The following is a 57,671-nucleotide window of genomic DNA, read 5'->3' on the forward strand; positions in this document are numbered from 1 at the left end:
CGTTATGCGTGAATAAGGTTTTAGTACTATGGATAGTGTTTTAGAAGAGTTAGCAAAAGGCTTTTTCCGTGCGCTTGCTTACTTTGTCTTAGAAGTATTCTTCGGTAAGGTTTGTTACGCTTTGGGCTGGCCTGTTTGCAAAGTTCTTTCATTTGGCAAATACCCGTCAGCCAATCAATCGGTGCAGTCTGAGGGTAGCTCTAAACAAAGCTATTGGTGTAGTTTTGCCGGTATGGTTGTTTTACTTGCAGTTATTACCTATACGCTTTTGGTTAATACTTAACATTCACACGCATAACAAGGCGCACAGCCTCGTTATGTGTGCTTGAACGATAGCCAACATAGGGAAATTTGATGACTCATTATTTTGGTTCTTGTCTGTGTGGCAATGCAAAATTTGAAGTGCAAGGAAATTTCGATGGCTTTTACCTGTGTCATTGTAAGTATTGTCAAAAGGATACCGGGTCTGCTCATGCGGCCAACTTATTTTCGAAGTCAGCTACGTTGACTTGGTTGGCGGGTTCCGATTCTTTGACTACCTTCACGCTTGCAGGTACTCGCCACAAAAAAAGTTTTTGTAAGGTTTGCGGTTCAGCATTGCCAAGCACTTATGACGCAGGTCTTCTAGTTATTCCCGCTGGGTGTTTGGACACGGAAGTATCAATCTCGCCAACAGCTCACATCTTTACATCTAGCAAAGCTGTTTGGGATAAACGTTTAGGTGATGTGCCAGAATTCGAAGGGCTGCCAGAGTGAGAAGCTATCAGATAACCAACCGTGGCAGTTCGCGCCTATCGGCGCCGGACTCGCTACGCTCGCCGCTGCACAGGGGCGTTATAAGCTTAAGGAATCATCATGCGGCTAACTAGTCTGGTTTGTTTTTTTATAGCTACTTCAGCTCATGCCGTTGATATTGCTCTTCCGATAAAGGCCGAGAATCCAGACTGCCAAATTGAACAACTCAATTGTTTTTTAATCCTATGAATCCAGCTCAGAGAAATTATTGGCATAGAGATCCTCAGCACCATATGTCTGTTGAACAGCAGAAGGAAGCGTTGTTCGGCCCAAATGCCCTTCATTTTCGTGTTCCCTTGGCCGATGAACTTGGTTTGGAGTTAGTGCTTGGAACGCATAGGCGCCGGGATAGCGGCGAAGATCTCGTGGTACGCTTAGAACAGAATGGAACTGGTATTGAATTTTAGTGTTAAAGCAAAACTATTAATTAGTGGTGGCGTTATTGCATCGGCTGCTGCTATCTGGCATTTGCTGTGTATTTGGGGTGGGCCAGGCTGGTTTGCTTTTGCGCGAGCGCCTGGGCAAATTATAGACTCCGCCGAACAAGGTACTTTGTTGGCACCTGTCGGTACCGTAATTGTTGCAGCTTTAATGTTTGCGTGTACGGTATTCGCTTTTTCAGCCGTTGGTTTAATTCGCAAGGTCCCATTGGTTAAACCCGCTTTAATTACCATCGCAGTGCTGTGCACTGCGCGAGGCTTAATTGCCATTCCAACATTTGTTACAGCCGCTGGTGTAGATATCTGGCAAATAGTGGCTAGTACAGTTTGGTTATACGTAGGTATTTGTTTTATTGCGGGTAGTGTTGAATATAGAAATTATTTAAAATCAATAATATAGAAAAAATATAAAGCAGCGCCTACTGCGAACTTGTTTTGGGCGTTAATTGCCCGGGCCACCCCTGTTCAGGAGAAAACAATGGATGTTATCGATATAAAAGCTTTTATTCCGAGCAAAGACTATGAGATTTCAAAGTCGTTTTATTCAGAGATCGGATTTGAATCTGAACCTGTTTCTGAAGACTTAACCCTGTTTCAAAACGGAGAATGCCTGTTCTTCCTGCAGCGCTTTTTCAACCAAGATTTGGCAAATAATTTTATGCTTCAGGTTTGTGTGTCAGATATAGAATCAGCATACAGTCTATGCTCGCAAGCAAAGCACAAAACAAAAATTACGCCAATTAAGCAAGAGTCTTGGGGTAAAGTATTCTACTTGTGGGGGCCCGTTGGTGAACTATTACACATTACGCAGGTGGGCGACTAACCAGCTGTGTCATTTGGGGGCCTTTGGCTCCAGTGCTACGCGGTTGTCACCAATGTAGCTGGCGTTTTATTGAAAAAGGAATTTAGATGGTATTTCCAGCACTAGAAACAGAGCGGCTTGTGCTTACAGCACTTAGTGCTGCAGATGAAGCTGATGTGTTCAATTTGTTCTCACATCCTGCTGTTGTCGAATACTATGATGTAGAAGCGTTTTATCAACGATCTCAAGCCGCTAATTTGATAAATTTGTTTAAGTCGCGATATGACGAACAGCAGGGTATCAGATGGGCTATCCGGTTGAAGGTAACTGGCCACTTGATAGGCACCTGCGGGTTTAATTCGTGGAGCAGTAAAATGCGTAATGCAGTAATTGGTTACGAGCTGCATCCTGAATATTGGCGGCAGGGCTATACCGTTGAAGCCGTGGCTGCCATTATTGCTGCTGGTTTTGCGGGGGCATTAGCTTGTGGGACATTGCACCGCATTCAGGCAGACACCATTCCGGGGAATACGGCGTCTGAATCAGTTTTACGGCGCTTAGGCTTTAAAGAAGAAGGGCTTAGACGCGAGTGTGGCTATTGGAAGAATAGGTTTCATGATCTGAAATGTTACGGATTGCTCAGCCCAGAGTTTGCAGCTTTGCAAACCCAGACATTTTAGTTCAGCTAACACCGGTGCCGTATGTCATCCGTGACATGGTTTTGGCAAATACCTGGTGCGTTATTGATTGATGCATAGCCGTACCTTAATTATTCTGCAGGTACGGCATTGGTTTGAAAACCGGCAATAGCCATTAGCCACGTTATGGCGCTAATCTGGCAATGCGGCCAGCACTTTACCTACCAGCTGGTTTAGCTCGTCGCCGTTGCCAATCCAGCGCGTGACGATTAACAAGTCATTTTGCTTATCGATATAAATCACATTGCGGCCTGCGCCCTGAAAAGTAACAGCAGTTTCCGGGGCATTGGGTAGCGCCTTACGGCCCGGGTTTAAAAACCAGTTGGCAAAACCATATTCGGCATTGGCGCTACCGCCGGTTCTGGCCATGGCTATCCAGTCTTTACTGATTAACTGCTGGTCTTGCCATTGGCCATCGCGCAAAAATAAATAACCAAAGCGGGCCAGATCCCAGGCGTTAATAAAGATACCGCCGCCCCAGTGACCACCGCCGGATACCGATTGAACTTTTTGGCCATCCAGTTCAATCCAGCTGTTGTCGTAGCCGTACCAGCGCCAGGTAGAGGAAGCGCCAATCGGCTGCATAATCTGCTCGTTTAGCACTTCTGGCAGTGGTTTACGCCAGACATACAGCGTGGATAATGCCAACAGGTTAATGCGCACATCATTGTATTTGTAGTGGCTGCCAGGTGTGCGCAGGGGCCGGTTTGGCCAGTCGGCCGGAGTTTTACTTTCTGGTCGGTCAGCCCAGTCGGGTTTGCCCCAAAGTGTGCCTTGCCAGTCACTGGTTTGCCGTAGCAGGTGGTCCCAGCGAATCTGGTTATTATGCTTGCCCTCATATAGCGCCGTGCCGTGCGGCATGTAAGGGCCTACTTTGTCGTTAAGATCGCGAATTAACCCTTGCTGCCAGGCTAAACCAGTAACGGTAGTTAAAAAGCTTTTGGCGATACTGTGGGTCATATCTACGCTGTCGACTTCGCCCCAGCGGGCAATCACTTTACCTTTGTAAACAATTAGGCCGTTGGCCGCGGCGCGCACGCCCATTGGGCCAATGATCTGATCATAGGGCTCGCGGGCACCGAAGGTGGTGGCTTGCACTATGGCCTGATCTTTTGCTGCCGGGTTTTCGCTGGCGATAGCGTAATCCACCGCAGTGGCCAATTTAGCGGCATTGACACCCAGTGCTTGCGGTTGCTCTGCCGCCCAGTTACCGCGAGGCGGATAATAACTTTGTGCCGCGAGCGGCAGCGCCAATAGCGCCAGTAATAGGGTTAAAGTAAAACGCACAGTAAGCTCCGGGTAGCTAACATAACAACAGTTATAGTGGCCGCCAGGCTGATTGCCTGCAATAGGTATCAGCCTTATTTGCGCTTAGATAACACCAGGGTGCGATCTTTATTAATTTTTAACTTGCACTGTGTATATCTGTGTATATACTGTGCATATCGAATATACACGGTTGGTGTGCATGCGGGATCTTTATGACTGATGGCTTATTTCTGTCGGCAACAGACAAAAAGCCAATGTATGAACAAATTGTCGAGCAAATCAGCAGCAAAGTATTGCTGGGCGATTGGCCGGCTGATATGGCCTTGCCGTCTATTCGTGAACTGGCGGCACAAACTCAGGTAAGTGTAATTACCGTTAAGCGTGCTTACGCCGAGCTGGAGCTGTTGGGGGTAATAGTGACGCAGCCCGGCCGTGGCTCTTTTGTGTCGGCGCATCCGGATTTACAGCAACAGCTTAAACAACAGCAGCTGGCACAACAGCTGGAGCAGCTGGTGGAGTTAGCCCGACAACTGCAACTATCAGACAAACAACTGTTGGCGCAGTTGCAACAGAAACTGGAATCGCAGCGTTAACCTGCTGCGACAACGAGGACAAACGCAATGCAGCACTATGCTTTTGACATGCGCAATATCAGTATCCGTTACCCGCATTTTGCCATGGAAAACCTGAATCTTTCTCTGGCTAAAGGCCAGGTTCTGGGGCTGGTTGGTGTAAATGGCGCCGGAAAATCGACCACCATCCGCATTTTAATGGGGCTGGTAAAAGCCGATGCCGGCCAGGTTGACGTGCTGGGCTACCAACTACCAGCGCAGCAGGTGCAGGCCAAATATGATATAGGTTTTGCCTCAGATGATATGCGCTTATATAAAAACCAGACGTTGCAGTGGCATATGGATTTTATACATAGCATTTTTCCAAACTTCGACCACGGTTACGCCAAAGGTTTGTTGCAGCGTTTTGAGCTGATAGCAGATCAGAAAATAAAAGGCTTATCGCACGGTCAACGGGTAAAGGCCTGTTTGTTACTGGTACTGGCCAGACGGCCAAAATTGCTGGTACTGGATGAGCCCACCACCGGGCTGGATCCTGTCGCCCGCGACGAAGTGATAACCGAGCTGGCTGATATATTGCGTGATGACGAACGCAGTGTGTTGTTCTCCTCGCATAACACCCATGACATTGAAAAGCTGTCTGACCAAATAGCCTTTTTAGACAAAGGCAAATTGCTGGCGCTGCAGGATAAAGAAAGCTTTGTGCAAAGTTGGGCGCGTTTTCGCTGTCAGCTGCTGCCGCAGGCGCAAGACAGCGTGCCGGGGGCGGTCAGTATCCGCCGCAGCGGGCAGTTGGCTGAGGTGATTACCGACCAAAGTAGCAACGACTTTGCTGTCGCGCTGCAGCAGGCGGGCTTTAAGGTGATTGAGCAACACCGCATGTCGCTGGAAGAAATTTTTGTCGCCAATGTCAAACGTAACCGATAGGAGCAGGCAAAATGCTAACTGCGCTGAATAACACCCCGATGATTAAGCGATTGATTGTTAAAGACTGGCAGCTAATGAAGAAATCGCTGGCGGCCTACATGCTAGGTGGCGTGGTGATCATTGGCATGATGGGTATGGCCACGCCGCTGATGTTTAATACTGGCGCTATTATGATGATTACGCTGATGATAGTGATTGGCGCCCGCTCAGCCATTGAGCTGGTGGTGAACGAAAAGAAAGATCAAACCCTGGCCTTTATGATGAGTTTGCCGGTAACAGCTCAGGATTATGCCCTGGCCAAGCTTGGCGCTAACCTGGCGTTGTATCTGGTGCCCTGGTTACTACTGGTATTGGGTATGTTGCTGGTAATTGTCAGTACACCGGTGACTAACGGCGTGATCCCGCTGGTGGTGCTGGTTAGCGTGTTTATTCTGTTGTCTTACTGCTGTTATCTGGCTACCGCACTGCTTAGCTATTCGGAGGGTTACACCATTACCGTAATGATCATGACTAACCTGCTACTAAATGGCTTTATTTTCTGGATTATCCGCATGCCGGCAGTGCACACAACACTGGAAGCGCCAACCGCCAGTTGGAATAGCACAACGCTGGGTTTGTTGTTGGCCGGCACGGTTTTAGTCGTTGGTGTGTTAGTGCTGACGGCCTACTTACAAAAGCGCAAAACCAGCTTTTTATAACCCCAGCTTTTTATCAGATCAGTCTGGTAACGGTTGCCAACAGGAGCCAGCATTATGTCGCCCTCAAACGGTTCTGCACGCCTGTTTTATCTGGATAACCTGCGTGCGCTGGCAATGCTGGCGGGCCTGTTTTTCCATGCGGCTCTGGCTTATAGCCCGATGGCGCAGCCATTTTGGCCCAGTGCCGATGTGCTAAACCATCCGCTGTTTGATGTATTTGCCTGGGCCAGTCATGTGTTTCGTATGCCGGTGTTTTTTCTACTGGCCGGCTTTTTTGCCGCGATGCTGCTACACAAATATGCTGATGGCGCGTTTTGGCGCAACCGCCTGCGCCGTGTCGGCTTACCCTTGCTATTGTTTTTGCCGCTGTTAACCCTGGCTATGGGCGTCGTGATACAGTTTGGCCTGACCCACATACAGCAAAAACCGCCGTTACTAGCCTTTATCCAGGCGATGCTAAACCAGGCTGAGCCGCCCGCCATGCCACTTAGCACCATGCATCTGTGGTTTTTATATCATTTACTGTTTTTGTATCTGCTGACCTGGTGTGGCCGTATTCTGTTAAACCGCCAGCGGCTAAGCTGGTTTACCGAGCGTGGGCCAAATCAATTAGTGCTGTTGTTAATCCTGGCCTGTGTACCAGCACTATACAGCGTGTCTGTACCATTTCCGGCACCGGAGTGGATTTTCCCAGCCTTGTGGGCGCTGTGGTTTTATGGTGTGTTCTACAGCCTGGGCTATGCCTGTTACAGCATACCGTCCTTACTAGCGCGTTTTGAGCCGTTTCGGCATTATTATTTGCTGCTGGGCGCGCTTTGCTATGCGGTTTATTACCTGCTATTGCCGCCGACGCTAATACCACAAAGCCAGCCGCAGGGCTGGCTGAAACTGGCGATTACCGTGCTGGAAAGTTGCAGCGCCGTGCTATGGACACTATGCGCTGTGCTGTATGCCAGGCGCAGGCTGAATTGGGATAGCCGCGCTTTGGCGTATCTGTCAAAGGTTAGCTTTTGGCTGTATATCGTGCATTTACCGCTACTGTTTTTTGTGCAATTTCTGCTGATTGATTTGCCGCTGGCGGTTTGGGCTAAGTTTATTTTAAGCAGTGGTGCTACCCTGGTACTTAGCCTGCTGGGGTTTCATATTTTAGTCGCCCCAACAAGGCTTGCCAGCGTGTTAGGTGGTAACCGAACACACCAGGCGTAAAGTGTTTTAGCAACGCGATTATTGGCCTGATCCACAGTTGCCTCAATCGGCAGCGGATGAATGACGATTTCGGTAGCAAGGTTGCTATTGTGAACACCGATACTGCGCTTGGAATGCCGAAGCCGCAGCAGCGTGGGCTTTTAGGCGTTATAGCACGCTTCATATGGATTGTGATTACAAGCCGCCTCAGCGGCAGATACAAAAAATCGGCGCTGTTTGATGCCTCTGGCTTGCCTGTAGTTGCACCCAAGATACTGTCAACTGAAGAGTTGGCAGCTTTGAAAAAAGCAGTATAGGCCTCTGCTGCAGCCGATATAATTTGCTGACGCAGGTATCAGGGTAATTTTTTACCTGCATTAAGTAATTCACGCGCGTACCTTGCGCCTTTACTTGTTAAATACTGATACAGCTCAGGGTTGTCTTTAGTTTTGCAAAAGTTCAGCGGCGTTTCGTACCAGGGATTATTTGGGTGTAGGTTGTAAGATATCGCGTTAATATCAGCGCCTGAATCCAGAAGCACTTCTACTGCCTCGAAGTTGTTAGCCCGAACTGCATAATGCAAGGCGGTTTCACCTTGAAAAGTGGGTGTCTTACATTTAACTAAATTTACGTCAAGTCCTCTGCTGATTAAGTATTTTAACATTACTATATTGCTTGCTTCAGCGGCTTTAAATAACAGCCCCTCACCATTCAAATCTTGCTCATGGATACTGGCACCATAACTTTCCAAAAGGTTTATAGTGGCTGGGCTGGCCTTGCGTGCAGCTGATAATATTGCAACGCACTTAATTCTTTGACAAATAACGCCATTTTCACTAAACGTAGGATAGTCGATAAAGAGCTCAGTGCCATTTTTCAGTAACAGTGCCACTGTCTCAAAATGATCATTCGCCGCCGCTAAGTCTAATGGTGTGTAACCGTAAGTTGACTTCAGATTTGGGTTGGCCCCTTTAGCAATTAATTGCTCTATTACGTCATTTAGCCCAAGCTTGGCGGCAATATTAATTGGTAACTCATAACCCGTTGCTTTTTCCTGCATATTAGGGTTTTCAATCCGAGTTAACTTTTCAACAATCTTCAGCTTGGCTTGCTGATCTTCTGTTTTCAGGTAGTAATCGACTAATTTTGTAAGAGTGCGTGGTAATACGCGTTTTTTGGGTTTACGAATGGGGCTATCTGATTGTAAATGAGCCAATAGATCATTTTTTAATGAATTAAGCTGTTTTTCCCAATCAACGAGCGTTTCTGCTTCCTGCCACAGATCTCGCAGCTCTGAAGCCGCCAAAATACGGTCTAATGTTTTAACGGCTAATACTTTCAGGTCGGCAGTGGGTGAGAAGGCGGTTAAATTTATCCATGATTTAATCTTTTGACTACAACCTCTAACGGGTTCATGAGATGCTGACGCAATAATCGCTATCGCGGCAATAGCTTCTTCTTCTTCGGTACTGTCCGTTAGTTGCTTTTTAAGCACGGTTTTAAGTGTGCTAGATATGAACTCTTGTGCGGTTTGCGATTCTTCAAGATGAGAAAACCAATCCAGAGCGGTATCATTGCCAAATGGTTTATTGCTCCATGTTCCCATAAACACTCCTTAATTAAATTTAAGCAACAAATTAGCAACTCCAAATCTGCACTATGTTGGGGCTGAACTAAAAGCTTGCCGAAAACTGTAAAAGCATTCGCTTAATTTTTAATTGGCCACGGGTTGCCATAAGCCGGGTTGGTAATAAATTGCTCGTCACTTAGGCTGTGTAAAAACGCCAGCAGCGCTTGTTTCTCTAAAGCAGTTAACTCAAAACCACGCACGAAGCTGCTTTTTAGCGGATGCTGGCGGCCATCGCTAATTTCGCCATCTAGCTCTGTAACTAAACCGCCGGCGGCATAAAAGTCTATCACCTGTTCAAGCGTTGCTAAGCTGCCGTCATGCATATAGGGCGCAGTGTAGGCAGCGTTTCTCAGGGTCGGCGCACGAAAACGGCCATCGTCTGAGGGGTTTAAGCTTACTTCGCTTAAGCCTGTGTCGTGCTGCGGGTAGCCTTTGTCAGCTAAATCTGCCCGGCTGACATAATACAAACCGGTGTTATGAAACGGCCGGCGGTCCAGCGGCTGGCGCTGGTGGCTGGTGGCCTGGGTAAAATTAAAACCGCCGTGGCAGTGGTGGCATTCCAGTTTTTCTGAGAAAAACAAATTCAGCCCCAGCAGCTCTTCACTGCTTAACGCGCTGTCATCCTGCTGATAGGCGTAGCGGTCAAAGCGTGAATTAAACGATAACAAGCTACGGCTAAAGCTGCTAAGGGCGGCTATTGCCCGGTTGAAATCTGGCGTAGGGCTGCCAAAAGCGGCGGCAAACAGCTCGGGGTAGGGTGCTTTGGTTAGCCGTGCCAAAATCTGTTGTTCATGGCCAGCGGCACCTAGCTCTATCGGGTTGTCGCCAAACAGCGGCAGCATCAGCTGGCTCTCAATATGCGTTAGGCCATCATGCGCCCAGGTCAGTGTATTATTGTAGGCAATGTTAACCAGTGCCGAGGCATTGCGCCGATGCAGCTGACCGGTACTGCCAACTGAGGTTGGACGCGGCTCGGCAAAGGCATACTGTTGCTGGTGGCAGCTGGCACAGCTTTGCTGCTGGTTGGCCGAAAGCGCGGTGTCGTAAAACAGATGGCGGCCCAGCTCAACCTTGGCGGCACTCATGCGGTTGTCGGCCGGCACCATCGGCTGGGGAAAGCCGTCTGGTAATTGCCACTGATAAGGCTTTTCGGGTTTGCTGCAGCTGGCAAGTATAAGCAGCAACAATAACTGCGCATATTTCATTGCATACTCCAACCAAGCGGTGTGCCGTTAATACCCAGCCTGGGCAATAGGGTCTGGCAACTTAGCCGATTTGGGTCTGACATGCAGTGGTTGTCTGTGGCCGGTGTAAATTCTGCCAAAATGGGTGCTAAATCTAAGGTTAATATTTGGCCGCGTTGATAATTAACACTAATGCGCGCCAGGTTAGGCTGCTGGCAGGAAGTTGTGGGCGGCCGCATAGGGCTGGCCGACTGGCAGCCGGTTGCGCCCAGATGCAGTGCCCATTGCTGCGCCGCTCCGGCCAGCTCCAGGCGCAGGTATTTATAGCCTTGCTGCCAGCTCCAGAACATATCGCTTTGATTCAACGGCGATGCCGCGCGCAGCGGGTCCTGATGATTGCGCGACGCAGGCACGCCGACCGTAAAGGCCAGTACACCGGCGGAGAGTGGCCGGGTAAATTTCAACTGCCAGTTGTCGTTGGCCGACTCACCACAAACCGTGCCCAATAAAGCCAGCTGTGGTTGTTGATGCAGCGGTGTAGGGTCTAGCAATAACGGCTTGTTATTCAGGCTGATGTCGGATAAATACAGTTGAAACTGCGCTAGCTGCCAGGGCTGCTGTGCCAAGGTAATGGTGTCACTGCAACGTAACGGCGCACCATTAAACCACAATTGCACAGCAAGACTGGATGCGTTGCTGTCTGGGGCCGATGGGCTACAACCACTTAGTAACGCCGACAATACAATAAGACTGCGTCTTAACATTAATAAACACTTGCATAACAAATACGAAGACGCTAACAATACCGCAAATTATAAAACGGGTCGATGGACCAGGTGTTAAAGATGCATAAACAAGGTATTACCACTGCTTTATTGTTGGCGCTGCTATCGTCAATTTTTGTTTCACCAAAGGTGTTAGCCCATGCCGAGCACGATAAGGCACGCTTTGTGGCGGCTGATGGCAAAGATGTTGGCCGGTGCGACCAGCCGCTGCGGCCCTGCCAGACCATTGGCTATGCAGTAAAACAGGCCAATAAAGGCGATAAAGTGTTAGTGGCTGCTGGCCATTACCAGTTGACTGACGAAGAGCAACTGTTTTACCTGAGCAGCGATATGGTGCCGGTATTGGGTGGCTTTAGCCGTGTTGATCATTTTCAGCTGCAAGCGCCGGAAATAAACCGCACCCTATTAGCCGGTATTCCACAGCCATTGCAGGCGATGGTAGCCAACCGGGGGTTTCAACTGATCCGCGATGGCAAAGCTCAATTGTCAGCGGGCTTGGCGCAACGATTGGCACAGCATCAAAGCTTGGCAACATCGCAGCGGGCACAGCAGTGTGTTAATGGCAAAGCCGGTAACTTCAATTGCCGTAATATCGATTTAATCGCGCATTTGGCGCTGTCGGATTTTAGCTCGCGGCCCTCGGCTGCGAATGATATCTGGGGGCATGTCGATCTTAATAGCGGCACCGAATATGCGCTGATTGGTTTGGTGAATGGCACTGCCGTGGTTAGCCTGGCCGATCCGGCCGCGCCGGTGGAAGTGGGCACAATTCGCGGCAGTAATACCTCCTGGCGTGATATTAAGGTGTATCAGTATTTTGATACTAACCTGCGCCGTTGGCAGGCGTATGCTTATGTTTCATCTGAGGGCAGTGATGGTATTCAGATTATTGATTTAACCCGGCTGCCTGCAGCCATATCGCTGGCTGGCACTTATCGCGGCGTATCCTCTACCCATAACGTTTTTATAAGCGGTGTAGATTACAGTACTAATAGCCAAAACACCGCCAGGGCACCGCTGCTGCACCTGGCCGGACAAAATACCCAGCGCGGCGCGGTGTCGTCGTTGTCTTTGGCTAATCCAACGCAGTTGAGCCCGGTGTGGCAGCAAAGTGCTAGCGCCTCAGATTACAGCCATGATGTTGCAACGATGCAAATAAAAGATAGCCGCGCCAACAGTGACTGCCAACAAAACCCCTGCCAGGTGCTGTTTGACTTCAATGAACAGGAAGTCAGATTGTGGGACAGCAGTATCGCTAACGCGCCGACACAGTTGGCCAACTTCAGTTATGATCAGGCCAGTTATGTGCACTCTGGTTGGAGCACGGAAGATAACCGCTATTTGTTTGTTCACGATGAACTGGATGAAACCAGCTTTGGCCTTAACACCACGCTAAGAATTTATGCGCTGGACGACTTACGTAATCCGGTGCTGCAGCCTATTTGGCGTGGACCTACCGCCGCTATTGACCACAACGGCTTTGTGCGCGGCAACCGCTACTATATGTCGAATTATCAGCGTGGTTTAACCATACTCGACATTAGCAACCCGGCTGCCCCAACAGAAGCCGGCTTTTTTGATACCTTTCTGCCTTCAGACGGCGCGGCATTTAACGGTATGTGGGGCACTTATCCGTATTTGCCCTCCGGTATTATTTTAGGCAGTGATATTAACTCCGGTTTGTATGTGTTGGCCGATAACACTAAAGCTGTAGCGGCAGGTGCATTATCCTTTGTCGACGCCGATATCGAGGTTGCCCCCGGTCAGGCGGTGCAGCTGCAGGTGCAGCGTCCACTTGGTAGTGGTGCTGTTAGTGTGGCGTATCAAACTCTTGCTGGCCGCGGCCAGCAAGGCATAGATTATGAGCCCACAGTAGGTCGTTTAAGCTGGGCAGCAAACGATAACAGCAGTAAAACCATCAGCCTGACCACGCTTGATAGCGGCATTGACAGCAAGCGCAGCGTATTTGTGCAGTTGTTTGACCCGCAAGGTGGCGCCACGCTGGCTGCGCCGGCGATGACAACGGTAAGCTTTGGTACAGAACCACTGCGCCCTGGCAGCTTTAGCCTGTTGCAGCTAAGTGCCAGCGGCGTTGAAGGTGCAGCAATAGCATTAACAGTGCAGCGGCTTGGCGGTAGCGACGGTGCAGTAAGCGTGCAGTACGAGCTGCAAGATGGCACTGCCATAGGCGGTGTCGATTATGAAAATATCAGTGCGCAGCTGGACTGGGCCGATGGCGACAGCAGTGACAGAAGTATTAGCGTTCAATTGCTGGACGATAGTGAAGAAGAAGCCGACGAACTGTTTACGCTGCAGCTGCGCAGTGTCGAAGGCAGCGTGCTGGGCAGTAATGCCAGTATTGAACTTACCATTTTAGACAATGACGCTAATACCGCACCGGTAGTTACAGCGGGTGAAAACCGCCAAGTGAATGCCAGCCAGAGCGTAACGTTAACCGCAGTTGCCAGCGATGCAGAAACTGACCCAATCACTTACCAGTGGCAGCAGGTAAGCGGCAGCAGTGTCAGCATACAAAATGCAGACAGTGCTGTTATGTCGTTTATTGCGCCGACAACTGCGGCAGTGTTGTCGTTCCGGGTAACGGCAACCGATAGTCGCGGTGCCAGCAGCAGTGCTGATATCAGTGTCACGGTAGTGACACCGCCACCGGTTAACAATAACAACCTCAATAGTGCAGGGGGCGGCAGTGGCTCGGTTGGCGCTTTGCTAGTGTTAACGCTGCTTAGTTGGCGGCGCAGACAGGGGTAAATCGTATGGTGTTACACCGTAACTGAACAAAAGCCAGGCAGCCGCCTGGCTTTTAAATTTTTGACCCTGTAAAGATTACTAGTTGTGGGTAACTTCTACAGTCTACAGCGCCAGTCACAACTTAATTTCGGCCATCTATTTATATAAATTACTGTTTTTATTAATTTTATTATGTCTGGCACAGGCGTTGCGTAAGCTATACTGTACCAGCAGCATTTGGCTGCCGTTTAGCGTGTTAATCAAGGAGGCATATTATGGCCAATTCACAAAGTGCATCAGCTCAGACCAATAGTAACAGTAACAGCAGCTTAAATTCACCGGTTACCACTAAAGCCAGTGCCGCCGCACATCACGCTGTCGATGCGGTAGCCGAAAAAGCCGCCGCCGCCGAAGACTCTTTGCGCAAAACAGCTGCTAGCTCACAAGAGTCTATTTCGCATAAACAGGAAGAGCTTAAACAGCAACTGCAAACATCTTACAGCACGGCGCGCGAGCTGGCGGCGCAAAACCCATTGGCAACAGCCGGCATTGCCTTTGCCGCGGGTATGCTGGTTACTGCCTTATTACGCCGGCGCTAGGGCCGCGCTATGTCTGGCCAGGACACAACACACAGCCGGGAAACCGTGCAGGCATCAGAACCAGCGCCTGCTGATAGCGACAGCCTCCGCAGCAGCAATAGCATGACTGAGCAAGCGCTAGACCAGCTAACTGAGCTGGCCGCGCTGAGCTGGTCGGTGTCAGAGCATTACAGTGAGCAATTAAAACTCACCGGCCAAACGGCGAAGGCTGAATGGCACTTAACGGGGCGCAGTGTAGCGATAGCCGCAGGCTTGCTGGTCTGCTTGGGCGCCGGCATCATTCTACTTTGGGCGAGCGTGTTAGCGTTGCTGGGGTATTTGATATTTCAGGCCACGTTATCGCTGTCTGCTACTGCCGCAGTGTTGTTGCTGTTGCAAAGTGCGCTGCTATGGTGGTGCTGGCGCAGCTTAGGTTACGTGTTATCACAGGTTGGTTTCAATGCCACCTGGCAGCAACTGCGCCGGCTATGGTTAGCTAAAGATGCGCCAGAATCCGGCAGAGAGTCGCAAGCTGCAACCGCACAACAGGAGCAAACTAATGCTAATAGATAAATTATTACGCCAGCGCCGCTTAGCGGTATTGCAGTTAGCAGAGCAGGGCCAACAGCGGCAAAAATTGTTACATGCCCAAACCTGGCTAATACAACAGCGCGGTAAAGCGTTTATTGGCTCAGCCCCAGGGCTAATGCTCAGCTTTACCGCAGGTGCGTTGTTTCAATTGCGGCACAACAGTGCAGTAAAAACCGTGCGCAGCCTGGTAGGTTTGCGCTGGTTAAGGCTGTGGTTATAGATCCCTGTTAACGGTAAGTGTTGTTAATGGCGCCAATTTGGCGCCATTTTTATTTTTCTTTACGGCAACGGCTTGCTTTTATACTGTGCGACACCTAGTATATTGCTGTGTGCTGCACAGTATGTGGTGCACAGTATAGGAAACCAAGACTATGACCACTGCACAATTAGACAAGATGCGTTTAGAGTTACGCCGCGGTGTGCTGGTGCTGGCCGTGCTGGCGTCACTTAAGCAACCGCACTATGGCTATTCACTGCGCAAGCAGCTGCAAGACGGCGGTATCGATATTGACGAAGGCACGCTTTACCCACTGATCCGCCGTCTGGCCGAGCAAGAACTGCTCAGCAGCGAGTGGCAGCAAGGCGAGGGGCGCGAGCGCCGCTATTATCAACTGTCGGAACTTGGCGCACAGCTACTTAGCCAGCTAACCGACGAATGGCAACATCTTAACGGCGCGCTTGGCAGCTTGCTGGGTACTGCGACACAGGAGAGACAATAATGGATTTAGTAAAACGTTACATTGCTGCGGTGCAGCGCGAACTGCCAGAAGCCAAACGCGAAGAAATTGGCCGTGAGCTAAATGCCAATATTATGGATCAGCTGGATGCACTGACAGAGCAGCAGGGTGAAATAAGCGCTGCTGAGGTGGCAGCGCTATTAAAACAAATGGGCCATCCACGTACGGTAGCGCAGCAGTTTGTGCCGCCGCAGCCGTTTATCCACGCCAGCTATATGGCGCTGTATAAAAACACCTTATTTATGGTACTCGGCATATTATTTGTACTGCATCTGGTTGAGGTGACAACGTATTGGCTAGGTAGCGCCGATATGGGCCTGATCCGCTATGGTTTTGCCCTGTTTGGCGGCTTTATCGACGAGGCCTGTTTTGGTTTCACTTCTATTACGCTGGCCTACTGGTTAATGTCGCGTCAGCAACCGCTGGCAAATGCCGGATGTAGCAGCCACTGGCAACCAGAGAAGCTGCCGGTGGCCGGGCCGGGCTGGCAGCACATAAAGTTAGAAGATATTTTTACCGATTTAGCCAGTTACATTTTCTTGCTGGTAGTGATTTGGTATCCATTTTATATGTCGGCGGAACAATTGGCGCAGGGTAGTTTATTCCTTAGCAGCAATGCCAGGCTGATATTACAATACAGCACGCCGGTAATTGTATTGGGTATAGTACATTCGCTATGGCAATTACAGCAGCGGCTGTGGAGCCGCAATATGTTGGCAAGCCATGTGCTTCTTAATGCCACCATTGCCGCCATAGCGCTATATCTGGCCAGTACATCACCGCTGCTGCAGCTAAATACCGAGCGCTGGCATGGCGTGTTTAACCTGCAGCAGCTAGAGCGCAGCGCAATGATAACCCTGGTTATTATTGCGCTGTTCCCAGCCTGGGAAGCTTTGCGTGACAGCTTGCGGTTGCGAAAATTGCAGTAGTTGTTGCAGCGGGGCGGCCGCTGGCTACAGGCGGCCGCTGTTGATCAGGCCAATAATTAAACCGGCGAAACTGGCACCATAGCCCAGCAGCATAGCAGCAGCACACCACAGCTGGTTTTTGCGGTACGCCGCTGCGCCGTGCTGTTTTAACTGCGGTTGCATTAATTGCCAACCCCGGTAGTTTGCCCACAACAGGCCGCAAACAAACAGCGTAAAAGCACTAATTGGCCCCCAGGCGCCGGCAGTTAGCTCGTAGCTAGCGGTTAGCAGCAGCCCGCAGCCGACAACCCAGGCAATAGTGCGGTTACGTAACTTGATCAGTTGCTGTTTTTGCTCAGTGCTACCGGCGCGTTTTATCGGTTGGCGCATGCCGGCAATAACACCCAGCACACCGGCCAGCGCGCCAAGCATAGCGCCGCCCAACAGCAAGGCAATTTTCCCCAGCCATGAGCTTTGGCTGGCCGCTGTCGCACTTGCCGTAGCGGCGGCCACCGGAGGGCTGGCAAGGGTTAGCGCGCTGCAAATGGCCGTGGTTAAACCCAGCCCAGGGGCGGTGGTTAAAATTAACCTGCCGTATTTGGCCAGTAACTGGTGTTTTAGTAATTCACGCACCCGCTGCAGTTTTTTGCGCACATTACTTTCGCTTAAACCCAACAGCTCGGCTACCTGCTGGCTGTTTTGCTCTTCGCGATAAAACAGCAGCACAATTTCGCGGCTATCTTCGGGTAACTGGCTAATAAAATCCGCCATGATCTGGTTTTGCTGGCTTTTGGCTAAATCGTCTTCCAGCTCAAGTTCGCTGGCAAACTCTGCTAACGCTGCATCAGCGTCATCACCGCTAAGGCGGCTGCCAACTTTGCTATCGCGCAGGTAATTAAAAGCACGGTAACGTGTTATTTGGCGCACCCAGGGTAAAAAGCTGGCCGGGTTTTGCAAGCTGTTAAGCTGTTGCCAAATATGAATAAACACCTGCTGGGTAATATCTTCACTGGCATCTAAATCTTTTACTATCGCCAGCGCAATGCTGCTGACACTGCGCTGGCAGCGTGCTACCAGGCGCTCAAAGGCGCGCGCATCACCCAATTGCGCTGCGCTGACATCCGGAATAAGCTGCTGTTCGGTAAGGGTAATACTCATGTTGTTTAGTCCTTTAGTGCCGTGGCGATCTGAGCGGTTAACCAATCAGGCTGATCCAGCATAATAAAATGCCGTGCCTGCGGGTGAAACTCAAGCGTGGCATTGGCAATAGTGGCAATTTGTTGCTGATACAAGGCTTGGGCTGCGCTGCGGTCGGTTTCATTTGCCATAGCACCACTGGCACCAATTAACAGCACCTTGCTTTTAATGTTATGCACCTGTGACCGTAAATCGGTAGTCAGTAGCTCATACACCGCCTGGCCTGCCGCTTTTGCATCAGATGCCGCAGCCATCTCCAGCACCTGTTGTTGGTGTGCCTGGCTGGTTGCCTGAATAAACAGCCCTTGCGCGGTCATTGCGGTTAGCTGCTCAGTGCTCATCTGCTGGTATTGCTGGCGCAAATACCCGGCTTGGCCCTGCATCATCGCCACTGTGGTATCGTTGCTACGGGTAAATACCGGTGCCAAATACGGCAAGCCGTCTACCGCGACAACAGTACCAATAGTATCTGGTGCTGTGCTGGCCAGACTAAACGCCATAAATGCGCCTAAGCTGTGGCCGACCACCGCCGGTTTTTGCAGTTGCTGCTGGTCGATATACTGCAGTAATTGCTGTTGTACCCTTGGCAGTAAATCACCATCAATGGCGGGCTTGCCGGCAAAACCGGCAATACTGATTAAATGCAGCTGATATTTGCCAGACAGCGCTTCGGCTGTTGGCCGCCAGACACGGGCATCTGACATTAACCCTGGGATCATCAGCACCGGTTTGCCGCTGCCTATTACTTCTACGCTAAAACTCTCAGCCGCCTTGGCACTAAAGTTAGCCGCCAGCATACCGCTAACAATAGTTAATGAAATAGCAAAGTGGCTCCAAAAGCCGGGTTTAGTTTTAGTGGGTGTGGAGGCTTGCTCGATAGTGTGCTTGTTCATGTTGGTGCCTTAGTAAGTAGTGAGTGACATTACTAAGTACCGTGAGCGGTTGCGGCTGTGACAAAAATAGTTAAATTATTTTTATCGCAGTAAAACTGGAGCGGGTGGCGGGAATCGAACCCGTGTCTAAAGCTTGGGAAGCTTTCGTTCTACCATTGAACTACACCCGCAGAAGTGGCAACCACAGTAATGTAATGCTGGTTCAGCCGTCAACGGGATAAAATACTTTTTTCTTTGTACCTGTTACGCTAAGGTAGCGGCTAAGCCAAACTTCAAGGATTGAACGTGCTTAGTATTAATCAGGACAAACGCTTATGGTTTATCGAACTTATCGCCTGGTGGGAAGGGCGTATTGCCAGCAGCCATCTTATCCGTCAGTTTGGCATTAGCCGCACGCAGGCGCAAAACGATATCACTTACTATCAAAGCCTGTTACCGAATAACCTGCAGTACCATGCCAGTCACAAAGGTTTTTTGCCGCAACAAGGTTTTGTACAGGCCTATATTTCTGGCGATGTGGTGGAATACCTAAACTGGATAAGCCACCAGGACGCCATTACCGACGTTAGCACCGCTTTGCCTTACACCACGTTGGCGTTGCCTAAACGCCAGGTTAGCGCCGACATTATCCGTGTGTTAGTTAGCGCCATTCGCCAGCAACGGCGGGTAGAGGTAGATTACGTCTCGGTAACCAACCCCGACCGCCAGGGCCGCATTATTGTACCGCACCATTTTGTCAGCACCGGCCTGCGTTGGCACCTGCGCGCTTTTTGTGAAAAGTCACAGCAATACCGCGATTTTGTCTTAAGTCGCTTTCGCGGCGTGCCTGATTTACTTAATAAAACCACCATCAGCGCCAAGCAAGACACCGGCTGGCATACCCAGCTTGCGCTAACCTTTACACCCGACCCACGCTTAAGCCCAGCGCAGCAAGACGTAATAGCCCACGACTATCAAATGCAACACGGCCAGCTAACGCTGCAAACCCGCGCTTGTTTAGCGCAGTATTTACTGCAGGAAATGCAGGTGAATATCCGCGACATAAACATCAGCCCCGAAGCCCAGCAGTTAGTGCTTAGTAACATAGACACGGTAAAGCCCTGGCTATTTGAAGAAAAATCATAAGTTTATCAAACACCCGTACAGTTAGTTTACAGGTGTTTTTGTACAGTGTTGTGCGTTTAGGGATAGAAGGTAGAGTAGTGGTACTTAAAAGGAGATACGCCCGTGGATGATTTTTCACCTTCAGATTTAAAAAGCATTCTGCATTCCAAGCGGGCGAATATGTATTACCTGCAGCACTGTCGTGTGCTGGTTAAAGGTGGCCGGGTTGAATACGTAACGGATGAAGGCAAGCAGTCGCTGTATTGGAATATTCCTATTGCTAACACGACATGTTTATTACTGGGAACCGGTACTTCTGTAACTCAGGCTGCAATGCGGGAATTGGCTCGGGCAGGTGTTTTAGTTGGATTCTGCGGTGGTGGTGGCACGCCATTGTTCAGCGTAAATGATGTTGAAGTTGAAGTGGCTTGGTTTAATCCACAAAGTGAGTACCGGCCCTGCGAATATTTGCAACTATGGCTGAAGTTTTGGCCCGACGACTTCAAAAGGTTTCAGGCAGCTAAAGCCATTCAGCAGTTCAGAATTGATTTCACGTTGAAGCACTGGCTTAAAAATAAGTCGTTTATCGACAATGGCTTTGTGGTCAATGAAAGCCAATTAGATTCAGCATTGTCACGCTTTAAACAAGATGTAGATGCTGCAAATGGCACCCAACCACTGATGTTGGCAGAAGCTCGATTGACCAAATTACTGTATAAAATAGCCTGCAATACCTTAGCGCATGACGACAGCTTTACCCGTGCTAAAGGGGGAAGTGGTATTGACCCTGCAAATCGCTTTTTAGATCACGGTAACTATTTAGCCTATGGCTTGGGAGCAACTGCTACCTGGGTTTTAGGCTTGCCACATGGCTTTTCGGTACTACATGGTAAAACCCGCCGGGGTGGTTTGGTATTTGACGCTGCCGATCTAGTTAAAGATGCTTTGGTGTTACCGCAAGCTTTTATCAGTGCGATGAATGGCGATGACGACCAAGAATTCCGTCAAAACTGTATTACCAATTTTCAGCAAGCTGAAGCGCTGGATTTCATTATCGATAGCCTGAAAGTTATCGCAGCAGAGCATGGTGGCGAACTATGAACATTATGCTGGTATCGCAGTGCTCGAAAAATGCCCTTTTTGAAACACGACGGATCATAGATCAGTTCGCTGAACGGCGTGGCGACAGAACCTGGCAAACACCAATAACTTTGCAAGGACTTGATGTACTGCGCAAGCTGTTGAAAAAGTCGGCACGGCGCAATACTGCTGTGGCCTGCCATTGGATCCGCAGTAAAAATCATACCGAGTTGTTATGGGTAGTGGGTAATCAGCGTAAATTCAACGTTGATGGTGCCACACCAACCAATATGACATTGCGCAATATTCTGCGTAGTGAGGATGAAAACAGCTGGCACAACGCCGAGGTTATCGCTTTATTGGCTGCTATTGCCGGTTTGTTTCATGATTTTGGTAAAGCCAATTTTCTGTTTCAGCAAAAAATAAATCCCAAAGTAAAAACGCCGGGTTATGAACCTTATCGCCATGAATGGGTATCGCTACGGCTATTTCAGGCATTTACTGCCGGTAAAACAGATAATCAATGGCTTACTGAATTAGCCAATATTACGGCTCAGTTTGAACACAGTGTTTTAGCAAAGCTACATAAAGATGCGCCGGAACAGGGGCATCTGGAGCCGTTTGCCGGTTTAGCACCAGTTGCCAGGTTAGTCGCTTGGCTAATCGTATCTCACCATAGATTGCCTATTTTTCCGGATAAAAAATCTGATACCAAACCTGTGTTTGAAAACATAAACAGCTGGCTGAACAATTTTGATGTGTTATGGAATTCCGTAAACAGTGCTGAGAGTTGTGAGCAACAGCGACGTGAACAAAATTGGTTTTTTGAATATGGTACGCCTTTGCTTAGTGCAACCTGGCGGCAAAAAGCCAGTGAATTTGCAGCTAGATCGCTGAAGTGCGGCAGGCTGTTTGAGCGCGATTGGTTTGAACAGCGCTTTACTAGTCATAATGCACGGATGGTACTAATGTTGGCCGACCATTATTATTCGGCACAAGAACCTAAAACAAAATGGCAAGATGCAAGCTACAAAGCCTTTGCTAACTCTGACCGCAAAACCAAAGTGCTTAAGCAAAAGTTAGATGAGCATAATATAGGTGTTAGCCATAATGCCTATTTATTGGCCAGAAGTTTACCGACGTTAAAAAATACTTTGCCAGCCATTACCCGGCACAAAGGTTTTAAGCAACGGGCCAAGCTGGATAAGTTCCGCTGGCAGGATAAGGCCTATGATTTGGCGTGTTCAGTGCGGGAAAACAGTGTTGCTCAAGGCTTCTTTGGTATCAATATGGCCAGTACCGGCAAAGGTAAAACCTTTGCCAATGCCCGTATTATGTATGGTTTAGCTGACGAAAAGCTGGGATGCCGTTTTAGCGTGGCACTGGGACTAAGAACGCTAACCTTACAAACAGGTGATGCGCTAAAACAGCGTTTGCATCTGACTGATGATGACTTGGCGGTATTAATTGGCTCAGCAGCAGTGCAACAATTGCATGACATCAGTAAGCAAACTTTACAAGCTGAGCTGGCCGTCAGCAATAGCGCCACCGGCAGTGAGTCTCTGGCCGATCCTATCGCAGAGCACCTTTACGTAAGTTATGAAGGCAGCTTGTATGATGGCCGCTTAAAAAACTGGTTAAACAGTAGCCCGAAGCTAAATCAGCTGGTGAGTGCACCGGTACTGGTAAGCACTATTGATCATTTGATGCCAGCAACCGAAGGTGTGCGTGGCGGTAAGCAAATCGCGCCTATGCTGCGGTTGCTAACGGCTGATTTGGTGCTGGATGAACCCGATGATTTCGACACTGCCGATTTACCCGCGCTGTGCAGGTTAGTGAACTGGGCCGGAATGTTAGGCGCCAGAGTGCTGTTTTCATCTGCCACTTTACCACCAGTACTGGTGTGCGCCTTGTTTGAGGCCTACCGCACCGGCAGAGAGCACTTCAATGCAGTGAATGCTGATGGTCGGTCACAGTTGCCGGTTATCTGCGCTTGGTTTGATGAATTTACCGCAGTAAAAGCAGAGTGTGCAGATAAAAAGCAGTTAATGCAGCAACACACGTTATTTGTTGAAAAGCGGGTTAAGGCGCTGGCAACTCAGCCTGTGCTGCGTAAAGCCAGTTTACTTGGGGTAACCGTCAGCAGTAAAAATCCAGATCTGATTATCAGCCAACTGGCTAGCCTGATCCAGCAGAGTATTTGTCAGTTACATCGTCAGCATCATCAAGTGGCACCTACAGGTCAAAAAGTATCAATCGGCCTGGTACGTATGGCCAATATTAATCCTATGGTAGCTGTGGCTAAGCAGTTGCTACAAATGGCAGTACCTGTCGATTGCCATATTCATTATTGTGTTTACCACAGCCAGTACCCATTAGCTGTGCGCTCTGCTATCGAGCAAAAGTTGGATGCAGCACTGACGCGCTACAATACGTCAGCGCTTTGGCAGCAATCAGAAATCAGCCGCGCACTCGCGCAATATCCACAAGACAATCATCTGTTTGTGGTACTGGCGACCTCTGTCGCTGAGGTCGGCAGGGATCACGATTATGACTGGGCAATTGCCGAGCCCAGTTCTATGCGCTCACTGATCCAGTTGGCCGGGCGTATTCAACGGCACCGCCAGCAACCAGCAAATAGCGACAATCTACTGATCTTGTCGCAAAATTTCAGAGCACTAAAAGCATCCACAGATCGTTTTGGGACGCTGAAACCTGCATACTGCCAGCCTGGCTTTGAGCGAGACGATTTACGGCTCGATAGCCATGATCTTAAAGTGATTTTGCCTGAAGAATCTTTTCTGGCTATCAATGCATTGCCGCGAATAACTCAGCCGTCATTATTACCATCAAAGATACTAAGCAGCCTTGTGTTGTTTGAACACTTTTCGCTGTTTCAGAATTTGTTTCCTCAGCCCGACATGCCGTTACCTAAAGACGTTGTATGGCCACCTGATTATGCCGCAAGGTGGTGGCTGCATGACGCAACCTGGAGTGCTGAATTACAAAGACGCAAACCATTTCGTAAGTCATCGCCTGATGAACCTTACTGTCTGATGTTATCAGAAGAAGATAACGAGCCGGTATTTACGCGGATTAATGATGCTGTCTGGCCGCTGGAATATATCGAAGCAGAAAACTTTGTCACTGAAAGCTGGCAGCCAACACAAGGCAACCATGCCTGGTTTACGCTAGATGCGCTGTCGGTGTATCAGCAGCGCGCAGAACAAATGGGGCTCACGCTTGAAGAGGTGAGCAAGCAATTTGGTGAGATCCGCTTAAGAGTAAAACAGAATGCCGAAAAGTGGCATTACCACCCGGTGTTAGGTGTGTATAGCGAAGAAGGATATTAAATGAACACTGAAGTTATTGCGTCAATCCTCGAATACTTCGAGGTGGTCGAAAAAGATTCTGAATTATTTCCGATTAGGAAGAAGCTTGATGAAAAGCAAAAGGAGTTTTCTAAACTCAAACTGGATGATCTAAAAGCCACGAAGTTGCAGCAAGTCATCAACGCACTTCAGACGCAGTTGGTTAAGCAGAGGGAGCTCTCGCTTTTGACTGAAATACCAGCTTGGTTTGATAACGTTGCTCAGGACGGATTGAATTGTAAGAAAAGGATGGCAAAGGTCACGCACTCAACCAAATTCAGTCATCCAGAAAATGAATACTCTGGTATCTGTGTGGAACCGGCGCAGGGCGGTGACTATCTATCGACTGATAACTCTGGCTTTAATGAATATGAAATTTCTTACAGTAATGGCGCGTTGATAAGAATTGCCCTTTTTTTCCATGTGAATTTTAGCGGTAAGACTGTTTTTGAGCGGCTGATCGCTAACGATTTTGAATGGCTTAACTGCTTTAGTAACTCAACTGAGAAAGTCCATGAGTGGGGGCAGGGGCTCGCTTGCTGGCTTGGCGAGCATGATTTGAAAGCTATTGAAAAGATGAAGCAGCTATATTTTCCCGTTTCTGGTGATGAATATCACCTGCTTTCGCCAATGACTTCTTCATCTCTTGCTCACGAACTGTTTAAAAAGATAAATAACTCGAAATGGAGTGAAAGCAGTAAAAAGGGGCGTTTAGCAAAGAGCAAATCACTTTACTCGGAACTAGCTGTTACAGAGTTTCCTAAACTGGCCACTACTTTTTTTGGTGGTGCTCATCCTCGAAACATTTCGCTGTTGAATCATTTGAGATCGGGCAAAACCTACTTACTCAACTGCGCACCGCCATCCTGGCAATCGACGTTAAAACCACCGTTAAATGACCAATCTATATTTTCTGGCCGTGAATTTAACCGCCGGGTATGGCGTGATTTACAAGAACTACAACGCTACTTGCTTAGTGTAAAAAGGCGAGATAGTACTTTAGAAATTCGCCGTAATATCGCCGCTTACGTAAATGATCTTATTGATGGCTTGCTAAATTATGCGGCTGAGGTGCAGGGGCTAAGCGAGCACGCTGGTTGGAGTTTGCAAAATTGCGAACTAAAGCAGGCGGAACAACTGTGGTTGGACACCTGGTGTGAGGATCTGCTGTTCCAGCAAAAAAGGGCGAACCACAACTGGCAGCAAGATATTTGTCTGGCCTTTGCCGGTTGGTTAAACAGTAAGCTGAACAAAGCCTTGAAGAATGATGGATTGGTCTTTGGTACTGTTCAATATCAACATTGGGCGAAGTTGTTGTCGCCCCGGCTACGCGATTATGAGCTTGGCACAACGGTGTTTTCTGCAGGTAAGGCAAAAGCGGAGGCTGTAGTATGAGCAATTATATTTTGCTGGAACATATCAAAGTCCAAAATGCCAATTGTATTGCCGGTTTTACTTATGGCTTTCCGGCCATTACCCATTTCCTTGGCTATACCCACGCATTGTCGCGTAAGTTACAGCAACAGTTTGGTATTGAACTAACCGGCTGTGCAGTGGTATGCCATCAGCATCAGGTACAGGCCTATCAACCTGGTGGTTGGGGCGACTACGTTTTTGCGCTTACCCGCAACCCTCTAATCTTAAAAAGTGGCAAAGCAGAAACAGCGCCTATCGTTGAAGAAGGTCGGATGCACCTTACCGTTTCATTGATTCTGGAATCCAGCAAAGCATTTAGTGGCGCTCAGCAACAACAGTTAGTTGAAACACTTACTGTGCTAGCGCAACGACAAAAGCTAGCTGGTGGCCAGGTGATTTGCCTCAAAGGCGTTAGCCTGTATAGCGATGATGACGAGCAAGTGTTAAGCCGTAAATTGTTGCGCAAAGTGCTACCGGGTTTTGTATTAACTGATCGCTCAGAGCTGTTAAAGCAGCATTGTCAGCGGTTAATCGCGACTAATCCCAATGCCACTATGCTGGATGCCTGGCTGGATTTTGCTGCGTTAACTTATCAGGCTGTCACACCGGAGAATGTTGACTTATCAACAGAGCCGAACGCTGTTGAATGGGTACGGGTACCGAAACCGGACAAAGGTTACCTGGTGCCGATCACTACCGGCTATAAAGCGATTTCTGCGCTTTATCCTGCTGGCGCTGTTGCCAATAGCCGTGATCCGCAATATCCGTTTTGTTTTGTTGAATCTGCGTATGGCGTTGGCCAGTGGTTAAGCCCACACCGTGTCCCTGATTTACGCGATGTTATCTGGCGTTATCGTCAGCAGGGCCCCTGGTATTTATGTACGACAAACACCTCACAAAATGCATTAAAGCTGCATCCGGAGCAGGAAGCAGCTTTAGTTGAACTTACAGAAACTGAACTTACTTACTTCTAAAAAGGAACATACTTATGACTACTACTTTAAAAACAGCATCGGTACTGGCTTTTGAAGCCAAACTGGCAAATTCAGACGCTATTATGGCCAGTGGCAACTGGGAAGAGCGCGCAAATACAAAAAGCTTTTTGCCTATAACGGTTAAAGAAAAAGCGGTACGCGGTACTATTTCAAACCGGTTAAAGTCGGCTTTGGCCAGCGACCCGGCAAAGGTTGATGCCGAAGTGCAAAAAGCTAACCTACAAACTGTTGATAATGCCGCACTGCCGTTTGAGCATGACACGCTTAAAGTCAGTTTTACCTTAAGAATCATCGGCGATTTAGCGACACCTTCTACCTGTAATGATCCTGAATACCAACAGGCATTGGCCAGCCTTATTAATGGCTATGCAGAACAAACCCAATTTACCGAGTTAGCTAATCGATATGCCGCTAATATTGCCAACGGCCGTTTTTTATGGCGCAACCGGGTAGGTGCGGAGGCAGTAGAAGTGCAGGTAACGCATGGCAAAGAGCTTTGGACATTTGATAGCCAACAGTTTGACTTGCGCAGTTTTGCCGAACCGACCGGTGATGTAGCAAAATTAGCGCAAGTCATTAAGCAGGGGCTCGCAGGAGAAAGCTTTGCGCTGCTTACAGTTAATACCTTCGTTAAGCTAGGTGCGGGCCAGGCTGTTTATCCATCGCAAGAGTTGGTAATGGGCGGCGGTAAAGGTGATAAAAGCAAGTTCTTATACCAATTAGATTGTGTGGCCGCTATGCACTCGCAAAAAATTGGCAATGCACTGCGCACTATTGACACCTGGCACCCGGAAACAGCAGAAGTTGGTGCTATAGCAGTAGAACCCTACGGCTCAGTAACTAACCGTGGAAAGGCTTATCGCCAGCCAAAAGACAACATGGATTTTTATAAATTACTGGATGGCTGGGTTCTAAAGGGTAAAACCCCGCCGTTGGAACAGCAGCACTACATTATGGCCATGTTGATTCGTGGTGGTGTATTTGGTGAAGCTGGTTAAGGGGGCTGACAATGGATAGCTATATCGAAATTACGGTATTGCCAGACTTAGAAGCTGATGCCAACTTTCTAATGAATAACTTGTGCTCAAAACTGCATGCGGTGTTAGGGCAGGTGACGGAGGGTAAAGTAGGGGTTAGTTTTCCAAATTATGCGGTGGCAGGTAAAAACCTCGGAACAAAGCTGCGGATACATGGCGACGCTGCAATGCTGGGGAAGTTAATGGCGCAAAGTTGGTTAAAGGGGCTCAGAGATTACTGCCAATGCAGTGCGATACTGCCAGTACCTGCTAATGCCAAGCAGCGATATTTTGCCCGGCGGCAGGTTAAAAGTGTACATAACAAGCGTCAACGCTCCATCAGCAAAGGCTGGCTGACGCAAGATGAAGCTATGACGAAGATTAGTGACGACTCGCAGAAGCTGCTTAAGCTACCATTTTTGCAACTAACCAGCCGTGGCAATAAACAACAAATGAATGTATTTGTTGAGCAAGGACCGGTAATTGATTTACCAACTGAGGGTAGCTTTAATTCCTACGGATTAAGCCGGCTATCCGAGAAAGTAACGGTGCCTTGGTTTTAACCCTTTTTTCTAAGCTTAGCTGCAGCCCTTAAAATTCAAGGGCTGTTTTTATCTTTTAAAAAAAAGGTAAATCTGCGGAAGCACCAACAGCTCTTTAAAAATTAGGATTTTAGTGCTTAAATGCTTTACTTCACTGCCGAACAGGCAGCTTAGAAAAGCATAAAACCCCTTGTGCGTTACGCCCTCGACTTCACTGCCGAACAGGCAGCTTAGAAAACATGCAAACCTCTGTGTCGATGGCTGCAACCCTTCACTGCCGAACAGGCAGCTTAGAAAATTAAGCTATTTCAGGCTCTATCTAACTATCGCTTCACTGCCGAACAGGCAGCTTAGAAATGTCGGCCCAAAGCAAAAAATAAATTATCTATCTTCACTGCCGAACAGGCAGCTTAGAAAAAATGGGCCAGCGCTGACGTAAACATTAATGGCTTCACTGCCGAACAGGCAGCTTAGAAAGGCGAGGATGTGAGAGTTATGTGGGGTTTCAGCTTCACTGCCGAACAGGCAGCTTAGAAAGACCTGCGTGAAGCCGCGCAGAGTATAGAATGCTTCACTGCCGAACAGGCAGCTTAGAAAAACGCAAGAGTTGGTTAACAAACTAACAGCAGACTTCACTGCCGAACAGGCAGCTTAGAAATAATAAAAACCTACACCAGCGAAGGTGAAACGCTTCACTGCCGAACAGGCAGCTTAGAAATTGTTCTGAACCACCAAATTGATGATATAGCGCTTCACTGCCGAACAGGCAGCTTAGAAATGGTTAATTAGTGAAGCCATGTAATTTTGGCGCTTCACTGCCGAACAGGCAGCTTAGAAATCAGATGGTTAAGCTAGATAAGGTGCGCAAAGCTTCACTGCCGAACAGGCAGCTTAGAAAGAATAGTACAATCGCGCCATTAGGCTTGATAACTTCACTGCCGAACAGGCAGCTTAGAAATGCAAGCGTCTAGGTGCTGTTATCTATCTGAACTTCACTGCCGAACAGGCAGCTTAGAAAAATATAAATATCCGTCTTTGCGCTCAACTGCTCTTCACTGCCGAACAGGCAGCTTAGAAAGGTGAAAGCGTCTGCCCGACCAACAGCGGAGTCTTCACTGCCGAACAGGCAGCTTAGAAATACACCGAAAGCCATTAAGTGGTCCCCAAGTCCTTCACTGCCGAACAGGCAGCTTAGAAATTGGCAGCTATCTGTCCATCAATAACCGGCAGCTTCACTGCCGAACAGGCAGCTTAGAAAATCAGTAAAAACCCGCGCAGGAATGAAACTATCTTCACTGCCGAACAGGCAGCTTAGAAATGACACATTAGTTATAAATTTAGGTAAGGCTACTTCACTGCCGAACAGGCAGCTTAGAAAATGTATAACTAGGCAACTATTTTGCCTGTGCTCTTCACTGCCGAACAGGCAGCTTAGAAAATTTAGCCAAGCCGAAAAACCGGCGCCGATTACTTCACTGCCGAACAGGCAGCTTAGAAAGCATAGCGGTATTGTCTATATACGGTAAATAACTTCACTGCCGAACAGGCAGCTTAGAAATAGTAGAACAAGCAGTAAAAAGCCTTACAAGGCTTCACTGCCGAACAGGCAGCTTAGAAAAATCAGTAACTTCTGGTTTATTAACACCGCATCTTCACTGCCGAACAGGCAGCTTAGAAAATTAAGCAATTCAATGATGGGCTAGCAAAGCACTTCACTGCCGAACAGGCAGCTTAGAAACTCAACAGCTTAAGCGCTGGTTAGACGCTGGCCTTCACTGCCGAACAGGCAGCTTAGAAAATCATTGCGATAACCATTAGCTTGAGCTAGCTCTTCACTGCCGAACAGGCAGCTTAGAAATTACCAATCCAAGAAGCAACTAAATGGGAAATCTTCACTGCCGAACAGGCAGCTTAGAAAACGCCGTTAAGAAACTGCTAGCGCCTGGTATGCTTCACTGCCGAACAGGCAGCTTAGAAACATTGTACTTCGAAGAAACCGAACGCGCCCCGCTTCACTGCCGAACAGGCAGCTTAGAAACCAAACTATGCAACACTTGACGCTGATTTAATCTTCACTGCCGAACAGGCAGCTTAGAAATGACTGTTAGCGTTAAGAAAGTAATCGCGGTTCTTCACTGCCGAACAGGCAGCTTAGAAAGTTTGATGAACAGCCACATGCAAACCTCTGTGCTTCACTGCCGAACAGGCAGCTTAGAAACTGCGGGAAAACAGCAAAACAGCAACAACACACTTCACTGCCGAACAGGCAGCTTAGAAAAAAAGCGAGGAAGCCAAAGAAGCCTGGCACAACTTCACTGCCGAACAGGCAGCTTAGAAAAGGTAAAATTTTGATAGCGGCGATTGCAGCAACTTCACTGCCGAACAGGCAGCTTAGAAATGGTGTGGGTGGCTGTGGCGTACCTGCGCAAGCTTCACTGCCGAACAGGCAGCTTAGAAACACCCTAAATCAGCTGCACGACTTTTAAAATACTTCACTGCCGAACAGGCAGCTTAGAAAAAGCGGATTCAGTTGCTGACTCTACATAGCTGCTTCACTGCCGAACAGGCAGCTTAGAAATACTTGTTGCGCTCTGTGAACGGATGGTCCGCCTTCACTGCCGAACAGGCAGCTTAGAAATATAAACTACTCGCAGCATGACGGGAACATCGCTTCACTGCCGAACAGGCAGCTTAGAAACTGCAATAAAGGACCGTCAAAACGCCGTTCGACTTCACTGCCGAACAGGCAGCTTAGAAACTAAACTCATCAGGTAGGCGATTCTTAAGCCACTTCACTGCCGAACAGGCAGCTTAGAAATCATCCCTGTACAGCATAGCAAGGTCGCCATTCTTCACTGCCGAACAGGCAGCTTAGAAAGGTAAAAAGAAAAAGGTTAGTGAATAAGTGTGCTTCACTGCCGAACAGGCAGCTTAGAAATGAGCGCATGAACTCTACAAGAGCTTGGATTACTTCACTGCCGAACAGGCAGCTTAGAAAATCGGAGAAGTGAAGATATGAAGCGACCAGACCTTCACTGCCGAACAGGCAGCTTAGAAAAGCTGATGCTGCGCGTATGACTCTGAGCTGGCCTTCACTGCCGAACAGGCAGCTTAGAAATGCCGCAATGCTGTACCAGCGTCAGCGCCCTCCTTCACTGCCGAACAGGCAGCTTAGAAAATAAACTCTAAAGGGTCTCTTGTTAAAAATAGCTTCACTGCCGAACAGGCAGCTTAGAAAAAGCGCATCAGTGATATGATCAAGCCCTAAAGCTTCACTGCCGAACAGGCAGCTTAGAAAATTATGCGCGCACCAATCCGCCACTAAACACCCTTCACTGCCGAACAGGCAGCTTAGAAAAAAAGCCAACTATTGAAGCGAGGTAAGAATCACTTCACTGCCGAACAGGCAGCTTAGAAAATGCCAGCTATTACCAGCGGTTTACTAGCAGCCTTCACTGCCGAACAGGCAGCTTAGAAATATTGATGCGCAAGCGAAATCATACTTAATGTCTTCACTGCCGAACAGGCAGCTTAGAAAAAAGGAAAACAGGTCAGAGCCTAGCAGACTTTCTTCACTGCCGAACAGGCAGCTTAGAAACTAAACTCATCTGGCAACCGATTCTTAAGCCACTTCACTGCCGAACAGGCAGCTTAGAAAGTGAGCCGGCAGAGCGCTACAATGCGTACACCCTTCACTGCCGAACAGGCAGCTTAGAAAACTACTTCACCGCAACAAACCAAACGAGGCTCCTTCACTGCCGAACAGGCAGCTTAGAAAAACAAACGTTGCTACACCGGCCATGTCTACAGCTTCACTGCCGAACAGGCAGCTTAGAAAGCTAACGGCATTACGCCGACTTTCAAAGGTAGCTTCACTGCCGAACAGGCAGCTTAGAAAGTTGAATCAACAACGATAAGCGCACCGGATGCCTTCACTGCCGAACAGGCAGCTTAGAAAGAAAGGTAGAACACCTCCAAAATCAACAACATCTTCACTGCCGAACAGGCAGCTTAGAAATCGCAATAAAGTCTTGGCACTTACTGAATATGCTTCACTGCCGAACAGGCAGCTTAGAAATCTAAGCCGTCAAGCTCGATGCGTTGTAATATCTTCACTGCCGAACAGGCAGCTTAGAAATATCCAGACCCAGCGGGGCGAGCAAGAAAAACCTTCACTGCCGAACAGGCAGCTTAGAAAAGCAAGGACTTGGCAAAGAGAAGGTGGCAGAACTTCACTGCCGAACAGGCAGCTTAGAAAAGTTACGGTCTTTCTTCCCACGTCAGCCTAAACTTCACTGCCGAACAGGCAGCTTAGAAATGTTACAGGGTCGTATTCAATCCGCGCAATGTCTTCACTGCCGAACAGGCAGCTTAGAAAGTCGAGCGCGCCATCACGAAAGCCATTAACGACTTCACTGCCGAACAGGCAGCTTAGAAAATTAGCCGCTTGGCGTAGTTCTTCAGCCATAACTTCACTGCCGAACAGGCAGCTTAGAAAAACACTGGTGACTATTCTGCTGCAACCAACACCTTCACTGCCGAACAGGCAGCTTAGAAAACAACGGCTATTTTTATGCACGCCGCCAAGCCCTTCACTGCCGAACAGGCAGCTTAGAAATAGCCGAAGTTAAGGCGCAGGCTATTGATGGTCTTCACTGCCGAACAGGCAGCTTAGAAAAAGCTAAAAACCGTCGAGCTCGCCATCACGAACTTCACTGCCGAACAGGCAGCTTAGAAAAATAGCAGCCGCTGCACGTACTATTGCACGGCCTTCACTGCCGAACAGGCAGCTTAGAAAAGATGGCGCTGACTGGCCTTTTAAAAGAAATACTTCACTGCCGAACAGGCAGCTTAGAAAAATGAAATTGCCGACTTGAACACGAATGTCTTCTTCACTGCCGAACAGGCAGCTTAGAAATAGCAGCCATAACCGGCGCAGCTGGCGCAGACCTTCACTGCCGAACAGGCAGCTTAGAAAGAAAGAGCAGCGCAAGCAAGGATTGCAGAAAGCTTCACTGCCGAACAGGCAGCTTAGAAAATCAATATAACCCATAACTTGCGCCTTAGTGGCTTCACTGCCGAACAGGCAGCTTAGAAAGCGACATGTCTCTTGAAATTGAAAAGTTACGTCTTCACTGCCGAACAGGCAGCTTAGAAATGCTTAAGCACGAATTAAGCCTTCAGAGAGTACTTCACTGCCGAACAGGCAGCTTAGAAATGGGACGAAACGAACGGTGGCAAGTCTCCAACCTTCACTGCCGAACAGGCAGCTTAGAAAACTGTCCGAGCAGGAGCACGCGGCTTACTTGTCTTCACTGCCGAACAGGCAGCTTAGAAATGACAGCAGGCATTACATTAAGCCCTGACTTTCTTCACTGCCGAACAGGCAGCTTAGAAATTGGAACACCAGCACACCGGCAGCACTCACACCTTCACTGCCGAACAGGCAGCTTAGAAAGCGCAGACAGGCGGGTAAGGCAGTGGCGTTTGCTTCACTGCCGAACAGGCAGCTTAGAAATTACTTAAAAATACATCCAAATTTACGCGAACCTTCACTGCCGAACAGGCAGCTTAGAAATTAGAAAAAATCCAATCTACAGCCTTTTGCACCTTCACTGCCGAACAGGCAGCTTAGAAATGATTCCATTTGACCGAAACTAACGTTTAAAACTTCACTGCCGAACAGGCAGCTTAGAAAACTGGCCGATTGCCGGTTGTGGGTCGCTGGTTCTTCACTGCCGAACAGGCAGCTTAGAAATGACGTTAAAAGAGAAAATGGGGGAGCTTGATCTTCACTGCCGAACAGGCAGCTTAGAAACAAAAAACAAGGAAGTAGCAGAGTTCAAAGGCCTTCACTGCCGAACAGGCAGCTTAGAAATCGCTGGATTGGCTAGCGGCGTTATATCAAGCCTTCACTGCCGAACAGGCAGCTTAGAAATGACGCGTACTCATAACCCACGACATGCAGCTCTTCACTGCCGAACAGGCAGCTTAGAAAGTGACGATAACGAAGAAAGCGACGTACCGAACCTTCACTGCCGAACAGGCAGCTTAGAAATTGCAGGAACTTAGTAGGGTTGCCGGATATATCTTCACTGCCGAACAGGCAGCTTAGAAATCAACCCAATCGTTTTCTAGTCTGCGCAATAGCTTCACTGCCGAACAGGCAGCTTAGAAAGTCGAGCTTGATACCCTTTACAGGGTTAATAACTTCACTGCCGAACAGGCAGCTTAGAAAGTGCTGAAGATCAGCCTCAAACGTGCGGGTCTCTTCACTGCCGAACAGGCAGCTTAGAAAAGCAAGAGACCATGCAGTTAGCGTTTGGCCTTCTTCACTGCCGAACAGGCAGCTTAGAAAATTATCCGTACTCTGCCGCATATACAAATCGACTTCACTGCCGAACAGGCAGCTTAGAAATATAAAATGTACAAAAACCATTATTTTTATCAGTTCACTGCCGCACAGGCAGCTTAGAAAATTCTGATGAAGCCCCAAATGAAACCGGGTATGTTCACTGCCGCACAGGCAGCTTAGAAACTCAACGCATTCCGGATCAGGTTCGCAGTTGCGTTCACTGCCGCACAGGCAGCTTAGAAAGGAAGCGGTTAAGCGTTAAGTCAAAAATTATTGTTCACTGCCGCACAGGCAGCTTAGAAAATAGGCTCGCCAGGAATGTGTGGGATTTCAGCGTTCACTGCCGCACAGGCAGCTTAGAAAACTGAGCAACTGCAAAACGCGCTAATCGGACTGTTCACTGCCGCACAGGCAGCTTAGAAAAACACTGGTAATCGTTCTGCTGCAACCAACACGTTCACTGCCGCACAGGCAGCTTAGAAATGAACTGCCAGCAGAAAAAATTGATAATAGACGTTCACTGCCGCACAGGCAGCTTAGAAAAGACATGAAAATCCTCCCGCCTTCTTTGAATGGTTCACTGCCGCACAGGCAGCTTAGAAAAGTATACGCTTTTGAGTCATCCGTAAACCCAAGTTCACTGCCGCACAGGCAGCTTAGAAAATTATCCATCTGCAGAATGCCATCAGCGTTACGTTCACTGCCGCACAGGCAGCTTAGAAAGTAGATAGCTTGCAGAGCAGATTGCTGTTGCTGTTCACTGCCGCACAGGCAGCTTAGAAATTGATACTGCTTAGGTACTAAATCTGAACAGCGTTCACTGCCGCACAGGCAGCTTAGAAATCACCCTGCGATGTTGACTTGCACAGCTCAGCGTTCACTGCCGCACAGGCAGCTTAGAAAAGCAACAGCAGGCTCAGTACATTCCACAGCAAGTTCACTGCCGCACAGGCAGCTTAGAAAACTTTGTGATCTGCTGCACTTCTTCGTCACTAGTTCACTGCCGCACAGGCAGCTTAGAAAATTAAGCGACATGACGCCGCGCCCTTGGTCGAGTTCACTGCCGAACAGGCAGCTTAGAAAACAGCGCTAAACGCTAGCGCTTTGCCGTATTACTTCACTGCCGAACAGGCAGCTTAGAAAATGCGCCGCTCCTCGCTCGTTCGTCGCAGGAAAAGAAGCATCAGCGAACAGTAGGGGGCGATGCCCGGTTAGATACCGACGATGGTGGGCATATTATCGGCCACCGCTTTATGAGTGACCAAGGCTTAAAAAACCTGTTCCCGCAGGATGCAAACTTAAACCGTGGCGCTTATAAATCCATGGAAAATGAATGGGAAGACTGGACTAAGGAAGGTTATGAAGTAAAACCAACCGTCCGTTTAGACCCACCAGGTTCAGCTAGACCAGATAATATTATTGCAAATTACAACGTTCACGATCCTAAAACAGGAAAAAGAGTTTTCAGGCGACGACATGAATTTAACAATGTCAAAGGCGAAACATTTAACCGTGTGAATCGCAAAGATATGCAGGGCTACAGAGACTAACTATGAAAATTGATCCGAAATACATTCAAGAGCTTGGTGCGCTGGTAATTCGCAGTGAGGATGTTGTCGAAGAGCCAGAATGGAATGCGCTCGCATTTGTATTTGATATTACTGAAGGTCATATGGCCAATTCAGGTTTTATCTACGTTGATGACGAGATTATCCCTGCTGCTGGAACTGAGGAAGACCCAATGGCTTTGAATCGGAAGATCCGTGAGTTCCAAAATGCCATATTTGAAGCTTGCGGCCATAAATTTGTGCAACTGCTTATTCAAATGAACTCGGCCGGTAAAATTCATATCGACTTTGAGTTTGATAACCCTAAACGTTGGAATATGGGCCCGGCTAACTACCGCGCAATGCGTGAGCAGTTACGCCCGGTGTTTAAATAATAGCAACCAGTATTACGCCAAACAACAGGCCGCGTTAGCGGCTTATGGTGCATTACTGGATATGCTACACATAGACTTTAGCCAGAAAGCACTGCAGTTAACCCCTGCCGCGTCGTTCAACCGAACAAAGACGACAGTGGCTTAGTTGCCAGCACCGGTAGCACAACACCCTTGTCGATAACGAAAAATGCCAATAAACCCGACGGTGATATTTACGCACTTTTAGCTTTGTTGAATTGCCTCACACCCATTAGCTCGGGGTTTTGCGCACAAATTTTGGCTTTTTGAGCTGGATGAAGTAGCTCTGCCCAGTTGCTTTTCCCGGCGTGCTTTTGCCTTTTGATATGTGCTTTAAGTACTCTACCAATCAACACAGCCGGGGTAAAAGATGATAGTGTGGTGCAATGTTTTGCCACTGTATTACTGAGTGTGATTATGCGACTAATATTGTTTTGCCTTTTGCTGTTAGCCAGTTTTACGTTGTTGGCTTTGCCACAATATAGCCAGTCTGAGTGCCAAAAACTTAATGCACAGCGCCTGGAAGTGCGTAAGCAGTTACGCCAGCCTTACAACGCAGACCATGGCCAGCAGTTACAAGCGCGACAAAAAGAGCTTGAGCGTTTGCTAAAGCAGCATTGCAAGCAACCGGTTAAAGATCCGTCTGTGCTTCAGGCTGTGGTTGAACCTTCGATGCCAGTTCAGCGTTAGCCGGCGTTACCGTAAAGCGGGTAAGGCCAATTAACTGGCCAGACTCGGTAACCACTTTAACCTGCCATTTTCCCAACGCATTTGCCGGGAAGTTTTGTTTGTGGCTCCAGGCTCTGTAGCCCTGTTCACGACCGCCGTTAATCGCTAATTTAATGCGATCGACTTCTATCCCGTTTTGCAACCAAATATGATAAATAGCTTCATGCAGGCCGCGTGGGGCTTTAACGGCGGTAAAGCTGAACAAGCCTTGTTTATGTAAACTGTGTTCATCTAACTGGGTAATATTCTGGCCTGGCTTGCGCTGCTCGGCATCCACTTGATGTGACAGCGTAATGCTGGTTAGGCGCAGGGCCGCCGGCGGAATATAGCTGCGTAGCAGCCAGACGCCAGCGCTGAGCACGCTAAGCAGCAATAATAATACTGGCGCGCGCCACCAACGGCCATTTGGTAGTAACGGCCCCAAAGCGGGCAAGCTAAGTAGTACTGCTGCCGCTAAGGCGACTTGCAGGCTTTGAGTGGTGCTAAGTTGGAGCAGCACCGGCAAAATAATTAAAAGTACAATAAACAAAGTAAAGGCATGGAATACGACAAACAAGGTGCGCTGTGGTGCCAGTTTTTTGTAGTACAACGGGTCGATAACAGAGACTAGCGCGCAGCCGATGATCAGTAGCGTAAAAACGGCCTGGCCATGCGTCCAGCTGGTAACGGCAAGAAAAAACGGCAAAGCGAAAAACAGGCTTTCCTGATGTACAAACTGCAAAGTAAAGCGTACCAGTGTGGGTGAGATGCTCACGCCAAAACGCTGTTGCAGGCGCTCTTGCAGCCAGTTATCCAGCCATAACCAAAGCCAACTGACTAACAACAAGATGGCAATAAGCTGCGCCAGCGCGGTCTTTCGCTCGACTAAAATATAGCTGGCGACGCCTGATACAAACGCCAGTGCTGCCAGCAAGCCGGGGTAGCGCCGCATTTGTTCTGCAACCTGTGGTATCAGGCTTGTTGGTGATATCACAACAACGGCTCCAAGAGGCCCATGGCGGGCTGTTACGGCTAATGCCGGTTAGCATAAGCCGTATCTGACAGGCATTGCCAGCAAAGATTCCGTTGGCGCCACTTATTTAGCCTGTAGCAGCCCTCTATTGGCCATTAAGCTTGCAATTTCGGGCAGGCTGGCGGGGTCATCAATAGTCGAAGGCACCGTGTATTGGCAGCCATCAGCAATTTGCCGCAGTAACTTGCGCAGGATTTTACCGCTGCGGGTTTTGGGCAGCCTGGGAACCACTATGGCTTTTTTAAAGCAGGCCAGCGCGCCTATCTCCTGCCGTACCATTGCCACCAACTCGGCCTCTAACAGGGTTTCATCTACTTCAATACCATTTTTAATTAACAGTAATGCCAGTGGCTGCTGGCCTTTGATGGGCTCATGAATACCAATAACGCAGCATTCGGCAACAGCGGGATGGCTGGCGACAATTTGCTCCATTTCACCGGTAGATAAGCGGTGGCCGGCCACGTTGATCACGTCATCTGTGCGGCCCATAACAAATAAATAGCCGTCTTCGTCAATATAACCGCCATCACCACTGGCGTAATAGCCCGGGAAGGTGCGCAGGTAGCCGTCGACAAAGCGCTGGTCATTGCCCCAAATCGTGGTTAAGCAGCCCGGCGGTAACGGCAACTTAAGCGCGATATAGCCATGTTCATTGGCATTAAGCAATTTGCCGCTGTCGTCGAGGATCTGTACATTAAAACCCGGCACTGGCATAGACGATGAGCCCGGTTTTGCCGGCATTAATGCCAGCCCTACCGGGTTAGCGGCGATGGGCCAACCGGTTTCGGTTTGCCACCAGTGGTCGATTACCGGCTTAGCCAGTTTATCTGTTACCCACTGATAGGTGGCGGGGTCAAGCCGCTCACCGGCGACAAAAATGCTGCGCAGTGCCGATAAATCATACTGCTGCAGCGTGGCTTCAGGGTCTTCCTTGCGAATGGCGCGAAACGCCGTAGGGGCGGCAAACAAAATGTTCACCTGGTACTGAGCACACACCCGCCAGAACGCACCGGCGTCGGGCGTAAATACCGGCTTGCCTTCATACAATACAGTGGTGCAACCGGCAATTAATGGGCCGTATACAATGTAAGAGTGGCCTACCACCCAGCCAACATCTGACGCTGCCCAAAACACATCGCCCGGTTTGGCGTTATACACCGCTTGCATGCTGTAATTAAGTGCCACGGCATGGCCGCCATTGTCACGCACTACGCCTTTAGGTTTACCGGTAGTGCCGGAGGTATACAGTACATACAGGGGATCGGTGGCTTTAACCGGCACACAGCTGGCGGGCTCGGCAGTGGCCATTTCGTGTTGCCAGTCCAGATCGCGGCCGCTATGCATCTGGGCTAACAGCTGTGGTCGCTGATAAATTACGCAGTATTGAGGCTTGTGTTGTGCCTTGGTAATGGCATCATCCAGCAGCGGCTTGTAAGCAATAAGTTTACTTATTTCAATACCACAAGAGGCGCTAACGACCACCTTAGGGCTGGCGTCGTCGATACGTAACGCTAATTCGTGGGCAGAAAAGCCACCAAATACCACCGAGTGCACGGCACCCAGACGGGCGGTGGCCAGCATGGCAATGGCCGCTTGCGGGATCATGGGCATGTAAATAACCACCCGATCGCCTTTGCTAACCCCCAGTGCCTTTAATACGCCGGCAAATTGTGCCACAGCTTCGCGCAGCTCACGGTAACTAAAACGCTGCTGGGTACCGGTAACCGGTGAGTCATAAATTAGCGCGGTTTGTTCGCCGCGGCCTTGCTCTATGTGGCTATCCAGCGCCAGGTAGGCGGTATTTAGTACGCCATCGGCAAACCATTGATAGTGGTCGGCATCTTGTTGCTGCAGTATCGTATGTGGTGCTTTATACCAATTTAGTTTTGCCGCCTGCTGCTGCCAGAAGGTGTCAGGTGCGGTAATGGCCTGGTCGAAGTGTTGCTGATAATGACTGTTTGACGTGTTTGCCATAGTTGCATCCTCGCGTCGATAACGGTTAACGACAATGCCAGTACTGTAGCTAAAAATCGTTCAAAGCGAACTTAGACTTAAGGCTAAGACGCTGAACTTGTAACGGGGCGCTGCTTATGGTTTGATGCCGGCATAACAGCAACTCACAATGGATGCAGATGGCAATTCAGATTTCAAACAGTGTGGTACTAAACGACAACGAGGTGGAGTGGCAGTTTATCCGCTCCAGCGGCGCCGGTGGCCAGCATGTAAACAAGGTGTCTACTGCAGCGCAGTTAATTTTTGATATTAACGCCAGTAGCTTGCCGCAGTTTTATAAAGATAAACTGCTGGCAAAATCTGACCATCGTATTACCCAAAGCGGAAAAATTATTATTAAATGCCAGCAAAGCCGCAGCCAGGAAATGAACCGCGAACAGGCGCTGGCGCAGTTTATTGAGCTGGTGCAATCGGCGGGCAGAGTCGCCAAAAAGCGCGTGGCCACCAAAGCCACTTACGGCAGCCAGCAGCGCCGGCTGGAGCATAAAAAGCAACGCGGTGCGACTAAGGCCCTGCGCCAGGGTAAGCCGCAGGTTTAGTTTAGCAGTGGACTCGAATCAAGCTTCAAAACTGTTGGTTTACGGGCTACAGCGCCCGGGCGCGGATGCTTTTGCCTTTAATCTTACCTTGTTGAATTAACTGCAGCGCCAACCTTACTGCACTGCGTTTTACTGCAACAAAGCTCCAGATGTCATGCAATTGAATTTTGCCCAAATCATCATTCGTCAGTTGCTTGCTGGCCGTTAGGGCACCAACAATATCTCCGGCACGAATTTTATGTTTTTTGCCACCATCTAACTGCAACGTTGCCATCAGGGGCGTTGCTGGAATTTGCGTAGCAAAATCAACCGCGGGCAGCTCGCTGGCTTCAATTTTTATGCCCAAGCCATCTTCCAATGGAATAAGCTTTGCTGCATCGCTGGCGGTAAACAAGCTAAGCGCGACACCGCTTTGGCCAGCACGGCCGGTGCGGCCGATACGGTGGGTGTGGGTGTCGGCGTCGTGCGCCAATTGGTAGTTAAATACCGCATCTACACTGCTGATATCCAAACCGCGGGCGGCAACGTCGGTAGCTACCAGAATACAGGCGCTGCCATTGGCGAACTGCACCAGCGTTTGGTCGCGGTCTTTTTGCTCCATATCTCCGTGTAGCGCCAACACACTAAAACCATAGTCTTTTAAGGCGTCGGCAACGTCTTGTGTTTCGCGCTTGGTATTGCAAAACACCATGCTGCTTTGGCCCTGATATTGCAACAATAAATTACGCAGTGCATTAAAGCGCACGCTATTGTCGCTTACCTGAAAAAACTTTTGTTCGATGCTACTGGTGTTGTGTTGCTCTGCCACTGTTACCCGCACTGGATTATTTAATAAACGCTCACTTAGTTTGGCAATGGCGGCAGGGTAAGTGGCGCTGAACAGCAGTGTCTGTCGTTTTGCTGGCGCTTTGGCGATAACAGCATCTAAATCTGCTTGAAAACCCATTTCCAACATGCGGTCGGCTTCATCCAGCACTAGCGTGGTTAGATCGTCCAACTTTAAGCGCTCGCTATTCAGATGGTCAATCACCCGGCCCGGCGTACCAACTATGATGTGCGCGCCATGTTCTAGCGAGCCAATTTGCGGGCCAAGAGGCACACCACCGCACAGGGTAAGAATTTTAATATTATGAATGCTGCGGGCCAGTCTACGCAGCTCTGCCGCGACTTGATCGGCTAGCTCACGCGTTGGGCATAACACCAGGGTTTGCACGCGGAAATACTTTACATCCAGTTTAGCTAACAAGCCCAAACCAAAAGCTGCTGTTTTGCCGGAGCCGGTTTTTGCCTGGGCAATAACATCCTGGCCATTAAGAATAGCGGGCAGCGCTTGCGCCTGAATGGTGGTCATTTCGGTATAACCTAAATCTTGCAAATTGCTTATTAAAGCGTCTGGCAAATTCAGGCTGGAAAACGAGGTATTGCTCATGCTGCTGCTCCGCAAATATAAAAACTGCGGGCCATCGCCTGCAAAAGGGGCGGCATTGTAGCAGAATGGCGTGGCTTTGCATTAGTCTGATGGTGAAAATTTCAGCAAGGCAGTATTTACTGCCTTGCTGTGTCGGGGCTACTGCTTTGGCATTAAATCCAGCAGGGCTATTACTGTTGCCTCAACGCCCTTGGTTACTGCTGGTTGCGGGCTGATTTTAAACAGCGGGCTATGGTGGCTGGGCACTGCCGGACCTCCGGCTTTCTCGGCAGCAAAATCTTCAGCCGGCGTACCGCCTACGGCAAAGTAAGTGCTGGGGATATAGGGCTCAGTGGTAAAAAACGGAAAGTCTTCGGCGCCCATGCCTAAGCGTTTGTAGTTTTCATCAAACACCGGTTGGCCCATCTTGGCTGCCCAAGCTTTTTTCAGCCGTTGCGTCAGTGGAATATCGTTCACGGTAGGTGGAGTGGGTTCGTCAGATATAACCACTTCCGGCAGTTTATCTTCAGGTAAGCCCGCCGCGCGGCCTAAATTTTCCGCCACTCGCTTAATGGCCGCCATCAGGTACTCGCGGGTTTCCCAGCTGTCGTTGCGCACGGTTAGCTGCAAATGGGCTTTGTCGGAAATAATATTATGCTTGGTGCCGCTATGAAAGGCACCAACGGTGATAAGCGCCGGCTCTTTCGGCGCGATTTCACGGCTAACTATAGTTTGTAGCGCCAGCACAATTTGTGCGCCCAGTACTATAGGGTCTTTGCCGCGGTGTGGGCTGGCGCCATGTGCGCCAACGCCGTGTACTGTAATATCAATGCTGTCAACGCCGGAGTAGGGTGAGCCTTCAACGGCGACAATTTTACCGGCTTCTATTTCGGATGAAACATGAAACGCCAGTGCGTAATCGGGCTGGCCAAAGCGGCCCCAGATATTGTCTTGCATCATGCCTTTGGCGCCGCCAACGCGTTCTTCAGCGGGTTGGCCTACCAGCATCAGTGTGCCGGACCATTGATCTTTCATCGCCGCCATGCGCCGGGCTGTGCCTACCAGGCTGGTAATGTGTACGTCATGGCCACAAGCATGCATCACATGAACATCATTGCCGTCCCAGTCTGTTTGCTTGGCCTTAGAGGCATAGGATAAACCCGATTTTTCTTCTACTGGCAGGCCATCCATGTCGGCACGCATCATGACTAAGGGCCCCGGGCCATTTTTTAGCATCGCTACAATGCCCGTTTTGCCAACGCCTTCGGTTACGTCAAAACCGGCGGCACGCAACTCTTTGGCAAGCCGTTTCGCCGTTTGGTGTTCCATATGCGACAGTTCAGGGTGTTGGTGAAAGTGTTTGAACAGGGTGCCAAGGTGTTGTTGGTAGTCTTGCTGAATTTGATTGGACAAGCTGCTGGCAGCGAGTGTACAAAAGCTGGTTAAACCAATTAATCCAGCAATTAGAGTGGTTTTCATCAGGGGCGCCTTAACATTAATGATATTAATCTAAGCTAACGCGGCACCTGATAAAATGCCAGCTTTTGCGACCGGCATACGTTGATGTGCTGTGATAATGCGATAAAGGCGTTAGGCTTGATCAGCGCTTTTGTTAGCCAATATTTTATCTTCGGGGCTATCAGACTTGGGCAGGCTGATAACCTGCTCAGCAGAGGCGGGCAGTGTTTTACCAATAAAACTTCCGCCGCGTTCAATGCTCAAATCATCACAGTGAATGGTGCCATGTGCTTTGCCCTGCGGCAAAATTTCCACACTATTGGCAAAGCATTCGCCTTCAAACATACCGTTAATAATTACCTTATCGGCGGTTAGTTCGCCCTTTATCCGCCCGCCGACACTAATAACCAGTGTTTTTTCGCTGACGATTTTACCTTCAATATAGCCGTCTATCTGCAGATCGCAGCTTAGTCGGAGATTGCCGTTAATTGTGCATCCTTGTGCAATGACAGTTGTAACTGAGTGCTTGCCTTGGTTTCCAGCATGCTGACTAAAGAGTCCCATTTAATGCTCCTTTCCTTCTCAAATACCAGATCGAAATTTGCCGCGTCCCAATCCATAAAGCTTTGCGGATTAAGCGCCCGATCGAGGAAATGTACTTCGTAATGTAAGTGTGGTGCGGTTGATAAGCCGGTATTACCCGAGGTGGCAATTAGCTCGCCTTTGTGAACAAAGTGGCCAGACTTTACCTTAAACTCATCCAAATGGGCATACAGAGTAGAAAACCCAAAGGCATGGCGTATTTTTAGTAAATTGCCGAAACCTTGTTTGCTGGAACGCATAACTTCTACCACACCATCGGCAGGGGCATACACAGCCGTACCGCGACCGGCAGATAAATCGACACCTTTATGGTGCTGCTGTTTACCGACTATAGGATGCTGGCGTAAACCAAAACGTGATGAACGACGGCTAAATTCCAGCGGTGAGCCATTGGGCACCAGTTGCAACATGGTTTGACGGGCAACAGAGTTAACCGACGCTGTGTCGAGACGGTTTTCTAAGTCTTGAGGATATTGCTGCTCTAAGCCAAGTGCCAGTTCAATTTCACCAACGCGGTTAATCACTTGCAACATTTCATCTTGTTTAAGCGTTAACTCTTGTGCCAGCGCAGACTTACTGCTTTGTAAGGTGGCGATTTCATCGCGCAAGGTACTGGCCTGGCTGGCCAGGTAAGAGCGTTGTGCCTGGCTTTGCTCGACACTGCGCAACAAATAATCAATCACCGCGGCGGTAATAATTAAACCAAACAGTAAAGCCCACATGGCGATAACAGCATTACGTTTAAATAATTTGCTGACATTAAAATGGCGGGTACCATTGATCGTCGAGACAGAAATGATAATACGATCTTTCATTCAGGCCAGTAGCTCTCAATGGGATTTCAGACAGTCGGTAAAAATATGTGGCTTTGGCGTCAGTGTCAAGAATTTACTGCGACTGCTAATAGCATGTTACCAGCGGGCAAAATGATCTTCTGCCAAACCAGGCACCTGGTTTAGTGCAAGTTTTTCACCAGTTTCAAGCTGTAGTTCACCGGAAAAAGTCCCGCAATACTGCCGAAAATTACTCGCGACAATGCCCATATTTAGCCGTTGTTGGCGACAGCCTGTAGGTTGAAATTGCAAATTTAGCTGTTTATCGGTGCTAACAAATTGCCAGGGCTGGGCTGGCTGTTGCCGATTAAGGCGAATATTTACCGGTGGAAGTAACTGTTTGCTGCCATTAAGCCAGAAACAGTTTTCAGTGTTACCGGTTTCATTGACACCATTGGCCAAATTTAAACCAAACCTGCCTTGTGGCAAGTGCGCACTAATACTACCCCAGCGCCAGCTGGTTTCCCGGCGCATATAACCGGCTGAAAAATCATAGCCACCAAGCGCGGTGGTTAAGTCTAGTGCCGTGTCGCGATAATGTAATTTGCCGCTAACAGGCAGCGCATTATGTTTTTGCGTATAGGTCCAGCCGTTGTAGCCTGTTGCTGTACACAATGCCAGTGGCGAGCTATCGACATCGCCATGCAGGGTTAATTCTCCGCTTAATAGTGCGCCTTTTAGGCTAAGGTGCCAATTGTACTGCTGCAATGTCATAGCGATGCTTTGAGCACCGTTAATGCGGGCAGTGCCGACGGTGGGAGAGGGGCTCATCTGAACCCCAAGGCTAAAGGGCCTTATCAGCTCAATTTCGTCAAGGCTGTTGCTGTGACGATCGTAAAAATAGCAAAACGCACTACCGGCATAGCGGATATCGGCGATGGCGATGCCGATTTGCCAATCCGGGTGGCTGATGCTGATAAACTGAAATTGCTTAAAATGCAGATACTTGGCCAACGCGCTGGCCGGCTTATCCATAACATTGCGATAAACAAACTGCGGTATGGCTAATTCTGTTACCGGCGTGGCGAAATGGCCAAAGCGGGGCTCGCCATTGGCATTTATCAGGATATTAGCGGCTAGCGGCTGCGCCATGCAGCGCGCTGCGGCGCTGCTCTGGCTGCTTTGATTAATGATCGGCGTGGCCATCTATACCATGCACATGGCCATGATCCAGCTCTTCGTGGGTGGCGTCGCGTACCAATAGCACTTCAACATCGAAGCTCAAATCAATACCAGACAAAGGATGGTTACCATCTACTACCACTTCTTCTTCAGTTACTTCCAGTACAATTACCGATTGCTCACGACCATCTGGCCCCGCCGCACGAAAACGCATGCCAACTGCAACGTCCATGCCTTCAAACATCGACTTAGGTACTGCCTGTGTCAGGGCGTCATGGCGCTCGCCGTAAGCATCAGCTGCCGAGATATCGGCTTTAAATTTGTCGCCAGCCGCTTTTCCAGCCAATGCCTGCTCTAAACCAGGAATTAACGAACCGTGGCCAAATAAGAAGACTAAAGGTTCGCCACCGATGGAGGTGTCTAATTCATTACCTTTAGGATCGGTAACGGTATAGTGCATGGCGACAACTTTGTCCTGAGAAATGGTCATGAAAACCTCTTTAATTTAACGAGTAAGGTAACGGCATCAGGCGCAGTGCCGGTGCACTGTCGCTGCTAAGCCGTAGTGAGTCTGCCGGTGTTATGTCGTTTGGTAATACCGCAATTAACCACAGTTGGTTATGAATATTGGCGGCATTAACAACCTGGCCGCTCCGGCGCCAGTTTTCACCCAGTTGTATTTCTATATCGCTACCGGCTGCGGGGGTTTCATCGGTATCAGCCGTTAAAATAAATGCCGCCCTTTTATTGCCACCCCGGTATTTTAGTCTGGCTACGGTTTCCTGGCCAATATAACAGCCTTTAGTAAAACTAATTGCATCGAGCGCCTGTAAGTTAAGCATTTGTGGCACAAACTCGCCAATTAAACCCTGTTCAAGATAGCTAAAACCATGTTTGATATGCTGCACTAACCAGGCTGTTGGTGCTGCAAATGGCAGCGCTTGTTGCATCAGTTGCCTGGCATCTTCCAGTGGCATCATCAATAAGAAATGATCCTGCGCTAACGCCAACAGCATGGCGCCGTTGTGCCGGCTAAGCCTGCCAGGTTCTGGTACGTTAAAACCTAAATGGATTATCAGTTGCGCTACGTCGTTAGCATCAGTATTGGGGCTGGCAGTGCCGCCTAACCCAAATACGGCAAAATGTGGTTGGCCGGCTTCAAAGCTAACTTTGGAAAATACACCAAATTTTTTCCATTGCGCCAAAGACGCGCTCAGTTCGTCACGAAAGGCCAGCGCAATTAGCTGGTCTGCCGTTTTAGCCAAATAAAACTGCGACCACATTTTTCCCTTGGCGTCGCAATGTGCACCGTGTAAAAAATCGTCATCGGTCAGTTGGTCCAGATCGCAGGTGGTTTGACCTTGCAAGTATTTATGATTGTCAACGCCGCCTATCAGTACACTGTCAAAGGCGGGTAGCGGCGCGATAAATGCGCCTTGAACCTGAGTGGATAATGAAGCGTATTGTTCTGCAGTTAGCCATGATGTATGCATAATTAGGTCTTGGGTATCACAAAAGCTGGAACGAATGTAGTTATCATTGGGTGAAAGCCGCAAAAGCTCAACCCCGTAGGTAGAATTTTGTTAGAATCCGTTGGTATCAAAGCGTGTCAACCAGGCAGTCACTTTTAAGGAAGGTTATGACAGAGTTAATGATTAAACCAAGATTACGCTGGGCTTGCCGTCGCGGCATGTTGGAGCTGGATGTACTGCTGGCGCCCTTTGTTGAGGAGGGCTATGACGCGCTGAGTTTGCAACAAAAGCAAGATTTTGAGCGTTTGCTGGCATCTGATGATCCGGATTTATTTGCCTGGTTTATGGGGCATGGTAAATCAACTGACCCGGCTATCCAGGCACTTATTCAGCTGATACTGGACCGTGTCCGCGTATAATATCAGCTTAGCGCCGAGTAAAGTTTACCGGCGTTTATTACTGCTACTGGCAGCGCTACCAGCATGCTTGGTGGCGACGACCAGCATGAGTTCAATGCACGCCTTATTGGCTGCAGTGCCGCTGTTGCTATTTTATTGGCGCTGGTATGCGTTGTACTACCAACAACAGCAGCACCTTATGCTGACACTTAGCGACACTGGCGAGCTGTATTGGTTTGGCGCAGCATTGCCATCTGGCCAACTGCAACGTGTTGGTCTGGTAAGCCAGTATCTGTTGCGGCTGCGCTGGTACAGTGCGCCTGACCAGCGCTGTTATGATAAATGGGTATGGGCTGATCAGTGCACTGATGATGCGTTTCGTACTTTGGCCAGGGTGCTGAATCAGCGCAATTGGCCATCAGAGCGTAATGAAAACACAACGCTTTGACGGCCAGGCTATTTAGGGTTTCAAAATGGTTGGTTTGCTGTCTTGCTGCAGCGCTGGATAGTCGAGGTTGTAATGCAGGCCGCGGCTTTCTTTACGCGCTAAAGCACAGTGAATAATCAGTTCTGCTACCTGTACCAGATTACGCAGTTCCAACAGGTTATGACTGATGCGAAAGTGGCTGTAGTATTCCTGGATCTCACGTTGCAGCAATTCCACCCGATGCAAGGCGCGCTCCAGGCGCTTATTGGTACGGACTATGCCAACATAATCCCACATAAACAGTCTGAGTTCATGCCAGTTATGCGTGATGACTACTTCTTCGTCTGAATTGCTCACCCGGCTGTCATCCCACGGCGGCAGTTGTGCAAGTTCACTGCTGGGGTTTAACTGCGCCAGAATATGTGCAGCCGCCGCTTGGGCGAATACAATGCATTCCAGTAACGAATTACTGGCCATTCGGTTGGCGCCGTGCAAACCGGTATAGGCTACCTCACCAATCGCATATAAATTAGTCAGATCAGTTTGGCCGTTTAAATTTACCATTACGCCGCCACAAGTGTAATGTGCTGCAGGCACTACTGGTATGGGCTGGCGGGTAATATCTATACCCACGCTTAAACATTTGGCATAAATGGTAGGAAAGTGCTCGATAATAAAATCTTTTGCTTTATGGCTGATATCCAGATAAACGCAATTGGCACCTAAGCGTTTCATTTCATAGTCAATGGCGCGGGCAACGATGTCACGGGGCGCTAATTCGGCTCGTTCGTCAAAGTCGGGCATGAAGCGGCTACCATCGGGGCGTTTTAAATAAGCGCCCTCGCCACGCATGGCCTCGGTAATTAAAAAATTAGGTGCATCCGGGTGATATAAGCTGGTGGGGTGAAATTGGTTAAATTCCATATTCGCCACCCGGCACCCTGCACGCCAGGCCATGGCAATACCATCGCCGCTGGCAACGTCAGGGTTACTGGTATAAAGGTACACTTTACTGGCGCCACCGGTTGCCAGTGCCACAAAACGGGCCCGTACCAGTTCAACTTTAGCCGCCTCTTTGTTCCAGACATAGGCACCGTAACAGCGCTTAGCGTCAAGGCCTATTTTACGGCCATTAATCAGGTCGATAGCGTTGTAGTTTTCCAGCAATTCAATATTAGGGTGGGCTTTAACTTTGTCAACCAGCGTAATTTGGACTGCCTGGCCGGTGGCGTCAGCGGCGTGCAGAATACGCCGGTGACTGTGGCCGCCTTCGCGCGTAAGGTGGTATTTCAGACTGCCGTCGTTATCCTGATACTGATCAAACGGCACGCCCTGAGCAATAAGCCATTCCATCGCGGTTTTAGCGTTTCCGGCGGTAAATTGCACTGCAGCTTCGTCGCATAAGCCAGCACCGGCAACTAGCGTATCATCAACATGTGAGGCGATGCTGTCGTTTTCATCAAACACCGCAGCAATACCGCCTTGTGCGTATAGGGTAGAGCCCTCGCGCAGCGGCCCTTTGCTTAACACCAGCACTTTGGCTTTATCGGCCAGTTGCAATGCCAACGACAAACCGGCAGCACCGCTGCCAATAATTAATACATCACAGAGATATTCTTTTGCTTGTGTCATGCGATACACTGGCCATCATTCAAAGTCGGGCTATTGTAGCTTTTTTGCTAAACTTCGCAGAACTATTTCTGGTGGGCACGGTCATACCTGCACGCTAGACCAGCGCCAGTTAGTATAATGATTAGTATTACAGGGGATTAGCTCGAACATGAGCGAGCAAGAATTGGACTGGCAGATTGTCCAGCGGGTACAACAAGGCGATAAAGCCGCCTTTAATGTATTGGTAAAAAAATATCAGCACAGGATAGCGAACTTAATTTCCCGTTACGTCTCTAACCACGGAGACGTTGCAGATGTCGCGCAGGAAGCTTTTATTAAAGCCTATCGCGCAATTCCGGGGTTTCGTGGTGAAAGTGCGTTTTATACCTGGCTGTATCGTATTGCGGTAAACAGTGCGAAAAACTATCTGGTAGCTAATGGTCGTAAACCACCGGCAACAGATGTTGACGCTGAAGACGCAGAGTATTTCGAAGGTAGCGATGCCTTAAAAGAACAAGACTCACCGGAAAAACTATTATTGTCCGATGAGATACGTAATGTGGTGTTTAGCACCATTGAAAAATTGCCTGACGAGTTGCGTACTGCTATTACGTTGCGTGAACTTGAAGGGTTAAGTTATGAAGAAATTGCGGAAGTCATGGCCTGTCCGATAGGCACTGTCAGAAGTCGTATTTTTCGAGCACGCGAAGCAATTGATTTGCAGCTTAAGCCGTTAATAAGCTAGCAGTCAGGGCAAAAACCAGTAATTTAAGACAGGAAACACTATGTCGTTAGAAAATCAGGATTGGCTCTCTGCTGCCAGTGACAATCAGCCACTGACCAAAGCACAACTTGACAGTTTGCTCACTCAGGCTGAATACCAGGATACACTGCAGCGCTACCATCTGATCGGCGCCACATTGCGCCGTGAAACAGCAAGTGCCTTGCCAAATAACTTTGCTGACGATTTCGCTGCCAGCTTGGCAGATGAGCCAGTGTATCAGTTACAAAACGATCGTAATTTGTTGCAGCGCATTCGTATGACAGTAAGCGCGGCTGCAAATGGCCGCTGGTTACAACCGGTGGCACAGGGTGCGGTTGCCGCCGGTGTTGCATTAATGGCAGTATTTGGTATGCAGCAGTACCAACAGACAGGTAGCGCAGACAGCCTGTCGCCGCTGCCGGTATTGCAAACACAGCCAGTAGCTGGGTTTTACACGCCAGTAAGCTTAAGCCAGACAACGGTCGACGACCGCTTTGCCGAGCAAGAACAACAGGCAATGTTAGAGCAACAAAAGCGGCTGCAAGCGCTGTTAAATGCCCATCGCCAGCAAGTTAGGGTGTTGGAGCAATCACAGCAAGCTAGCCAAACCGAAAACAGTACGGTGAACAACGAGCAACAATAATGCGATTCTCTGGCTTATGTAGTGCCATAGTGTTACTGATGCTGTCTGGTCTGGCGCAGGCTGAGCAAAGCGGCTGGGCCTTGTTTGACAAAGTGCAAACCGCAGTGCGGCAATACAATTTCGATACGTCTTTTGTGGTGTTAAAAGGCGGTAAGGCTGATACTTACCGCTGGATCCACGGCCGCAGTGGCGACAACGAAATTGAACATCTTATTCCGTTAGACACCAATGGCGTAGATATACTGCGCCGTGATGCCCAGGTGTATTATTTACTGACCGACAGACCTGCTTTTGTTACCGAAGCCTCTAGCATCGCCGAGTTGCCTGCCCTATTGTTTGAAGCCAAAGACAATGTGAGTAAGCTATATAACGCGGTTGCTGGCAGCAGTTCGGTAATGTCAGGTCGCAGTGCGCAATTACTGCGCCTGACGGCTAAAGACAGTGGCCGTTATCATTATTGGTTGTGGCTGGATGACGAGACGGGTTTCCCGTTACGTATTGATACCTTGTCAGAGCAGCAAAATGCCTTAGAGCGTTGGTTGGTTACGCATATGCAAATTACTGCGGAGTTTCCAGACAATCTTAATGCCTTAATGGCGGCAGAGTTACCGCCAGCTGCGTCCGCAGTGGCGGCCGCAACACCACAATCAAGTCACCAATTAAACTGGATGCCGCAGGGTTATCAGCAAGTGTCTAATCCGGCAGATATCCCGCAGTTAGGTGGCAGTTTGTTGAGTTATTGGTTACTGAGTGATGGCTTGCATCAGGTATCGGTATTTGTGCAAAACGCCCAGCGTATGCCAACCCAAGCTTATCGTGATGGCGCAACGACTATTTACGTGGAAACTCAGAATCAGCTTGAAATAACAGTTATCGGCCCCGTGAGCATTGACACCGCGCGGCAATTGGCTGGCGCGGTGCGCTAATGGTGGAAGAAATTGCCACCGTTGTGCGCGCCGCTGACAATGGTCTTTGGCTGACAACAACACCGGTGGCCAGTTGCAACGCCTGTCAAGTCAGTGATGACTGTGGTACCGGTATTGTCGCTAAAACTATCACTCCCAGAACACAACACTTCTATATTGCCACTGAATTGCAATTGCTGCCGGGCGAACAGGTAAAAATAGGTTTGCACGAAGCTAGTCTGGTCAAGGCAGCACTTATGGTTTATTTGCTGCCGTTACTCAGTTTGATTTTGTTCACCATGGTTGGCTCTGGTTTGGCGCTGGCTGAAGGCTGGATTATTTTACTGGCATTACTGGGTGCCGGTATCGGTTTTATGTTGGCGCGCCAATACGACCGGTCGCAGGCCGGAGCGGTGCAGCTACGTATCTTACAGGTGTTACCCTCGCTGGCTGTCAGCCAACAGTCGCTTGCTAGCAGGCGTGCAATACCGTCATGGGGCAGCAGTGAATAACACATAGCAAGCTGACGCTGGATAGAGTACAATTCGCGCTAATTTATCGGAATAACCCGCGTAATTGCAGCAGACCCAAACGTGTTAACTCAGCGTCTGTGATCTGACATTACGCTTACAGTTTTGCGGACAACATGCCTAAACTTAATCACATCAGAAACTTTTCAGTTATTGCTCATATTGACCATGGTAAATCGACCTTATCGGACCGTTTGATTCAGTTCTGCGGCGGTTTATCTGATCGCGAAATGCAAGCTCAGGTGCTCGATTCAATGGATCTGGAGCGCGAGCGCGGTATAACCATTAAAGCGCAAAGCGTAACGCTGTATTACAAAGCCGATGACGGTGAAACCTATCAGCTGAACTTTATCGATACGCCCGGTCATGTCGATTTTACGTATGAAGTGAGTCGTTCACTGGCGGCATGTGAAGGTGCGTTGCTGGTAGTGGATGCCGGGCAGGGTGTTGAAGCGCAAACCGTAGCAAATTGCTATACCGCGCTGGAAATGAATTTGGAAGTTATACCGGTACTGAACAAAATTGATTTACCGCAGGCCGAACCCGAACGTGTTGCCGAAGAAATAGAAGACATTATCGGTATTGAAGCATTGGGTGCTGTGCAATGCTCCGCTAAAACGGGCATTGGCATTAAAGATGTGCTGGAAACCATTGTGAAAAAAATTCCGCCACCGGAGGGCGAGCCTGAACAAGCGACTCAGGCATTAATTATCGACTCCTGGTTTGATGCTTACCAAGGCGTTGTGTCGTTGGTGCGGGTGAAGCATGGCAGCATTAAAGCCAAAGACAAAATTAAAGTGATGTCGACCGGCCAGACATACGAAGTTGACAAAGTTGGGGTATTTAGTCCCAAAGCAACTAACACCGGTGAGTTAAAAACCGGTGAAGTAGGCTTCGTTATCGCCGGTATTAAAGAGATTAAGGGCGCGCCAGTAGGCGACACGCTGACGTTAGCGAAAAATAGTGCTGAAAAAGCCTTACCAGGTTTTAAACGTATTAAACCTCAGGTTTATGCCGGTGTGTTCCCGGTGTCGAGCGACGATTACGAAGATTTTCGTGATGCGCTGGCTAAGTTAAGCCTGAATGATTCATCACTATTTTACGAACCAGAAAACTCTGGTGCACTGGGTTTTGGCTTCCGTATTGGTTTCCTTGGTATGCTACACATGGAAATTATTCAGGAACGACTCGAGCGCGAATATGACCTGGATCTGATCACCACAGCACCTACCGTAGTGTACGAGGTGCTGAAAAAAAATGGTGAAACGGTCATGGTCGATAACCCCAGCGCTCTGCCGGCGGTAAATGACATTGACGAAATCCGTGAACCGATCGTTGAAGCGCACATTTTGGTACCGCAAGAATACCTGGGTAACGTTATTACCCTGTGTATCGAAAAGCGTGGCGTGCAAGTGAATATGAGCTACCACGGTCGCCAGGTCGCGGTGGTGTATGAACTGCCGATGGCAGAAGTGGTGATGGACTTCTTTGACCGGCTAAAGTCTACCAGCCGCGGTTATGCTTCATTGGACTATTCGTTTAAACGCTTTCAGACGTCAAATATGCAGCGCGTGGATATTTTGATTAACGGCGAACGTGTTGATGCGTTGGCCATTATCAGCCATATCGATTTTGCTCAGGGCCGTGGCCGTCAGTTGGCAGAAAAGTTAAAAGAGCTGATCCCGCGGCAGATGTTTGATATTGCCATTCAGGCTGCTATTGGCAATCACGTTATTGCTCGTACCACCATTAAACAGATGCGTAAAAACGTATTGGCGAAATGTTACGGTGGTGACATCAGCCGGAAGAAAAAGCTGCTGCAAAAGCAGAAAGACGGTAAAAAGCGAATGAAGCAGGTAGGTAATGTGGAAGTACCACAAGAAGCCTTCTTAGCCATTCTAAAAGTCGGTAAATAATTAAGGGATTTTATGGCGGGTTATTTTGCAATATTTCTGGTGCTGCTCACACTTGCCAGTGGATTAGTGTGGCTGTTAGATGCATTGGTGCTGGCACCCAAGCGTCAGCAAAAACTGGTACTAGCCCAGGCTTCGGCCGGTGGGCAATTACCAGTAGACAGCAGCGAAAGTCTGCTTAAAGAGCCGCAGATTGTTGAAACGGCGAAGTCGATTTTTCCGGTTATTGCGCTAATTACCATTTTCCGCTCTTTTATTTATGAACCGTTTCAAATTCCGTCTGGTTCAATGATGCCAACCTTACTAGTGGGCGACTTTATTTTGGTAGAGAAGTTCTCTTATGACGTGAAAGACCCTGTTTGGCGCAGTACCTTGTACAGCAATAACAAGCCGAAACATGGTGACGTGGCAGTATTTAAGTATCCTGAGCAGCCAACGGTCGATTACATAAAGCGTGTTATCGGTTTGCCAGGCGACAGGGTAATTTATCGCAATAAACAACTGTTTATCGAAAAAGCCTGTGCCGAGGGCCAAACTACCGGCTGTGGTAAGCTGGAAACGGTTGAGCTTAGCCTGAAAAATGAAGGTGAATATTATCAGGAGCGATACCCACAGCGCCGCTATACCGAGCAGCTTGGTGAGGTTGCGCACGATATTTTGCAAACGCCGGCACGGCGCGAACATACTGAATTTTTCTTTAAACAACGCGGTACCGCGATAGACGAATTTGTAGTGCCGGACGGCCACTATTTTGTGCTGGGTGATAACCGGGACAATAGCCGCGATGGCAGATTCTGGGGCTTTGTCCCCGAGCATAATATGGTCGGTAAAGCAGTATTTATCTGGATGAGTTTTGAATTTAATGAGGACCCACAGAGCTGGCTTCCAGGCTGGGTTCCAATAGGTGTGCGGTTTGACCGGCTTGGTCCTATTCACTAAGCTAAAAGCGCATTCCGTTAAGAGATAAGCATGCAAAAATCGTTAACAACACTGATGGTTCGCCTGGGCTATCAGTTTCAACAAATAGCATTACTGGAGCAGGCCCTGACGCACCGCAGTTGCAAAGGACAGCATAACGAGCGGCTGGAATTTCTCGGGGATGCGGTGTTAAGTCTGGTGGTGGCCGAAACCCTGTTTGACAATTTTCCAAAAGCCCGTGAAGGTGATTTAACCCGTATGCGTTCTACTTTAGTTAAGGGTGTCACGCTGGCTGAAATAGCCCAAGAGCTGCAGTTGTCAGAGTATTTACGCTTAGGGCCCGGTGAGCTGAAAAGCGGTGGCTTTCGGCGTGAGTCTATTTTGGCCGATGCAGTGGAAGCTATCTTAGGTGCAATATATCTGGATAGTGGTATGGCGGCGTGCAAAGAGCGCATTTTGTTCTGGTTAGGCGCGCGGCTAGAAAATATTACCCCGGGCGAGCAGAAGGACTCAAAAACGTTGTTGCAGGAATATCTGCAAGGGCTACGCTTAGCCTTGCCGGTGTATGACGTTATTGCCACCGTTGGCGAGGCGCATCAACAAACCTTTACCGTACGGTGCACCATCGCTGGCATGGCGCCCATTACCGCTACCGGCAGTTCACGCCGTAAGGCAGAGCAGGACGCCGCTCATATGGCGCTGGAAAAAATTAAGCATGACAGATAACACCGCATTACCTACCTATGCCGCTTTGGCTGCAATTGTTGGCCGGCCCAACGTAGGTAAGTCAACCTTGCTAAATAAGCTGGTAGGACAAAAGGTTAGTATCACCTCAAAAAAGCCGCAGACTACCCGGCACCGTATTGTCGGCATTGATACGCGGGACAACTATCAAACAGTTTATGTTGATACCCCAGGGCTACATATTGAAGAAAAACGCGCCATTAACCGGTTAATGAATAAGGCCGCCGCCAGTTCAATTCTTGATGTTGAATTTGTGCTGTTTGTTGTTGAGGGCACGCGTTGGACAGACGATGATCAAATGGTGCTTAACCGCTTAATCGCCGCAAAAAAGCCGGTGATCCTGGTGGTGAATAAAGTTGATTTATACCGCGACAAAGATACCTTATTGCCGCATTTACAATGGCTGGGTAGCCAGCTTAATTTTGTCGATGTGGTGCCGCTTTCGGCAGAAACCGGCGACAACGTGGATGCGCTGCGTGCTGTGGTGCAGCAGCATTTACCTCCTTGCGAGTTTTTCTTTCCTGATGATTACGTTACCGACCGCTCAATGCGCTTTATGGCCGCTGAAATAGTACGTGAAAAATTAATGCGCTTTTTAGGCGACGAGCTGCCGTACTCAGTAACAGTTGAAATTGAACGCTTTAAATGGGAAGAAAAGCACTATCATATTGCCGCTTTAGTGTTGGTTGAACGTGAAAGCCAAAAACGTATGGTTATAGGCAACAAAGGCGAGCGTATTAAAACCATAGCTACCGAGGCGCGTATTGATATGGCGTCGATGCTGGAGCAACCGGTATTTCTGCAAGTGTGGGTTAAAGTAAAATCGGGCTGGGCCGATGACGAGCGTGCATTGCGCAGTTTAGGTTACGGCGAAGATTAAACCATCATATGCACACTGAGCTCTGGCCTGCTTACATACTGCATAGCCGCCCGTTTAGTGAAGACAAACTGATTGTACAATTATTACTGCCGCAACTTGGCCGGTTGTCGGCTGTAGTGCGTAAACGTCAGGGCAAGCGCCGTTTAGCCTTGCAGCCATTTCAACTGTTTGTGCTGCAACTGTCAGGCCGCAGTGAGCTGAAGACCGTAACCAGCATTGATGAAGCGACAGCGGCGTTGCAGTTGCGTGGCAAGGCGTTGTACAGCGGCCTTTA

General features: G+C 49.0%; 53 protein-coding genes, 1 tRNA gene, 1 pseudogene and 1 CRISPR repeat array (1 of these 56 running past the window's edge). Of the genes and pseudogenes, 38 read left to right on the plus strand and 17 right to left on the minus strand.

Features of this window, described 5'->3' with window-relative positions; genetic code table 11:
- Positions 1 to 28 precede the first annotated feature (28 nt).
- The 5 genes from I4W93_RS00005 (at position 29) to I4W93_RS00025 (ending at position 2,717) form a co-directional block, all read left to right on the plus strand.
- Positions 29 to 283 (plus strand): hypothetical protein, encoded by a 255-nt coding sequence (locus I4W93_RS00005; protein WP_205312574.1) that lies wholly within the window; start codon positions 29 to 31, stop codon positions 281 to 283.
- 71 nt (positions 284 to 354) lie between these two features.
- The gene (locus I4W93_RS00010) at positions 355 to 756 is read left to right on the plus strand and encodes a GFA family protein (protein WP_205312573.1); all 402 of its coding nucleotides are present in this window, start codon (positions 355 to 357) and stop codon (positions 754 to 756) included.
- Between the two features lie 594 nt (positions 757 to 1,350).
- On the plus strand, positions 1,351 to 1,635 hold the full coding sequence (locus I4W93_RS00015) for a hypothetical protein (protein ID WP_224673178.1): 285 nt from the start codon (positions 1,351 to 1,353) through the stop codon (positions 1,633 to 1,635).
- 78 nt (positions 1,636 to 1,713) lie between these two features.
- Complete coding sequence (locus I4W93_RS00020) at positions 1,714 to 2,058, plus strand: VOC family protein (RefSeq protein WP_205312571.1); 345 nt, start codon at positions 1,714 to 1,716, stop codon at positions 2,056 to 2,058.
- Between the two features lie 86 nt (positions 2,059 to 2,144).
- Positions 2,145 to 2,717 (plus strand): GNAT family N-acetyltransferase, encoded by a 573-nt coding sequence (locus I4W93_RS00025; RefSeq protein ID WP_205312570.1) that lies wholly within the window; start codon positions 2,145 to 2,147, stop codon positions 2,715 to 2,717.
- 150 nt (positions 2,718 to 2,867) lie between these two features.
- Here the strand turns inward: I4W93_RS00025 and I4W93_RS00030 are convergent, their stop codons facing one another.
- Positions 2,868 to 4,022, minus strand: coding sequence for a serine hydrolase domain-containing protein (locus tag I4W93_RS00030; protein ID WP_205312569.1), 1,155 nt, complete (start codon positions 4,020 to 4,022; stop codon positions 2,868 to 2,870).
- A gap of 194 nt (positions 4,023 to 4,216) precedes the next feature.
- Here I4W93_RS00030 and I4W93_RS00035 point away from each other — a divergent pair, with 194 nt between their 5' ends.
- From I4W93_RS00035 to I4W93_RS00055, 5 genes are read left to right on the plus strand one after another with little or no spacing between them, the layout of a single operon-like run.
- Positions 4,217 to 4,597, plus strand: a complete 381-nt coding sequence (locus I4W93_RS00035; protein WP_205312568.1) for a GntR family transcriptional regulator — start codon at positions 4,217 to 4,219, stop codon at positions 4,595 to 4,597.
- A gap of 27 nt (positions 4,598 to 4,624) precedes the next feature.
- Positions 4,625 to 5,503 (plus strand): ABC transporter ATP-binding protein, encoded by an 879-nt coding sequence (locus tag I4W93_RS00040; protein ID WP_205312567.1) that lies wholly within the window; start codon positions 4,625 to 4,627, stop codon positions 5,501 to 5,503.
- A gap of 11 nt (positions 5,504 to 5,514) precedes the next feature.
- Positions 5,515 to 6,201, plus strand: coding sequence for an ABC-2 transporter permease (locus I4W93_RS00045; RefSeq protein ID WP_205312566.1), 687 nt, complete (start codon positions 5,515 to 5,517; stop codon positions 6,199 to 6,201).
- A 54-nt stretch (positions 6,202 to 6,255) separates the two neighbouring features.
- Positions 6,256 to 7,407 carry an acyltransferase family protein gene (locus I4W93_RS00050; RefSeq protein WP_205312565.1) on the plus strand — a complete coding sequence of 384 codons (1,152 nt, stop codon included), beginning with the start codon at positions 6,256 to 6,258 and terminating at the stop codon, positions 7,405 to 7,407.
- A gap of 56 nt (positions 7,408 to 7,463) precedes the next feature.
- Complete coding sequence (locus I4W93_RS00055) at positions 7,464 to 7,703, plus strand: hypothetical protein (protein WP_205312564.1); 240 nt, start codon at positions 7,464 to 7,466, stop codon at positions 7,701 to 7,703.
- Between the two features lie 38 nt (positions 7,704 to 7,741).
- On the opposite strand, the gene I4W93_RS00060 is transcribed toward I4W93_RS00055, so the two are convergent.
- The 3 genes from I4W93_RS00060 to I4W93_RS00070 all read right to left on the minus strand — a co-directional run bounded on the left by I4W93_RS00060 (position 7,742) and on the right by I4W93_RS00070 (position 10,964).
- Positions 7,742 to 8,992 carry an ankyrin repeat domain-containing protein gene (locus I4W93_RS00060; RefSeq protein ID WP_205312563.1) on the minus strand — a complete coding sequence of 417 codons (1,251 nt, stop codon included), beginning with the start codon at positions 8,990 to 8,992 and terminating at the stop codon, positions 7,742 to 7,744.
- A gap of 101 nt (positions 8,993 to 9,093) precedes the next feature.
- Positions 9,094 to 10,221: an MbnH family di-heme enzyme gene (locus tag I4W93_RS00065; RefSeq protein WP_205312562.1), complete on the minus strand. Its 1,128-nt coding sequence runs from the start codon at positions 10,219 to 10,221 to the stop codon at positions 9,094 to 9,096.
- Positions 10,218 to 10,964 (minus strand): MbnP family copper-binding protein, encoded by a 747-nt coding sequence (locus tag I4W93_RS00070; RefSeq protein ID WP_205312561.1) that lies wholly within the window; start codon positions 10,962 to 10,964, stop codon positions 10,218 to 10,220. The genes I4W93_RS00065 and I4W93_RS00070 overlap by 4 nt, the downstream gene beginning before the upstream one ends.
- 81 nt (positions 10,965 to 11,045) lie before the next feature.
- Between I4W93_RS00070 and I4W93_RS00075 the strand changes: the two genes are divergently transcribed.
- The 6 genes from I4W93_RS00075 to I4W93_RS00100 all read left to right on the plus strand — a co-directional run bounded on the left by I4W93_RS00075 (position 11,046) and on the right by I4W93_RS00100 (position 16,568).
- Positions 11,046 to 13,754, plus strand: a complete 2,709-nt coding sequence (locus tag I4W93_RS00075) for a choice-of-anchor B family protein (RefSeq protein ID WP_224673179.1) — start codon at positions 11,046 to 11,048, stop codon at positions 13,752 to 13,754.
- Positions 13,755 to 14,008: 254 nt separating this feature from the next.
- Positions 14,009 to 14,332: a DUF883 C-terminal domain-containing protein gene (locus I4W93_RS00080; RefSeq protein WP_205312559.1), complete on the plus strand. Its 324-nt coding sequence runs from the start codon at positions 14,009 to 14,011 to the stop codon at positions 14,330 to 14,332.
- 9 nt (positions 14,333 to 14,341) lie between these two features.
- Positions 14,342 to 14,884: a hypothetical protein gene (locus I4W93_RS00085; RefSeq protein WP_205312558.1), complete on the plus strand. Its 543-nt coding sequence runs from the start codon at positions 14,342 to 14,344 to the stop codon at positions 14,882 to 14,884.
- Entirely contained in the window at positions 14,871 to 15,122 is a 252-nt protein-coding gene (locus tag I4W93_RS00090) for a hypothetical protein (protein WP_205312557.1), read from the plus strand. The genes I4W93_RS00085 and I4W93_RS00090 overlap by 14 nt, the downstream gene beginning before the upstream one ends.
- Before the next feature lie 151 nt (positions 15,123 to 15,273).
- The gene (locus I4W93_RS00095; RefSeq protein WP_205312556.1) at positions 15,274 to 15,621 is read left to right on the plus strand and encodes a PadR family transcriptional regulator; all 348 of its coding nucleotides are present in this window, start codon (positions 15,274 to 15,276) and stop codon (positions 15,619 to 15,621) included.
- Positions 15,621 to 16,568, plus strand: a complete 948-nt coding sequence (locus tag I4W93_RS00100) for an HAAS signaling domain-containing protein (protein ID WP_205312555.1) — start codon at positions 15,621 to 15,623, stop codon at positions 16,566 to 16,568. Before I4W93_RS00095 ends, I4W93_RS00100 begins: the two co-directional genes overlap by 1 nt.
- Before the next feature lie 24 nt (positions 16,569 to 16,592).
- Here I4W93_RS00100 and I4W93_RS00105 read toward each other — a convergent pair whose 3' ends face one another.
- The 3 genes from I4W93_RS00105 to I4W93_RS00115 form a co-directional block, all read right to left on the minus strand.
- Complete coding sequence (locus I4W93_RS00105; protein ID WP_205312554.1) at positions 16,593 to 17,705, minus strand: RNA polymerase sigma factor; 1,113 nt, start codon at positions 17,703 to 17,705, stop codon at positions 16,593 to 16,595.
- 5 nt (positions 17,706 to 17,710) lie between these two features.
- Positions 17,711 to 18,637, minus strand: coding sequence for an alpha/beta fold hydrolase (locus I4W93_RS00110; RefSeq protein ID WP_205312553.1), 927 nt, complete (start codon positions 18,635 to 18,637; stop codon positions 17,711 to 17,713).
- A gap of 96 nt (positions 18,638 to 18,733) precedes the next feature.
- Positions 18,734 to 18,807 (minus strand) — tRNA-Gly (locus I4W93_RS00115).
- Positions 18,808 to 18,922: 115 nt separating this feature from the next.
- On the opposite strand from I4W93_RS00115, the gene I4W93_RS00120 reads away from it, so the two are divergent.
- The 10 genes and pseudogenes from I4W93_RS00120 to I4W93_RS00165 all read left to right on the plus strand — a co-directional run bounded on the left by I4W93_RS00120 (position 18,923) and on the right by I4W93_RS00165 (position 37,166).
- Entirely contained in the window at positions 18,923 to 19,762 is an 840-nt protein-coding gene (locus I4W93_RS00120; RefSeq protein WP_205312552.1) for a WYL domain-containing protein, read from the plus strand.
- 102 nt (positions 19,763 to 19,864) lie between these two features.
- Entirely contained in the window at positions 19,865 to 20,842 is a 978-nt protein-coding gene (gene cas1f / locus I4W93_RS00125; RefSeq protein WP_205312551.1) for a type I-F CRISPR-associated endonuclease Cas1f, read from the plus strand.
- Positions 20,839 to 24,174, plus strand: coding sequence for a type I-F CRISPR-associated helicase Cas3f (cas3f, locus tag I4W93_RS00130; protein ID WP_205312550.1), 3,336 nt, complete (start codon positions 20,839 to 20,841; stop codon positions 24,172 to 24,174). Before cas1f ends, cas3f begins: the two co-directional genes overlap by 4 nt.
- Positions 24,175 to 25,587, plus strand: coding sequence for a type I-F CRISPR-associated protein Csy1 (gene csy1 / locus I4W93_RS00135; protein WP_205312549.1), 1,413 nt, complete (start codon positions 24,175 to 24,177; stop codon positions 25,585 to 25,587).
- A complete protein-coding gene (gene csy2, locus I4W93_RS00140; protein ID WP_205312548.1) occupies positions 25,584 to 26,582 on the plus strand; it encodes a type I-F CRISPR-associated protein Csy2 in 999 nt (332 codons plus the stop codon). Before csy1 ends, csy2 begins: the two co-directional genes overlap by 4 nt.
- Positions 26,583 to 26,596: 14 nt before the next feature.
- Positions 26,597 to 27,601 carry a type I-F CRISPR-associated protein Csy3 gene (gene csy3, locus I4W93_RS00145; protein WP_205312547.1) on the plus strand — a complete coding sequence of 335 codons (1,005 nt, stop codon included), beginning with the start codon at positions 26,597 to 26,599 and terminating at the stop codon, positions 27,599 to 27,601.
- A gap of 11 nt (positions 27,602 to 27,612) precedes the next feature.
- Positions 27,613 to 28,182, plus strand: a complete 570-nt coding sequence (cas6f, locus tag I4W93_RS00150; RefSeq protein WP_205312546.1) for a type I-F CRISPR-associated endoribonuclease Cas6/Csy4 — start codon at positions 27,613 to 27,615, stop codon at positions 28,180 to 28,182.
- Positions 28,183 to 28,310: 128 nt separating this feature from the next.
- Positions 28,311 to 35,659: direct repeats of the CRISPR family, unit length 28 nt; unit sequence CTTCACTGCCGAACAGGCAGCTTAGAAA.
- A 20-nt stretch (positions 35,660 to 35,679) separates the two neighbouring features.
- Positions 35,680 to 36,066, plus strand: a pseudogene (locus I4W93_RS00155) (DNA/RNA non-specific endonuclease); the annotation flags it as partial.
- Between the two features lie 2 nt (positions 36,067 to 36,068).
- Positions 36,069 to 36,458, plus strand: coding sequence for a hypothetical protein (locus I4W93_RS00160; protein ID WP_205312545.1), 390 nt, complete (start codon positions 36,069 to 36,071; stop codon positions 36,456 to 36,458).
- 435 nt (positions 36,459 to 36,893) lie between these two features.
- On the plus strand, positions 36,894 to 37,166 hold the full coding sequence (locus I4W93_RS00165) for a hypothetical protein (RefSeq protein ID WP_205312544.1): 273 nt from the start codon (positions 36,894 to 36,896) through the stop codon (positions 37,164 to 37,166).
- Here the strand turns inward: I4W93_RS00165 and I4W93_RS00170 are convergent.
- Positions 37,108 to 38,178, minus strand: coding sequence for a DUF5924 family protein (locus tag I4W93_RS00170; protein ID WP_224673180.1), 1,071 nt, complete (start codon positions 38,176 to 38,178; stop codon positions 37,108 to 37,110). The genes I4W93_RS00165 and I4W93_RS00170 overlap by 59 nt on opposite strands.
- A gap of 102 nt (positions 38,179 to 38,280) precedes the next feature.
- Complete coding sequence (locus I4W93_RS00175; protein WP_205312543.1) at positions 38,281 to 40,191, minus strand: propionyl-CoA synthetase; 1,911 nt, start codon at positions 40,189 to 40,191, stop codon at positions 38,281 to 38,283.
- A 158-nt stretch (positions 40,192 to 40,349) separates the two neighbouring features.
- Here I4W93_RS00175 and arfB point away from each other — a divergent pair, with 158 nt between their 5' ends.
- Positions 40,350 to 40,769, plus strand: a complete 420-nt coding sequence (arfB, locus tag I4W93_RS00180; protein ID WP_205312542.1) for an alternative ribosome rescue aminoacyl-tRNA hydrolase ArfB — start codon at positions 40,350 to 40,352, stop codon at positions 40,767 to 40,769.
- Between the two features lie 46 nt (positions 40,770 to 40,815).
- Here arfB and dbpA read toward each other — a convergent pair whose 3' ends face one another.
- From dbpA to ygfZ, 7 genes are all read right to left on the minus strand, one after another.
- Positions 40,816 to 42,198 (minus strand): ATP-dependent RNA helicase DbpA, encoded by a 1,383-nt coding sequence (dbpA, locus tag I4W93_RS00185; RefSeq protein ID WP_205312541.1) that lies wholly within the window; start codon positions 42,196 to 42,198, stop codon positions 40,816 to 40,818.
- A gap of 138 nt (positions 42,199 to 42,336) precedes the next feature.
- A complete protein-coding gene (locus I4W93_RS00190; protein WP_205312540.1) occupies positions 42,337 to 43,656 on the minus strand; it encodes an amidohydrolase in 1,320 nt (439 codons plus the stop codon).
- 111 nt (positions 43,657 to 43,767) lie between these two features.
- On the minus strand, positions 43,768 to 44,199 hold the full coding sequence (locus tag I4W93_RS00195) for a bactofilin family protein (protein ID WP_205312539.1): 432 nt from the start codon (positions 44,197 to 44,199) through the stop codon (positions 43,768 to 43,770).
- Positions 44,103 to 45,053 (minus strand): M23 family metallopeptidase, encoded by a 951-nt coding sequence (locus I4W93_RS00200; protein ID WP_205312538.1) that lies wholly within the window; start codon positions 45,051 to 45,053, stop codon positions 44,103 to 44,105. Before I4W93_RS00200 ends, I4W93_RS00195 begins: the two co-directional genes overlap by 97 nt.
- Before the next feature lie 96 nt (positions 45,054 to 45,149).
- Positions 45,150 to 46,217 carry a DUF2804 domain-containing protein gene (locus I4W93_RS00205; RefSeq protein ID WP_205312537.1) on the minus strand — a complete coding sequence of 356 codons (1,068 nt, stop codon included), beginning with the start codon at positions 46,215 to 46,217 and terminating at the stop codon, positions 45,150 to 45,152.
- Positions 46,198 to 46,683, minus strand: a complete 486-nt coding sequence (locus I4W93_RS00210; RefSeq protein WP_205312536.1) for an FKBP-type peptidyl-prolyl cis-trans isomerase — start codon at positions 46,681 to 46,683, stop codon at positions 46,198 to 46,200. Before I4W93_RS00210 ends, I4W93_RS00205 begins: the two co-directional genes overlap by 20 nt.
- Before the next feature lie 10 nt (positions 46,684 to 46,693).
- A complete protein-coding gene (gene ygfZ / locus I4W93_RS00215) occupies positions 46,694 to 47,686 on the minus strand; it encodes a tRNA-modifying protein YgfZ (protein ID WP_205312535.1) in 993 nt (330 codons plus the stop codon).
- A gap of 146 nt (positions 47,687 to 47,832) precedes the next feature.
- On the opposite strand from ygfZ, the gene I4W93_RS00220 reads away from it, so the two are divergent.
- Positions 47,833 to 48,084, plus strand: coding sequence for an FAD assembly factor SdhE (locus tag I4W93_RS00220; protein WP_205312534.1), 252 nt, complete (start codon positions 47,833 to 47,835; stop codon positions 48,082 to 48,084).
- Positions 48,071 to 48,511 carry a protein YgfX gene (locus I4W93_RS00225; protein ID WP_205312533.1) on the plus strand — a complete coding sequence of 147 codons (441 nt, stop codon included), beginning with the start codon at positions 48,071 to 48,073 and terminating at the stop codon, positions 48,509 to 48,511. Before I4W93_RS00220 ends, I4W93_RS00225 begins: the two co-directional genes overlap by 14 nt.
- Positions 48,512 to 48,523: 12 nt before the next feature.
- Here the strand turns inward: I4W93_RS00225 and nadB are convergent, their stop codons facing one another.
- A complete protein-coding gene (nadB, locus tag I4W93_RS00230) occupies positions 48,524 to 50,122 on the minus strand; it encodes an L-aspartate oxidase (RefSeq protein ID WP_205312532.1) in 1,599 nt (532 codons plus the stop codon).
- A 148-nt stretch (positions 50,123 to 50,270) separates the two neighbouring features.
- Between nadB and rpoE the strand changes: the two genes are divergently transcribed.
- From rpoE to recO, 9 genes are all read left to right on the plus strand, one after another.
- Positions 50,271 to 50,846, plus strand: coding sequence for an RNA polymerase sigma factor RpoE (gene rpoE, locus I4W93_RS00235; RefSeq protein ID WP_205312531.1), 576 nt, complete (start codon positions 50,271 to 50,273; stop codon positions 50,844 to 50,846).
- A 40-nt stretch (positions 50,847 to 50,886) separates the two neighbouring features.
- Positions 50,887 to 51,507, plus strand: a complete 621-nt coding sequence (locus I4W93_RS00240; protein WP_205312530.1) for a sigma-E factor negative regulatory protein — start codon at positions 50,887 to 50,889, stop codon at positions 51,505 to 51,507.
- Positions 51,507 to 52,433, plus strand: coding sequence for a MucB/RseB C-terminal domain-containing protein (locus I4W93_RS00245; protein WP_224673181.1), 927 nt, complete (start codon positions 51,507 to 51,509; stop codon positions 52,431 to 52,433). The genes I4W93_RS00240 and I4W93_RS00245 overlap by 1 nt, the downstream gene beginning before the upstream one ends.
- The gene (locus I4W93_RS00250; protein ID WP_205312529.1) at positions 52,433 to 52,924 is read left to right on the plus strand and encodes a SoxR reducing system RseC family protein; all 492 of its coding nucleotides are present in this window, start codon (positions 52,433 to 52,435) and stop codon (positions 52,922 to 52,924) included. The genes I4W93_RS00245 and I4W93_RS00250 overlap by 1 nt, the downstream gene beginning before the upstream one ends.
- 134 nt (positions 52,925 to 53,058) lie before the next feature.
- A complete protein-coding gene (gene lepA / locus I4W93_RS00255) occupies positions 53,059 to 54,858 on the plus strand; it encodes a translation elongation factor 4 (protein ID WP_205312528.1) in 1,800 nt (599 codons plus the stop codon).
- A gap of 12 nt (positions 54,859 to 54,870) precedes the next feature.
- Positions 54,871 to 55,794, plus strand: coding sequence for a signal peptidase I (gene lepB / locus I4W93_RS00260; RefSeq protein WP_205312527.1), 924 nt, complete (start codon positions 54,871 to 54,873; stop codon positions 55,792 to 55,794).
- A gap of 30 nt (positions 55,795 to 55,824) precedes the next feature.
- Entirely contained in the window at positions 55,825 to 56,499 is a 675-nt protein-coding gene (gene rnc, locus I4W93_RS00265; RefSeq protein WP_205312526.1) for a ribonuclease III, read from the plus strand.
- Positions 56,489 to 57,397 (plus strand): GTPase Era, encoded by a 909-nt coding sequence (gene era, locus I4W93_RS00270; RefSeq protein WP_205312525.1) that lies wholly within the window; start codon positions 56,489 to 56,491, stop codon positions 57,395 to 57,397. Before rnc ends, era begins: the two co-directional genes overlap by 11 nt.
- Before the next feature lie 8 nt (positions 57,398 to 57,405).
- Positions 57,406 to 57,671, plus strand: the 5' portion of a protein-coding gene (recO, locus tag I4W93_RS00275; protein WP_205312524.1) for a DNA repair protein RecO. It continues 418 nt past the right edge of the window; 266 of the gene's 684 nt are visible here — the first part of the coding sequence; the start codon lies at positions 57,406 to 57,408; its stop codon lies beyond the right edge, outside the window.

The sequence above is a fragment of the Rheinheimera maricola genome (genome assembly GCF_016918075.2).
Classification (GTDB): Bacteria; Pseudomonadota; Gammaproteobacteria; order Enterobacterales; family Alteromonadaceae; genus Alishewanella; species Alishewanella maricola_A.

Bases quoted from the DNA above. Each gene is read 5' to 3' on its own strand.
- I4W93_RS00005 (WP_205312574.1), top strand. From the start codon at position 29: ATGGATAGTGTTTTAGAAGAGTTAGCAAAAGGCTTTTTCCGTGCGCTT.
- I4W93_RS00010 (WP_205312573.1), top strand. From the start codon at position 355: ATGACTCATTATTTTGGTTCTTGTCTGTGTGGCAATGCAAAATTTGAA.
- I4W93_RS00020 (WP_205312571.1), top strand. From the start codon at position 1,714: ATGGATGTTATCGATATAAAAGCTTTTATTCCGAGCAAAGACTATGAG.
- I4W93_RS00025 (WP_205312570.1), top strand. From the start codon at position 2,145: ATGGTATTTCCAGCACTAGAAACAGAGCGGCTTGTGCTTACAGCACTT.
- I4W93_RS00035 (WP_205312568.1), top strand. From the start codon at position 4,217: ATGACTGATGGCTTATTTCTGTCGGCAACAGACAAAAAGCCAATGTAT.
- I4W93_RS00040 (WP_205312567.1), top strand. From the start codon at position 4,625: ATGCAGCACTATGCTTTTGACATGCGCAATATCAGTATCCGTTACCCG.
- I4W93_RS00045 (WP_205312566.1), top strand. From the start codon at position 5,515: ATGCTAACTGCGCTGAATAACACCCCGATGATTAAGCGATTGATTGTT.
- I4W93_RS00050 (WP_205312565.1), top strand. From the start codon at position 6,256: ATGTCGCCCTCAAACGGTTCTGCACGCCTGTTTTATCTGGATAACCTG.
- I4W93_RS00055 (WP_205312564.1), top strand. From the start codon at position 7,464: ATGAATGACGATTTCGGTAGCAAGGTTGCTATTGTGAACACCGATACT.
- I4W93_RS00060 (WP_205312563.1), bottom strand. From the start codon at position 8,992: ATGGGAACATGGAGCAATAAACCATTTGGCAATGATACCGCTCTGGAT.
- I4W93_RS00065 (WP_205312562.1), bottom strand. From the start codon at position 10,221: ATGAAATATGCGCAGTTATTGTTGCTGCTTATACTTGCCAGCTGCAGC.
- I4W93_RS00070 (WP_205312561.1), bottom strand. From the start codon at position 10,964: ATGTTAAGACGCAGTCTTATTGTATTGTCGGCGTTACTAAGTGGTTGT.
- I4W93_RS00075 (WP_224673179.1), top strand. From the start codon at position 11,046: ATGCATAAACAAGGTATTACCACTGCTTTATTGTTGGCGCTGCTATCG.
- I4W93_RS00080 (WP_205312559.1), top strand. From the start codon at position 14,009: ATGGCCAATTCACAAAGTGCATCAGCTCAGACCAATAGTAACAGTAAC.
- I4W93_RS00085 (WP_205312558.1), top strand. From the start codon at position 14,342: ATGTCTGGCCAGGACACAACACACAGCCGGGAAACCGTGCAGGCATCA.
- I4W93_RS00090 (WP_205312557.1), top strand. From the start codon at position 14,871: ATGCTAATAGATAAATTATTACGCCAGCGCCGCTTAGCGGTATTGCAG.
- I4W93_RS00095 (WP_205312556.1), top strand. From the start codon at position 15,274: ATGACCACTGCACAATTAGACAAGATGCGTTTAGAGTTACGCCGCGGT.
- I4W93_RS00100 (WP_205312555.1), top strand. From the start codon at position 15,621: ATGGATTTAGTAAAACGTTACATTGCTGCGGTGCAGCGCGAACTGCCA.
- I4W93_RS00105 (WP_205312554.1), bottom strand. From the start codon at position 17,705: ATGAGTATTACCCTTACCGAACAGCAGCTTATTCCGGATGTCAGCGCA.
- I4W93_RS00110 (WP_205312553.1), bottom strand. From the start codon at position 18,637: ATGAACAAGCACACTATCGAGCAAGCCTCCACACCCACTAAAACTAAA.
- cas3f (WP_205312550.1), top strand. From the start codon at position 20,839: ATGAACATTATGCTGGTATCGCAGTGCTCGAAAAATGCCCTTTTTGAA.
- csy1 (WP_205312549.1), top strand. From the start codon at position 24,175: ATGAACACTGAAGTTATTGCGTCAATCCTCGAATACTTCGAGGTGGTC.
- csy2 (WP_205312548.1), top strand. From the start codon at position 25,584: ATGAGCAATTATATTTTGCTGGAACATATCAAAGTCCAAAATGCCAAT.
- csy3 (WP_205312547.1), top strand. From the start codon at position 26,597: ATGACTACTACTTTAAAAACAGCATCGGTACTGGCTTTTGAAGCCAAA.
- cas6f (WP_205312546.1), top strand. From the start codon at position 27,613: ATGGATAGCTATATCGAAATTACGGTATTGCCAGACTTAGAAGCTGAT.
- I4W93_RS00160 (WP_205312545.1), top strand. From the start codon at position 36,069: ATGAAAATTGATCCGAAATACATTCAAGAGCTTGGTGCGCTGGTAATT.
- I4W93_RS00165 (WP_205312544.1), top strand. From the start codon at position 36,894: ATGCGACTAATATTGTTTTGCCTTTTGCTGTTAGCCAGTTTTACGTTG.
- I4W93_RS00175 (WP_205312543.1), bottom strand. From the start codon at position 40,191: ATGGCAAACACGTCAAACAGTCATTATCAGCAACACTTCGACCAGGCC.
- arfB (WP_205312542.1), top strand. From the start codon at position 40,350: ATGGCAATTCAGATTTCAAACAGTGTGGTACTAAACGACAACGAGGTG.
- dbpA (WP_205312541.1), bottom strand. From the start codon at position 42,198: ATGAGCAATACCTCGTTTTCCAGCCTGAATTTGCCAGACGCTTTAATA.
- I4W93_RS00190 (WP_205312540.1), bottom strand. From the start codon at position 43,656: ATGAAAACCACTCTAATTGCTGGATTAATTGGTTTAACCAGCTTTTGT.
- I4W93_RS00195 (WP_205312539.1), bottom strand. From the start codon at position 44,199: ATGGGACTCTTTAGTCAGCATGCTGGAAACCAAGGCAAGCACTCAGTT.
- I4W93_RS00200 (WP_205312538.1), bottom strand. From the start codon at position 45,053: ATGAAAGATCGTATTATCATTTCTGTCTCGACGATCAATGGTACCCGC.
- I4W93_RS00205 (WP_205312537.1), bottom strand. From the start codon at position 46,217: ATGGCCACGCCGATCATTAATCAAAGCAGCCAGAGCAGCGCCGCAGCG.
- I4W93_RS00210 (WP_205312536.1), bottom strand. From the start codon at position 46,683: ATGACCATTTCTCAGGACAAAGTTGTCGCCATGCACTATACCGTTACC.
- ygfZ (WP_205312535.1), bottom strand. From the start codon at position 47,686: ATGCATACATCATGGCTAACTGCAGAACAATACGCTTCATTATCCACT.
- I4W93_RS00220 (WP_205312534.1), top strand. From the start codon at position 47,833: ATGACAGAGTTAATGATTAAACCAAGATTACGCTGGGCTTGCCGTCGC.
- nadB (WP_205312532.1), bottom strand. From the start codon at position 50,122: ATGACACAAGCAAAAGAATATCTCTGTGATGTATTAATTATTGGCAGC.
- rpoE (WP_205312531.1), top strand. From the start codon at position 50,271: ATGAGCGAGCAAGAATTGGACTGGCAGATTGTCCAGCGGGTACAACAA.
- I4W93_RS00240 (WP_205312530.1), top strand. From the start codon at position 50,887: ATGTCGTTAGAAAATCAGGATTGGCTCTCTGCTGCCAGTGACAATCAG.
- I4W93_RS00245 (WP_224673181.1), top strand. From the start codon at position 51,507: ATGCGATTCTCTGGCTTATGTAGTGCCATAGTGTTACTGATGCTGTCT.
- I4W93_RS00250 (WP_205312529.1), top strand. From the start codon at position 52,433: ATGGTGGAAGAAATTGCCACCGTTGTGCGCGCCGCTGACAATGGTCTT.
- lepA (WP_205312528.1), top strand. From the start codon at position 53,059: ATGCCTAAACTTAATCACATCAGAAACTTTTCAGTTATTGCTCATATT.
- lepB (WP_205312527.1), top strand. From the start codon at position 54,871: ATGGCGGGTTATTTTGCAATATTTCTGGTGCTGCTCACACTTGCCAGT.
- rnc (WP_205312526.1), top strand. From the start codon at position 55,825: ATGCAAAAATCGTTAACAACACTGATGGTTCGCCTGGGCTATCAGTTT.
- era (WP_205312525.1), top strand. From the start codon at position 56,489: ATGACAGATAACACCGCATTACCTACCTATGCCGCTTTGGCTGCAATT.